This is a genomic window from bacterium (genome assembly GCA_022763185.1).
Classification (GTDB): Bacteria; Bdellovibrionota_G; JALEGL01; order JALEGL01; family JALEGL01; genus JALEGL01.
This window is the reverse complement of the sequence record JALEGL010000015.1, coordinates 57,672-115,342: the sequence shown is the minus strand read 5'-3', so window position 1 is coordinate 115,342 and position 57,671 is coordinate 57,672. Positions and strand designations below refer to the sequence as shown.

The 57,671-nt window shown below is 38.8% G+C and carries 51 protein-coding genes and 1 pseudogene (2 of these 52 cut by a window edge); 29 read left to right on the top strand and 23 right to left on the bottom strand.

Features of this window, described 5'->3' with window-relative positions; translation table 11 throughout:
• Positions 1 to 2,300 carry the 3' portion of a transcription-repair coupling factor gene (gene mfd, locus MRY82_10110; protein MCI5073273.1) on the top strand. It extends 1,147 nt beyond the left edge of the window, so only the last 2,300 of its 3,447 coding nucleotides appear in the window; the start codon falls outside the window, past its left edge; its stop codon occupies positions 2,298 to 2,300.
• 10 nt (positions 2,301 to 2,310) lie between these two features.
• Here mfd and MRY82_10105 read toward each other — a convergent pair whose 3' ends face one another.
• On the bottom strand, positions 2,311 to 4,353 hold the full coding sequence (locus MRY82_10105; protein ID MCI5073272.1) for a M13 family metallopeptidase: 2,043 nt from the start codon (positions 4,351 to 4,353) through the stop codon (positions 2,311 to 2,313).
• Between the two features lie 234 nt (positions 4,354 to 4,587).
• Between MRY82_10105 and MRY82_10100 the strand changes: the two genes are divergently transcribed.
• The 4 genes from MRY82_10100 to MRY82_10085 are packed head-to-tail and all read left to right on the top strand — an operon-like array spanning position 4,588 to position 8,190.
• A complete protein-coding gene (locus tag MRY82_10100; GenBank protein ID MCI5073271.1) occupies positions 4,588 to 5,382 on the top strand; it encodes a peptidylprolyl isomerase in 795 nt (264 codons plus the stop codon).
• Complete coding sequence (locus tag MRY82_10095) at positions 5,379 to 6,287, top strand: peptidyl-prolyl cis-trans isomerase (protein MCI5073270.1); 909 nt, start codon at positions 5,379 to 5,381, stop codon at positions 6,285 to 6,287. The genes MRY82_10100 and MRY82_10095 overlap by 4 nt, the downstream gene beginning before the upstream one ends.
• Positions 6,265 to 7,227 (top strand): SurA N-terminal domain-containing protein, encoded by a 963-nt coding sequence (locus MRY82_10090; GenBank protein MCI5073269.1) that lies wholly within the window; start codon positions 6,265 to 6,267, stop codon positions 7,225 to 7,227. Before MRY82_10095 ends, MRY82_10090 begins: the two co-directional genes overlap by 23 nt.
• An 18-nt stretch (positions 7,228 to 7,245) precedes the next feature.
• Complete coding sequence (locus MRY82_10085; GenBank protein MCI5073268.1) at positions 7,246 to 8,190, top strand: 4-hydroxythreonine-4-phosphate dehydrogenase PdxA; 945 nt, start codon at positions 7,246 to 7,248, stop codon at positions 8,188 to 8,190.
• A 12-nt stretch (positions 8,191 to 8,202) separates the two neighbouring features.
• On the opposite strand, the gene MRY82_10080 is transcribed toward MRY82_10085, so the two are convergent.
• Positions 8,203 to 9,714 (bottom strand): hypothetical protein, encoded by a 1,512-nt coding sequence (locus MRY82_10080; GenBank protein MCI5073267.1) that lies wholly within the window; start codon positions 9,712 to 9,714, stop codon positions 8,203 to 8,205.
• A 313-nt stretch (positions 9,715 to 10,027) separates the two neighbouring features.
• Here MRY82_10080 and MRY82_10075 point away from each other — a divergent pair.
• The 5 genes and pseudogenes from MRY82_10075 to MRY82_10055 all read left to right on the top strand — a co-directional run bounded on the left by MRY82_10075 (position 10,028) and on the right by MRY82_10055 (position 18,103).
• Positions 10,028 to 10,105 (top strand): annotated as a pseudogene (locus MRY82_10075) (hypothetical protein).
• Between the two features lie 970 nt (positions 10,106 to 11,075).
• On the top strand, positions 11,076 to 12,500 hold the full coding sequence (locus MRY82_10070; GenBank protein ID MCI5073266.1) for a phosphoglucomutase/phosphomannomutase family protein: 1,425 nt from the start codon (positions 11,076 to 11,078) through the stop codon (positions 12,498 to 12,500).
• Positions 12,494 to 15,373, top strand: a complete 2,880-nt coding sequence (uvrA, locus tag MRY82_10065; GenBank protein ID MCI5073265.1) for an excinuclease ABC subunit UvrA — start codon at positions 12,494 to 12,496, stop codon at positions 15,371 to 15,373. Before MRY82_10070 ends, uvrA begins: the two co-directional genes overlap by 7 nt.
• Positions 15,373 to 16,113, top strand: a complete 741-nt coding sequence (locus MRY82_10060) for a 1-acyl-sn-glycerol-3-phosphate acyltransferase (protein MCI5073264.1) — start codon at positions 15,373 to 15,375, stop codon at positions 16,111 to 16,113. Before uvrA ends, MRY82_10060 begins: the two co-directional genes overlap by 1 nt.
• Positions 16,114 to 16,372: 259 nt before the next feature.
• Entirely contained in the window at positions 16,373 to 18,103 is a 1,731-nt protein-coding gene (locus MRY82_10055) for a hypothetical protein (protein MCI5073263.1), read from the top strand.
• 209 nt (positions 18,104 to 18,312) lie between these two features.
• Here MRY82_10055 and MRY82_10050 read toward each other — a convergent pair whose 3' ends face one another.
• Both MRY82_10050 and MRY82_10045 read right to left on the bottom strand, forming a co-directional pair.
• Positions 18,313 to 18,795, bottom strand: coding sequence for a hypothetical protein (locus MRY82_10050; GenBank protein MCI5073262.1), 483 nt, complete (start codon positions 18,793 to 18,795; stop codon positions 18,313 to 18,315).
• A 164-nt stretch (positions 18,796 to 18,959) separates the two neighbouring features.
• Entirely contained in the window at positions 18,960 to 20,126 is a 1,167-nt protein-coding gene (locus MRY82_10045) for a diguanylate cyclase (protein ID MCI5073261.1), read from the bottom strand.
• Positions 20,127 to 20,270: 144 nt separating this feature from the next.
• Here MRY82_10045 and MRY82_10040 point away from each other — a divergent pair, with 144 nt between their 5' ends.
• From MRY82_10040 to MRY82_10000, 9 genes are all read left to right on the top strand, one after another.
• Positions 20,271 to 21,074, top strand: coding sequence for a hypothetical protein (locus MRY82_10040; GenBank protein MCI5073260.1), 804 nt, complete (start codon positions 20,271 to 20,273; stop codon positions 21,072 to 21,074).
• A gap of 367 nt (positions 21,075 to 21,441) precedes the next feature.
• Positions 21,442 to 22,599, top strand: coding sequence for a cysteine desulfurase (locus MRY82_10035; protein MCI5073259.1), 1,158 nt, complete (start codon positions 21,442 to 21,444; stop codon positions 22,597 to 22,599).
• Positions 22,596 to 23,039 (top strand): cytochrome c maturation protein CcmE, encoded by a 444-nt coding sequence (locus MRY82_10030; protein MCI5073258.1) that lies wholly within the window; start codon positions 22,596 to 22,598, stop codon positions 23,037 to 23,039. The genes MRY82_10035 and MRY82_10030 overlap by 4 nt, the downstream gene beginning before the upstream one ends.
• Positions 23,036 to 25,036, top strand: coding sequence for a heme lyase CcmF/NrfE family subunit (locus MRY82_10025; GenBank protein ID MCI5073257.1), 2,001 nt, complete (start codon positions 23,036 to 23,038; stop codon positions 25,034 to 25,036). Before MRY82_10030 ends, MRY82_10025 begins: the two co-directional genes overlap by 4 nt.
• A gap of 9 nt (positions 25,037 to 25,045) precedes the next feature.
• Positions 25,046 to 25,375 (top strand): hypothetical protein, encoded by a 330-nt coding sequence (locus MRY82_10020; protein MCI5073256.1) that lies wholly within the window; start codon positions 25,046 to 25,048, stop codon positions 25,373 to 25,375.
• On the top strand, positions 25,362 to 26,516 hold the full coding sequence (locus MRY82_10015; protein ID MCI5073255.1) for a hypothetical protein: 1,155 nt from the start codon (positions 25,362 to 25,364) through the stop codon (positions 26,514 to 26,516). Before MRY82_10020 ends, MRY82_10015 begins: the two co-directional genes overlap by 14 nt.
• A complete protein-coding gene (locus MRY82_10010) occupies positions 26,506 to 27,111 on the top strand; it encodes an ATP-binding cassette domain-containing protein (GenBank protein MCI5073254.1) in 606 nt (201 codons plus the stop codon). The genes MRY82_10015 and MRY82_10010 overlap by 11 nt, the downstream gene beginning before the upstream one ends.
• 39 nt (positions 27,112 to 27,150) lie before the next feature.
• Positions 27,151 to 27,747, top strand: coding sequence for a hypothetical protein (locus tag MRY82_10005; GenBank protein MCI5073253.1), 597 nt, complete (start codon positions 27,151 to 27,153; stop codon positions 27,745 to 27,747).
• A complete protein-coding gene (locus MRY82_10000) occupies positions 27,747 to 28,400 on the top strand; it encodes a cytochrome c biogenesis protein (GenBank protein ID MCI5073252.1) in 654 nt (217 codons plus the stop codon). Before MRY82_10005 ends, MRY82_10000 begins: the two co-directional genes overlap by 1 nt.
• Before the next feature lie 328 nt (positions 28,401 to 28,728).
• Here the strand turns inward: MRY82_10000 and MRY82_09995 are convergent, their stop codons facing one another.
• From MRY82_09995 to grpE, 5 genes are all read right to left on the bottom strand, one after another.
• Positions 28,729 to 29,652, bottom strand: a complete 924-nt coding sequence (locus MRY82_09995) for a hypothetical protein (GenBank protein ID MCI5073251.1) — start codon at positions 29,650 to 29,652, stop codon at positions 28,729 to 28,731.
• 226 nt (positions 29,653 to 29,878) lie between these two features.
• Positions 29,879 to 30,193 (bottom strand): FHA domain-containing protein, encoded by a 315-nt coding sequence (locus MRY82_09990; GenBank protein ID MCI5073250.1) that lies wholly within the window; start codon positions 30,191 to 30,193, stop codon positions 29,879 to 29,881.
• 138 nt (positions 30,194 to 30,331) lie between these two features.
• On the bottom strand, positions 30,332 to 32,329 hold the full coding sequence (locus MRY82_09985; protein ID MCI5073249.1) for a penicillin-binding protein activator: 1,998 nt from the start codon (positions 32,327 to 32,329) through the stop codon (positions 30,332 to 30,334).
• A 39-nt stretch (positions 32,330 to 32,368) separates the two neighbouring features.
• A complete protein-coding gene (dnaK, locus tag MRY82_09980; protein MCI5073248.1) occupies positions 32,369 to 34,171 on the bottom strand; it encodes a molecular chaperone DnaK in 1,803 nt (600 codons plus the stop codon).
• A gap of 45 nt (positions 34,172 to 34,216) precedes the next feature.
• On the bottom strand, positions 34,217 to 34,810 hold the full coding sequence (grpE, locus tag MRY82_09975) for a nucleotide exchange factor GrpE (GenBank protein MCI5073247.1): 594 nt from the start codon (positions 34,808 to 34,810) through the stop codon (positions 34,217 to 34,219).
• A 105-nt stretch (positions 34,811 to 34,915) separates the two neighbouring features.
• Here grpE and MRY82_09970 point away from each other — a divergent pair, with 105 nt between their 5' ends.
• The gene (locus MRY82_09970) at positions 34,916 to 35,596 is read left to right on the top strand and encodes an alpha/beta hydrolase (protein ID MCI5073246.1); all 681 of its coding nucleotides are present in this window, start codon (positions 34,916 to 34,918) and stop codon (positions 35,594 to 35,596) included.
• 24 nt (positions 35,597 to 35,620) lie between these two features.
• The gene (gene gshB, locus MRY82_09965) at positions 35,621 to 36,553 is read left to right on the top strand and encodes a glutathione synthase (GenBank protein ID MCI5073245.1); all 933 of its coding nucleotides are present in this window, start codon (positions 35,621 to 35,623) and stop codon (positions 36,551 to 36,553) included.
• 71 nt (positions 36,554 to 36,624) lie between these two features.
• Here gshB and MRY82_09960 read toward each other — a convergent pair whose 3' ends face one another.
• Entirely contained in the window at positions 36,625 to 38,004 is a 1,380-nt protein-coding gene (locus MRY82_09960; protein ID MCI5073244.1) for a tryptophanase, read from the bottom strand.
• Positions 38,005 to 38,051: 47 nt separating this feature from the next.
• A complete protein-coding gene (locus MRY82_09955) occupies positions 38,052 to 38,288 on the bottom strand; it encodes a PGPGW domain-containing protein (protein MCI5073243.1) in 237 nt (78 codons plus the stop codon).
• 276 nt (positions 38,289 to 38,564) lie between these two features.
• Between MRY82_09955 and MRY82_09950 the strand changes: the two genes are divergently transcribed.
• Positions 38,565 to 39,221, top strand: coding sequence for a hypothetical protein (locus tag MRY82_09950; GenBank protein ID MCI5073242.1), 657 nt, complete (start codon positions 38,565 to 38,567; stop codon positions 39,219 to 39,221).
• Positions 39,222 to 39,311: 90 nt separating this feature from the next.
• The gene (locus MRY82_09945) at positions 39,312 to 39,596 is read left to right on the top strand and encodes a winged helix-turn-helix domain-containing protein (protein ID MCI5073241.1); all 285 of its coding nucleotides are present in this window, start codon (positions 39,312 to 39,314) and stop codon (positions 39,594 to 39,596) included.
• Between the two features lie 94 nt (positions 39,597 to 39,690).
• Here the strand turns inward: MRY82_09945 and MRY82_09940 are convergent, their stop codons facing one another.
• From MRY82_09940 to MRY82_09925, 4 genes are all read right to left on the bottom strand, one after another.
• Entirely contained in the window at positions 39,691 to 40,668 is a 978-nt protein-coding gene (locus MRY82_09940; protein MCI5073240.1) for a polyprenyl synthetase family protein, read from the bottom strand.
• 368 nt (positions 40,669 to 41,036) lie between these two features.
• Positions 41,037 to 41,600 (bottom strand): hypothetical protein, encoded by a 564-nt coding sequence (locus MRY82_09935; GenBank protein ID MCI5073239.1) that lies wholly within the window; start codon positions 41,598 to 41,600, stop codon positions 41,037 to 41,039.
• Positions 41,601 to 41,679: 79 nt separating this feature from the next.
• Complete coding sequence (locus MRY82_09930) at positions 41,680 to 42,528, bottom strand: flavin reductase family protein (protein ID MCI5073238.1); 849 nt, start codon at positions 42,526 to 42,528, stop codon at positions 41,680 to 41,682.
• 15 nt (positions 42,529 to 42,543) lie between these two features.
• Complete coding sequence (locus tag MRY82_09925) at positions 42,544 to 43,551, bottom strand: fumarylacetoacetate hydrolase family protein (protein ID MCI5073237.1); 1,008 nt, start codon at positions 43,549 to 43,551, stop codon at positions 42,544 to 42,546.
• Positions 43,552 to 43,765: 214 nt separating this feature from the next.
• Here MRY82_09925 and MRY82_09920 point away from each other — a divergent pair, with 214 nt between their 5' ends.
• Positions 43,766 to 44,515 carry a hypothetical protein gene (locus tag MRY82_09920; GenBank protein MCI5073236.1) on the top strand — a complete coding sequence of 250 codons (750 nt, stop codon included), beginning with the start codon at positions 43,766 to 43,768 and terminating at the stop codon, positions 44,513 to 44,515.
• A 368-nt stretch (positions 44,516 to 44,883) separates the two neighbouring features.
• On the opposite strand, the gene MRY82_09915 is transcribed toward MRY82_09920, so the two are convergent.
• The 4 genes from MRY82_09915 to hppD all read right to left on the bottom strand — a co-directional run bounded on the left by MRY82_09915 (position 44,884) and on the right by hppD (position 49,184).
• Positions 44,884 to 45,522: a hypothetical protein gene (locus MRY82_09915; GenBank protein MCI5073235.1), complete on the bottom strand. Its 639-nt coding sequence runs from the start codon at positions 45,520 to 45,522 to the stop codon at positions 44,884 to 44,886.
• A 234-nt stretch (positions 45,523 to 45,756) separates the two neighbouring features.
• The gene (gene hisC / locus MRY82_09910) at positions 45,757 to 46,872 is read right to left on the bottom strand and encodes a histidinol-phosphate transaminase (GenBank protein MCI5073234.1); all 1,116 of its coding nucleotides are present in this window, start codon (positions 46,870 to 46,872) and stop codon (positions 45,757 to 45,759) included.
• 3 nt (positions 46,873 to 46,875) lie between these two features.
• On the bottom strand, positions 46,876 to 48,066 hold the full coding sequence (locus MRY82_09905) for a homogentisate 1,2-dioxygenase (protein ID MCI5073233.1): 1,191 nt from the start codon (positions 48,064 to 48,066) through the stop codon (positions 46,876 to 46,878).
• Positions 48,066 to 49,184, bottom strand: a complete 1,119-nt coding sequence (gene hppD, locus MRY82_09900) for a 4-hydroxyphenylpyruvate dioxygenase (GenBank protein MCI5073232.1) — start codon at positions 49,182 to 49,184, stop codon at positions 48,066 to 48,068. Before hppD ends, MRY82_09905 begins: the two co-directional genes overlap by 1 nt.
• 228 nt (positions 49,185 to 49,412) lie before the next feature.
• On the opposite strand from hppD, the gene MRY82_09895 reads away from it, so the two are divergent.
• Both MRY82_09895 and MRY82_09890 read left to right on the top strand, forming a co-directional pair.
• On the top strand, positions 49,413 to 50,396 hold the full coding sequence (locus tag MRY82_09895) for a hypothetical protein (protein ID MCI5073231.1): 984 nt from the start codon (positions 49,413 to 49,415) through the stop codon (positions 50,394 to 50,396).
• 17 nt (positions 50,397 to 50,413) lie between these two features.
• Positions 50,414 to 51,019 carry a hypothetical protein gene (locus tag MRY82_09890; GenBank protein ID MCI5073230.1) on the top strand — a complete coding sequence of 202 codons (606 nt, stop codon included), beginning with the start codon at positions 50,414 to 50,416 and terminating at the stop codon, positions 51,017 to 51,019.
• An 81-nt stretch (positions 51,020 to 51,100) separates the two neighbouring features.
• Here MRY82_09890 and MRY82_09885 read toward each other — a convergent pair whose 3' ends face one another.
• Together MRY82_09885 and MRY82_09880 are read right to left on the bottom strand one after the other, a co-directional pair.
• Positions 51,101 to 52,360: a prepilin-type N-terminal cleavage/methylation domain-containing protein gene (locus tag MRY82_09885; protein ID MCI5073229.1), complete on the bottom strand. Its 1,260-nt coding sequence runs from the start codon at positions 52,358 to 52,360 to the stop codon at positions 51,101 to 51,103.
• Positions 52,361 to 53,478: 1,118 nt separating this feature from the next.
• Positions 53,479 to 54,102 (bottom strand): MarC family protein, encoded by a 624-nt coding sequence (locus tag MRY82_09880; GenBank protein ID MCI5073228.1) that lies wholly within the window; start codon positions 54,100 to 54,102, stop codon positions 53,479 to 53,481.
• A gap of 157 nt (positions 54,103 to 54,259) precedes the next feature.
• On the opposite strand from MRY82_09880, the gene MRY82_09875 reads away from it, so the two are divergent.
• The 3 genes from MRY82_09875 (at position 54,260) to MRY82_09865 (ending at position 56,679) form a co-directional block, all read left to right on the top strand.
• Positions 54,260 to 55,054 carry a tRNA 2-thiocytidine(32) synthetase TtcA gene (locus MRY82_09875; GenBank protein MCI5073227.1) on the top strand — a complete coding sequence of 265 codons (795 nt, stop codon included), beginning with the start codon at positions 54,260 to 54,262 and terminating at the stop codon, positions 55,052 to 55,054.
• On the top strand, positions 55,044 to 56,183 hold the full coding sequence (locus MRY82_09870) for a PLP-dependent aspartate aminotransferase family protein (GenBank protein MCI5073226.1): 1,140 nt from the start codon (positions 55,044 to 55,046) through the stop codon (positions 56,181 to 56,183). Before MRY82_09875 ends, MRY82_09870 begins: the two co-directional genes overlap by 11 nt.
• An 88-nt stretch (positions 56,184 to 56,271) precedes the next feature.
• Entirely contained in the window at positions 56,272 to 56,679 is a 408-nt protein-coding gene (locus MRY82_09865; protein ID MCI5073225.1) for a hypothetical protein, read from the top strand.
• Between the two features lie 59 nt (positions 56,680 to 56,738).
• Here the strand turns inward: MRY82_09865 and MRY82_09860 are convergent, their stop codons facing one another.
• Positions 56,739 to 57,083: a DoxX family protein gene (locus MRY82_09860; protein ID MCI5073224.1), complete on the bottom strand. Its 345-nt coding sequence runs from the start codon at positions 57,081 to 57,083 to the stop codon at positions 56,739 to 56,741.
• Positions 57,084 to 57,199: 116 nt separating this feature from the next.
• Positions 57,200 to 57,671 carry the final stretch of a HAMP domain-containing histidine kinase gene (locus tag MRY82_09855; protein ID MCI5073223.1) on the bottom strand. It continues 872 nt past the right edge of the window, so 472 of the gene's 1,344 nt are visible here — the last part of the coding sequence; its start codon lies beyond the right edge, outside the window; it ends in the stop codon at positions 57,200 to 57,202.

Genomic DNA, 57,671 nt, shown 5'->3' with positions numbered 1-57,671 from the left:
ACTTTATTGCTGAACAAAGAGATAATGCTAGATCAATGACTGTTGTCTGTGAACAAGAGAGTGATGCACATAAGTTAAAGAAAATTTTACAACAGCATGAATTTTCAGCTGCCTTAAAATTAAACAACACATCACAGTCAGCTAATGATTCTAAAAAAACGGACATCACATTGTTGCAGGGCTATTTATCTGAGAGTTTTATAGATCATGACGGTCATGAAGTGTTCATCAGCAGCAAAGATATCTTTGGTTCAAAAAAGAAAGTGGTTGAGCAAAAAGTACAAGCAGCGCAGCAGTTTAATTCTCTACAAGATTTAAGCAAGGGCGACTTCATTGTTCATATTGACCATGGGGTAGGAGTTTATCAAGGCTTAGAGCGAATCAAGTTCAATGACTTAGAAAATGATTTTTTAAGAATAGAATATGCCGGTCAGGATAAATTGTTTTTGCCTGTTTATAGACTCAACAGAATTCACAAATATGTTGGCGGTGAAGGACGTAAACCAACACTCGACAAATTAGGTCAAAATTCTACCTGGGAAAAAACCAAAGCCAAAGCCAAAAAAGCCGTGGAAGAAATGGCGCAAGAGCTGATAGAGCTTTATGCCAAGAGGCAGTTGGCCAGTGGTAAAGCTTACCAAGCTGCAGATGAAATGTACAAAGCCTTTGAAAGTGATTTTCCTTTTGAAGAAACCCCGGACCAACTCAAAACCATAGATGACATTGCACAAGATCTGGAAAGTGCAAAGCCCATGGACAGGCTGGTGTGTGGTGATGTGGGTTTTGGTAAAACTGAAATTGCCTTACGCGCAGCATTTAGAACCGTAGAGGAAGGTAAGCAAACCGCAGTATTGGTGCCGACAACCATTTTATGTCAACAACATTATGAAACCTTTAAAGAGCGCATGCAAGGCTATCCAGTTAAGGTTGATTTTTTAAGCCGGTTTCAAACAAAGGCGGCTCAAAAAAAGATCATAGAACAATTGGCTCAGGGTGAACTGGATATTGTCGTCGGTACTCATCGTTTGCTGTCCAAAGATATCAAATTTAAAAACCTGGGTTTGCTGGTTTTAGATGAAGAGCATCGTTTTGGGGTAAAACATAAAGAGACCATCAAAAGTTATCGCAATCAAGTTAATGTTCTTACCTTAACAGCAACCCCAATTCCCAGAACTTTACAACTATCCATGACCGGGATTAGAGATCTATCCATTATCAATACGCCTCCCTTGGACCGTAAAGCCGTGAAAACATTTTTATGTAAAAATGACGATGCCTTGATAAGGGATGCCATCAGAAAAGAGTTGGCCAGAAAAGGACAGGTCTTCTTTTTACACAACAGAGTTGATACGATGGAAGCTCAGTGGTTGCATCTAAAAACGCTGGTGCCAGAAGCCAAAATTGAATTTGCCCACGGCCAAATGGATGAAAAAATGCTTGAACAAAAAATGCTGGGCTTTATTAAAAAAGAGTTTGATGTTTTGCTCAGCACCACCATTATTGAATCGGGTGTTGATGTTCCCAATGCCAATACCATGATCATCAACAGAGCCGATTGCTTTGGCCTGGCACAGCTGTATCAATTAAGAGGTAGGGTTGGGCGTTCTGATAGAGAAGCGTATACCTACTTGATGATTCCTGGAGAAGAGATTATCAGCAGTGATGCTTTAAAACGGCTTAAGGCTCTTCAACGTTTTACCGATTTGGGGTCTGGTTTAAAAATAGCCATGCATGACTTGGAAATTAGAGGGGCAGGCAATATGTTGGGTTCTGCTCAATCAGGACATGTAGCAGAAATAGGTTTTGAACTCTATGCCTCTTTATTAGAAAGAGAAGTGCGCAAACTCAAAGGTGAAGAAGAGCAGCCTGAAGAAATTGAACCAGAAATTCAAACCACGCTCCCAGCATATTTTCCTGAGGAGTATGTTAGAGATACCGGTGAGCGGCTGGTTCTGTATAAACGGTTTTCTGCAGCCAAAGATGAACAAGCCTTAGAAAGCTTGATTACTGAGGTAAGAGATAGATTTGGGCCTATTCCAAGAACCGTAGAAAATTTAGTTGAGGTTATTCAACTAAAAATTGTTGCTAAAAATTGTGGTGTAAGCGTTTTAAGGATCTCTGATGAAGGCCCAAGCATAGAGTTTAGTGACAAAGCCCCGATCAATATGGATAAGCTTTTAAAGCAGGTCAAGCGCAATGAAAAAATTCAATTGCACCCCGATCAGCGTTTAAGCATATCCATTGACCATGACATGGACGCCTTTAAAGAAACCAAGGCTTTTTTAGAAAGCGTGGTTTAGGTTTAAAAGCTTACCAAATTTTCACCCGGTCTTTGGGTTCACGGTAAAGTTTATCGCTTGGCTTTACATCAAAGGCTTGCATAAACTCCGGCATGTTCATCACGGTGCCATTGGTTCTAAACTCTGAAGGCGCATGCGGGTCAGTTTTAATCCGGTCAGCCAAAGCTTCATCGGTAAATTTACGCCGCCATACCTGTGACCAACCCATAAAAAAGCGTTGATCACCGGTATAGCCATCAATCACAGGGGCTTCTTTGCCATTGAGTGATAAACGATAAGCTTTATAAGCTATAGTCAAGCCGCTTAAGTCGCCAATGTTTTCGCCTTGGGTGAATTCACCGTTGACATGCAGTTCACCATCAAGCACGGTAAAGGCATTGAATTGCGCAACCAATTTTTCAGTTTTCTTTTTAAAGGCTTGTTTGTCTTGTTCTGTCCACCAGTTTTTTAACTCGCCTTTGCCATTATACAAGGATCCTTTATCATCAAAACCATGACCCATTTCATGACCAATCACAGCGCCAATGGCGCCATAATTGACGGCATCATCTGCCTGCGGATTGAAAAAAGGGGCTTGTAAAATAGCAGCCGGAAATACAATCTCGTTCATCACTGGACTATAGTAGGCGTTGACCGTTTGCGGGGTCATGAACCATTCTTCTCGGTCCACCGGTTTACCGAGTTTGTTGATGTTTCTTTGTGCATCAAATACAGTAATGGCCTGCATGTTTGCAAATAAACTATCTTCAGAAAGCTCTAGTGAATCATAGTTGATCCATGTGTTGGGGTAACCTACTTTGGGCGTGAATTGTTTCAGTTTGATCAAAGCTTGTTTTTTGGTGGATTCACCCATCCAGTCCAGCTCTTTGATGGATTGCGCATAGGCTTTTCTTAGGTTTTCAACCAGGATATTCATCTGTTTTTTAGATTCAGCAGGAAAATGTTTTTTAACGTACATCTCGCCCACAGCTTCACCCAAAGAGGCATTGACCAAATTAACCGCTCTTTTCCAACGCGGCTCTTGTTTTTTAACGCCTTTTAAAACGCCAGCATAAAAGTTGAATTTTGCTTTGGCAAAGTCTTGGGATAGATAGTCCGCTTTAGAATTAATCATGTGCCAGGTGAAATAGGCTTTCCACTGGTCTAAAGCTACGTCTGTAATCATATCATTGAGCTTTTTAAAGTAGTCTACTTGAGCAACAATTGCGCCATCTAAATTTTTTGGCAGGGTTGCTGTTTGCAGCCAAGCGTCCCAATCCAAATTGGATAAAAGTTTTTTAATATCTTTTGCTTGTTTAGGATTGTATTGAGCAATGGGGTCACGCAACTTTTCCTTGGTCCACTGATGCTGAGCCAACTGGGTTTCAAGTGCCATAATGGCTTGAGCAGTTTTTTCAGGCTTGGGATAATTTATTTTGCTTAAGAGATCTTGAATGTATGCAACATAAGCACTACGAATAGACTCACTTTTTTTATCTTTTTCAAAATAAAAGTCTCGATTGGGAAGACCAAGACCAGATTGATGAAGGTATAAAACGTTAACATCCGGGTTCTTTTTGTCTGCATAAACGTAAAAACTAAAGGGTGCTTCAGATATAATTTGAGAGGTGCCCATGTACGCAGAAAGTGATTTTAGATTTTCAATTGCATCAATGGCAGCAAGCTCTTTTTTAAGTGGGGTATAGCCTTTTTTATTCAGTAATTTTTTATTCATATAGCTTTGATAAAGTGCAGCTACGTTTTTAGCATTCTTGCTGTCTTGCTTTGAAGCGTCTTCAATAATTGCTTTGACATCTTTTCTGGATTGCTCATGCAGCTCGCCAAATGCACCAAAGTTTGATTTGTCAGCAGGGAGTTTATAGGTATCCATCCAGTGGCCATTGACAAAGCTATACAAGTCATCTTGCGGGCGAATGTTCTTATTAAAATGTTGGTAGTTTAAACCTGATCGTGTCATGTATTGCTCAACAGGGTTGATTTTTTTGGATGAAGCGCACTGAAGCAAAGTGGTACAAGATAAAAAAAAAGATAGGGTAAAAATTATAGTTTTCATGCACTGTTTCTATAATAAATCACTTTAAAACTCAATTCATAGTCAAGCTTTGTTATTATAACCTGCAGTCTACCCAGTTCAAGAATACAGGTTTAAGACCATGAAGAAAAGATTAGCATAATTTTAAGCTGTATATGTTGAAAAAGTACGGTGGCCCGTATATTATGCAGCACAGTTATGAAGGCAAAACCAATTTTAATATTCTTTTTAGCCCTTTCATTGAGTTCTTGCGGTATGCGTTCGCAAAGGGATGAAGTGTTGGCCCATGTAAATAAAAGACATGTCACAGTGAGAGACTTCCAGATGGCTTTAAGCAAAGTCAGTGAAATTCCGGTTAAAAACTATGAGAAACAGGAAAACCGGACAGATTTATTAAGAGATCTAATTGATGAAGAGCTTTTGTATCAGCAAGCAGTCAAAAGTAAGATTCACGAGCGTTCTTATGATGTTAAGCAAGCGATGGTAAGAGAGTATCTAAAAGAACGCTACAATACCAAGCTTGCTAATGTAACTGATAAAGAGGTGGCTCAATTTTTTGAGCAGAATAAAGACCTGTTCAGTCAGGTTAGAGCCAGTCATATTCTTATTCGTTCTGGAGAAGGTTCTGGAAGAACCGATGAACAAGCAAAAGCTAAAATAAAAGAAATTCGACAAGACTATCTGGCCAATCCAAAATTAAACTATTTTGCCCAATTGGCCAAGCAACATTCAGAAGATCCAGGGACTAAAAATAACGGTGGTGATCTGGGCTACTTTAATAGAAAAACCATGGTCAAAGAATTTACAGAAACCAGTTTTGCTTTGGAAAAAGTGGGTGATGTCTCAGAGAGTATCAAAACGCAATTTGGTTATCATATTATTGTTCTTACTGGCGACAAAAGAGACTTAAAACATTTTGCAAAAGACATACGCCAACATTTGATACAGCAAAAAAACAAAAAAAATCTTGAAAATGAATTGGTAGAATTGCGCAGCAACGCATCGATCAAAGTTTTGCAAAATAACGTTGAAAAATTAGCACAGCAGTGAAACCTCTTTCTTTACACAACTCACCAGCATGGCCTGCCATGGTGTTTTTTATCTTAGGCTTGTTGTTTTCTTGCGAGCGCAATGATCATGCAACAGTTCTGGTCAAGCTCAATGGATACTCAATAACTCGCCAAGATTTTGAACAAAAAATAAATGAATACCAATTGAACCTAGATGTATTGGGCTCTGAAGAAAAACAAGCACTTAAAAAAATGCTGATCCATGAGTTGATAGAAGAGACTGCACTTATTTTAGAAGCTAAAAAAAGAGGGCTTGACGTTAATCAACAAGAAATCAATGCCCAAAAAGAGTCCATGCCGGCCTCTTTAAAAGAAGAAGGACTTGAAATTGAGCAAATCAATGAAAAGATAAAACGCTTTTTACTATTGACCAAAGTGCAACAAGCCATTACCCAAGACATCAGCCCGCCATCGGTTGCGCAACTCAAAGTGTTCTATAAAAACAATAAAAAAAAATTTGAACAAAAAAAACAATACATGCTGGAAATGTTAGAAAGTAAATATGAACAAGAAGCCGTTAATGCCTATAAAAAACTAGGTGAGGAGGGTTTTGAATCCTTGCAGGTGGATATGGATGTTTTAGATATCAGGTATACACCAGCCAGATGGTATGAAATTGATTTGCTACCCAAAGCCATTGTGCAATACTTGAGAAGCGCAAAAAAAGACAGTATCAGTAGCATTATCAAGTCTGACTACGGCTATCATATTGTAAAGTTGATTAAAGTGCGTCCAGCCTATATACCGAGCTTTGAACATGTGAAGGATGAAATAAATGCACTTTTATTGGAAAAAAAGAAAGAAAAAGTGTTATTAGAATGGAAACAGAACTTTTTTTCACAAACAAAAATTGAAAGAAATTATGCACTTATTGAAAAAATTTAAATTAAACACAACACTATGTAGTATTGGCCTGTTAATTACTATGTTTCATGGCAAGCATGCTTGGGCAAAAGTAATTGATAAAGTAGTTGCCAGAGTGAACAATGAAATTATTTTAATGTCAGACTTAGAATCAACCAGGCGTGGCATGCTTGCTCAGGCTCCTAATCTGAAAACGCTTACAACAGAGGAGCTCAATACTAAAGTAATGGACCAATTGATTAATGATAAGTTGGTTGAACAAGAAATTGAAAAGCGTGGCTTTGGTCCTTCTGAATCAGACATTCAAGCATCGCTTAGATCAGTCATGCAGCAAAATGGCATGAAAAACATTGATGAACTTCGGTTTGCACTAAAGCAAGAAGGGGTTGTTTTTGAAGAATACAAACAAAGCTTGGCTAAACAACAAGCGCAAGGTCGTTTGATGGCATGGTTGATTCGTCCAAAACTTAAAGATTTAAGCGTTGATAATATAAAAAAAGTGTTAGAAGAAAAAAAGCAACAACAAGCCAGTGAAAAAAAAGACAATGCTTTTGAGCTGTATATGCTTTTTAAGGCCAGACAAACAAGCAGTCTTAAGGAAGTACAAAAAATTAACAGCAAAATTAAAAACCAGAATGACTTTATTAAGCAAGCAAAAAAACATACTGAAGGTCCAGCTCCCACTGAAGGAGGCTACTTGGGTGTGGTTAAAAAAACAGATTTAAAGCAAAATATTTTACAAGCAGCCGAGTCACTCGAGCCAGGCCAAAAGAGTAGTGTTATTGAAGATGAAAATGGTTTTTATCTTTTATTTTTAAAAGACAAACAATACGTAGATATTGAAATCAGCGATGCCATGGTTGAAGCTTACAAGCAACAAGAGGAAAGTAAGTTGTTGGCTAAAGCTTTTGAACGTTTTGTCATTGATTTACGTAGAAAAGCCAATATTCAAAAATATTAAGCAAGCAGCATTGAAGGCGTGATTAAAGCAATTGGTATAACACTGGGAGATGTTTGGGGCATAGGGCCTGAGATTATTGCCAAGAGTTTGCTTAAGTGCAAGCTGGGTGATTCCGACACCGTTAAGATTTTTTCAGATCAAAAAAGTTTTGAAGCTTTGGCTGAAGAACAGAACTTTTTATCCGGCTACAAAGAGCTTATTCAACAGGGCAGCATTGTGTGGGAAGGCCTTCCTATCAAGGCCTACGCACAGCCTGGTGATAAAATACAAAGAGCTAAAATTGCCAAAGCATCTTTGGATGCTGCTATTGAGCAAGCCATGCAGCAAAAGTTGCAAGCCATTGTCACCGCACCACTGGATAAAAAAATTATGCAAAAGGTGATCAAAGATTTTGCTGGTCACACTGAGTACTTACAAGAAAAGACCAAAGTTAAGCAAACATGGATGATGTTGAGCAATGATGAGTTGAACATTGTTTTATTGACCAATCATGTTTTACTTAAAGATGTCAGCCATAACATTAGCCAGGAAAAAATTGTTATGGCTGTTCAAGATACGGTGACACATTTTAAAAGTCTAGGGAAAGATTCTGTAAAAATAGCAGTGTGCGCACTGAACCCTCACTGCGGTGAACTCAGTGAGAACAGCGAAGAAAAAACCATCATCAAACCAGCCATAGAACAACTTTATAAACAAGGTTATGTTGTCGAAGGTCCTTTTTCTGCCGATGCTTTGTTTTCACAGGCGCGTAAAACCAAACAATGGACAGCTATTTTAGCCATGTACCATGATCAAGGTTTGGTAGCAGCCAAATATCCAGGAACTGAGCAAGCTGTTAATATTACTTTGGGTTTACCGTTTGTTAGGGTTTCACCAGCGCATGGTGTGGCTTATGATATTGTTGGAAAGAATTTAGCGGATTGTTCAAGCATGCTAAAAGCTTACCGTTGTTTAAATGTATAAGAGTTTAATCACTTATTTATATTCACTCATATAAATATGATTTTGTGAACCATCGCTTTCAGACCAGGCTATAACCGTTTGACACTGAGGTCCCATAGTTACATGAGGGGCAAGAGCTCCACTCGACATTGCTGGGCTTATTGTATCTGAAGCATCGTTTGGTGTGTGTAAGGTATCAGATGATTTTATATAGTGCGCAAAATAAATATCATTGTTAGCATTTCCTAATTGAGACCAGACAAGTGTAAAGTTGCCGTATTTATCCATTGCAGCATCGCTAGAAAAAACTCCGCCTGTGGCCGTTGAGACAAAATCATTGGCATCGTTGGGTAGATTCCAAACTTGATTTTTATAATGGGCGTAAAATAATTGATTGGCTTCTTTCCAGTGAACAATAGCATCTCCTGAAGACGATGTTGCCATACCTAGGTTAGTACAGTTGCCGTTAACTGAAATTTGGTTTGATGAAGACCAAGTATTGGTAGCTTTAGAAAATGTATAAGCATCAACCGCTTGGCTACCATTTCTAAGTCCAACCAGTAGAATGTCACCAGAGTCAAACAGCGATATAATAGGTGATGTTACATTGGCTAAAGCCGTGATCTCGTCATTAAGATCGTTAGGGTGGAGCCAAGATGATGTTGAGGCATCATAAAGGCTTAAAAATGTTTTGTAGCTGATTCCTCCGTCTAAAGATAGTGTATGTAGGATGACAGCATCTCCAAATTCATTTATGTCTGTAGTTGTGCTTAAGACATTTACAATTGCAGGGGGAATAGCGTCACTGTAGTTGCTTATTTGTGTCCAGGCTCCAGAAAAATTTTCAGCAAAAAAAAGTTGAAAGTTTCCTCCTCCAATGTCTTGTTTCCAAGTCAATAGCGTTTTACCTTCTGAATTGCTTACCAGATTTAAACTTGTTGCATCGGATCCTGGAATACTTAAAAAATCGGATAAATTGTTTGGTTTTGCCCAGCTGGTTCCATCATAATGTGCAAAATAGACTTGCTGATCATCAAACGAGTCTTCTTGAATCCATGCAGCATGGGCAGACTGGTTTGCGCTTGTGACTATAGAATGTTCGTTACTTACATTGGGTGAATTTAATGTGAAAGGTTGGCTAGAGTCGGTAGGAAATGACCACATTCCAGCACTGGTTCTTTGAGCCAGGTAGTTATAGCGAATGGTGCCATTATGATCGCCTTGAAAAAACATATAGGTTTCTCCATTTGAGTTCATAGAAAGTTTAGGAAAGTAATCATTTTGCGTACCTACCGGGCTTACATAATCATTAATGTTAAGAGGGTGTTCCCATGCAAGAGGTTGACAAACGATGTTAATGATATTGTTTCCATCAAGGGTTCCTGTAGCAGAATCGATTGTACATTTATCGGTACAGTTGGATATTGCTTCCAGTGCGTAATCAGAACCCAAAGGGCTATTTAACACAAAAGAATACATACCATTGCCGCTGATATTCAGTGTGTCGCCTCCTTGTTGATTCAATAAAGTAAGAGTATTAAGCAAGCCGGTTACGTTGATGGAAAGTGTGGATTTTTTGTCGTCGTTAACTTGAAGTCCAACTGAACCGCAAGCAGAGCATAAGAAAAGGAATAATAGCGTTAAAAAAGAAGGGGAGATTTTTTTTTAATTGGATACGGCTAACAATTACTTTTTGAATCATTACAGTAATTTATTACAGTAACTCGAAAATATAAATTTAATTTTTTTTCCAAGCAACATTTTTTTTCAAGCGCTTATTGAGCGAATTTGGTATAATAGAACAGTGAAGGAAGTAAATTTTAAAAAACGTGTCCAGGCCTTTACTCTTGTTGAGTTAATGATTGCGGTTGCTATAATTGGTATATTGGCAGCTGTTGTTATATCTCAGTACGGTAAATATATTCAAAACTCAAAAACAAATGAAGCCAAGCTTCAATTAAGGAAAATTATTGATGGAGCAATGGTAACAGCATCCAACGGAACAAAAGTTGTAGAAGATGGGGGGAGTCTGTATACGTGCATTGTTTCTCCAGCCTTTGGAAGTTTTGAAACATACAGTCTAAGTGGAGGAAGTTATGTTGCAGGGCTTCCTCCCAGTGCTGGCAAAGGTACCAAAGGAGATCTATACTTTGGTCATGACCCTAGTGCTACTTCGGGCAGTTTTTCTGGAACAGGAGTGAATGACATTTCAGCCTGTACATGGCAAGGCAAGGTTGCAGGGACGTATGGGTTTCCAGTGAGCAATACCGCAGCTGCGCAAGGAATACATCTTGTTGTTGAGCCTAGATACTATTCGTATATGTTGATTGGAGATTCTGATTTGGCAACGATCCTTTCAAATGACGGTGTAAATGCTGTTGAGACTAAAAGCTTTTCTGCTAGCGGTAACACACAGGTACTTGCTGGACAAACGGTCAGTGCATGGGCTGTTGCTGACTTGGATGGCGATCTAGACCCTGACAATGTGGCCCTTAATATTCAGCGTAAAGTTTTTGATATGGCCACACGTGTGGAAAATTTCTTTCTCCAAAATGCGTATGCGCTTGATCCAGTAGCGCCACCTCGGCCACCAAAAGGTACACCAGTAGGAGGAATAGGGGGAGAGTTTCCAACTGGCGGAGTAAAACCCACGCCAAATCCCACACCTGGAACTCCTCCTACACCGGAGCCAGAAAACACCAGCTATGAATTTGTTAACCCATTGAGCGGTTCGTCTAACTTAAAAGTGAGTTATTTTGGTAGAGGGATGTATATTGATCAAAACACAGGTGAATTAAAAGTGATTCCAGCAATGTATAAGTTTAATGAAGGTGAGTAAGCCATAGTTTAAAATTTAGCATTCTTCGTTTAATAAATAATGAAAAAGTGGTATGTGCTCTTAGCATATGACACATATTAAATTTGGAACCGATGGTTGGCGAGCAGAAATCGCCAAAGATTATACCTTTGACAATGTTGGCCGTGTGGCTTTGGGTGTTGCAAAACAACTGCAACACGACAAACCTGAGCTCAATAAAATTATTGTAGGCTTTGATAAGCGTTTTTTATCAACAGAGTTTGCCAAATGGGTGGCCGCCTGTTTTGCAAAAAGTGGCTTTACGGTGTTGATGACTCAAGAAGCCATGCCTACACCTCTCCTATCTTGGTGTGCCAGATATGAAAAAGGCGTTGCTGGAAGCGTGGTGATCACTGCCAGTCATAACCCGCCAACTTGGAACGGCTTTAAATTTAAAGAAACTTTTGGAGGCTCGGCTTTGGTTAAAACCACAGAACAGTTTGAGCAGGCGATAGCTCAGGTCGATGCCTTAACGTTTGATGCAAACTTGTACGACCAATACGAAGCCCAAGGAAAGATTCAAGATTATAATCCTTTAGAACAATATACAGAAAAACTTTTAAGCTTGGTTGATGTTGAAGCCATCAAAAAAGCCAAGTTTAAAGTGGCCATAGATACCATGCATGGCTCCGCCTCAAAACACTTTGCAGTATTGCTAGAACGTCTTGGAATAGAAGTAAAAAGTTTACACACTGAAGATAACCCAGGTTTTGGGGGCATTGCTCCTGAACCTACAGAGCAGAACTTAAAAGAGTTGTGTACACTTATTGCTCAAGATGATTTTCATTGTGGTTTTGCTAATGACGGAGATGCAGATCGACTGGGTGCCGTAGATGAACAAGGACGTTATTTTAGCACGCAAAAAATCTTATCCACCGTTTATTGGCACATGATTTACAACCGTAACAAACAATGGAATGTTTCACGCAGTGTTTCTACCACGCGTATGGTGGATGTGATTGCAGAGGCCAATGGCTTAAAGTGCATTGAAACCAAAGTGGGTTTTAAATATATTGCAGAGCAAATGGTTGAAGGTCATGCTCAGATTGGCGGAGAAGAATCAGGAGGTATTGGCACCGACGATCATCTTCCTGAGCGAGATGGTTTTATGACAGCCTTGTTGTTGCTTGAAGCCATGGCCATCACTGGAAAATCCTTGAGTCAAATTTATGAGCATATATGTCAAAGCTTTAGGCCCTATGAATTTATCCGAAAAGACTTAAAAGTTCCTCAGAGTTTGATGCAAAAAGTAATGCAGAAATTACAAGAGACAGATGTTAAACAATGGGGTGATAAATTGGTTGCATCCACGCAAACTGTGGACGGTTTTAAATACTATACAGAAGATGGTGCCTGGTTGTTGATTAGACCTTCGGGAACCGAGCCTTTGTTTAGACTTTATGCAGAAGCAGAAAATATCAAAGCCAGTGAAGCCTTGATCAATGCTGCCATGGAGTTTGTTGAAACATGCTAAAAAAAAATGCTCAACTGCAAGACGATCATAAACATATTGTGGTTAGGGGTGCGAGACAACACAATTTAAAAAATATTGATGTCACCATTCCCAGAGATAAACTGGTGGTGATTACCGGTTTGTCAGGCTCTGGTAAATCGTCCTTGGCTTTTGATACCATCTACGCTGAAGGTCAGCGCCGCTACGTAGAATCCTTATCAGCCTATGCCCGGCAGTTTTTAGATCAAATGGAAAAACCGGATGTGGATGCCATTGAAGGTTTGTCTCCAGCCATATCCATAGACCAACGGCGCTCATCAAAAAATCCCCGCTCTACAGTAGGCACAACCACAGAAATTTACGATTATTTTAGATTGTTATTTGCCAGGGTGGGAGAGCAATATTGTTACAATTGTGAAAAAAAAATAAGCTCACAAAGTGCATCACAAATTGTTGATCAAATAATGGCTTTGCCTGAAGGCAGTAAAATTCATCTTTTAGCATCCATTGCCAGAGGGAAAAAAGGTGAATATCAAAAAGAACTCAAGTCTTTATTAAAAGCTGGATTTACCAAAGTTAAAATTGATGGCAACGTTCATGAACTGGCCAGTCCAATTGAGCTGGATAAAAACAAAAAACACACCATAGATGTATTTGTGGATCGTTTGGTGGTGAAAGAAAAATCCAGAACAAGAATTGCAGACTCGGTTGAAACTGCTTTAGAGCAAGGGCAAGGGGTCATGAAACTGGAAGTTCTGGGGGAGCATGCTAAAGAACAACTGTTATCAGAAAAGGCTGCCTGTATAGATTGCGGCATATCTTTTCCAGAGTTAGCGCCGCGCTTGTTTTCATTCAATAACCCTTTGGGGGCATGCCCCAGTTGCGATGGTTTGGGCACTAAAAAATTTATTGACCCGGATATGGTTATTCCTAATCCTAATTTATCTATTCGGGGAGGAGCGGTGGCGTCTTGGAATACGCGCTATGCTGGGTTTCATGCTCAAACAGTTGAAACTTTAGCCGAGCATTATAATTTTGATATTCATACACCGTGGAAAAAACTTTCTGATAAAGTGAAAGACATTATTTTGCATGGTAGTGGCAAAGAAAAGATCAACTTTGAATACAGCATGGAAAGTGGTTCATACACGGTTAAAAAAGTGTTTGAAGGTGTGATTCCAAATCTCATGCGCCGATACAAAGAGTCTGATTCTGAAGACTTTAGAGAAGACACAGAAAAAAAATACATGAGTGTGGTAGAGTGTCCTGATTGTCATGGAGCGCGTCTGCGTAAAGAAGCCTTGTATGTCAAGGTTGGTGACTTAAATATTGCACAAGTTACACAAAAAAACATTCAAGACTGCTTTGTTTTTTTTCAGCTTTTGGAGCTGGGCGAGCGTCAGCAAGTCATTGCTAAAAAAGTTTTGCAAGAGATTCGTTCACGTTTGGCTTTCTTGGTTAATGTGGGCTTGGATTATTTAACTTTAGATAGAATTGCCGGAACGTTATCTGGAGGAGAAGCACAAAGAATACGTTTGGCAACGCAAATTGGCTCCAGCTTAATGGGCGTATTGTATGTTTTAGATGAACCGTCCATTGGTTTGCATCAACGCGATAATGATAGACTGTTAGAAACACTGAAGCATCTTAGAGATCTAGGCAATACAGTGTTGGTGGTTGAACATGATGAAGACACCATGTTTGGAGCAGATTATGTCATTGATATTGGTCCAGGTGCCGGTGTGCACGGTGGACAATTGATGGCCGCCGGGACGGCGCAAGAGATTTGTCAAAGCAAGCAGTCCATCACCGGACAATACTTATCCGGTAAAAAGATCATTCCTTTACCTGAAAAACGGCGTTCAGTGGGCAGGCATTTTATTGAGCTCAAAGGTGCAAAAACCAACAACCTTAAAGACGTTAACATCAAGATACCCTTGAGTTGTTTAACCTGTGTCACCGGAGTATCCGGTTCAGGGAAATCTTCCCTGATTATTGACACCTTATTTCCTCTGCTCAAACAACATTTGCATGGTTCAAAAACCAGAGCTGGACATATCAAGTCTATTGGCGGCTTAGAAAAAATTGATAAGGTCATTGACATTGATCAAACGCCGATTGGTAGAACACCCAGATCCAATCCAGCCACCTACACCGGTATTTTTACCCCAATCAGGGAATTGTTTTCTGAATTGCCTGAAGCTAAGATGCGAGGCTATAAACCAGGTCGCTTTTCTTTTAATGTTAAAGGGGGACGTTGTGAAGGCTGTCAGGGAGACGGCATTATTAAAATTGAAATGCACTTTTTACCCGATGTCTATGTAACCTGTGAGCAATGCAGGGGGAAGCGCTACAATCGTGAAACCTTGGAAATTTTATACAAAGGTAAAACCATTTCTGAAGTGTTAAACATGACCGTGGAAGAGGCGGCCAAATTTTATGAAAAAATTCCCAGCATTCATGCCAAGCTGCAAGCTCTAATTGCAGTGGGTTTAGGCTATATTACCTTGGGGCAATCGGCCATCACCTTATCTGGAGGTGAAGCGCAAAGGGTGAAGTTGTCTAAAGAATTAAGCAAGCGTTCAACCGGTAAAACCATTTATATCTTAGATGAGCCCACCACCGGTTTGCATTTTGCTGATGTAGAGCGACTCAATGAAGTTCTGCAACGCTTGGTAGATCAAGGCAACACCGTGGTAGTGATAGAGCATCATCTTGATGTCATTAAAATAGCGGATTGGGTGATTGACTTAGGACCTGAAGGTGGCGTTAAAGGTGGTGAGCTTGTGGGTATGGGCGTGCCGGAAGATTTGGTCAAAAACAAAGAGTCTTACACCGGGCAATACTTAAAAAAATATTTACAAGCCAACAAGAAAACCAAAAAAGCTGGGTGATGAAGTCCTTGTATCAATTCTGGGTGAGTTTTAGATCTTGTTTGCAGTGGCTTGTCGGCGGCGTCTTTGTTTTTAGTATTGCCTTAAGTTATTTTATACTCAGTTTTGTTATAAAGATAGAACGCTTAGAGTGGATGATTGCGCTAATGTGTTGGGGTATGCTCAAGATTTCTGGTTTAAGGGTTGAGTTTAAAGGTTTAGATAATATAGAGCGTGGCAAAACTTATGTTGTCATCTTTAACCATATCAATATCTTAGATCATTTTGTACTGTATCAAACGATTCCCGGTGTGGTTCGTGGCGTGGAAAAAGCCAGTCATTTTAAATGGCCTATTTATGGCCCTTTTTTAAAGCGAGGTAAACAAATTCCTATTCAGGCTGGACAAGGCGCCCATGCGGCGAGACAATCTTTAAAAATGGCAGAAGAAATTTTTAAGTCAGGTATTCATGTTGCTGTTGCGCCAGAAGGTACGCGAAGTCCAAGCGGTAAATTAATGCCTTTTAAAAAAGGAGCCTTTCATTTGGCAGTGGATTTACAAGCCGAAATTTTACCTGTTGTTTTTGTGGGTATGGATAAAGTGAACTTGAAAAGCAGTTACAAACTTTACCCTGGCAAAATAATCGTTGAGGTTCTTTCACCTATCTCATGCAAAACCAAAAACAAGCAAGATGTTACGGCACTGCGTGATCAATGTTATCAGCTTTATGTAGAATGCTTGGGGCAAGATCAGGTTTTATAAAATCATTCATAATCAAAAATCATTAGATAAAAAAGAATATTTTGCTACTATATTAAAGCAAGTATTCATTCCAGAATGAATTATTAGAATGACAAAAATTGTCAATAATGAGTTAACTTTAGTTAATCTTATAGCAGACAATAGGGCTAAACAATTGAATTAATTAGGATAAAATTGTGGCATAGAAATTGATAGTTGTAAGACGTTTGCTCTATGTCCTATTCAAAGTTATATAAAGTCACTAAAGAGAAAGGTACGCATGTTTAAAAATTGCATACAAAAATTTTATTACTTATTGATTCCAGCTTACTTATTTTTATACTCATGTGGATCTGGTTTACAACTGGCTGGACAAGGAGAGTCTATTCAAGTTAGTGTTTCAGGTTTAAACGGCCTCTTAACTTTACAAAATAATGGCGAAGATGATTTACATTTTACCGAGGATGGAAGTTTAGAGTTTTCTTTACCTTTGGATTTAGGAGCGAACTACCAACTGAGTGTAGTCTCCGAGCCCAGTACACAAAACTGCACCATAAACTCAGACCGAGGTGTGGTGACTCTGGGTCTTAAAATTACAGTCAATTGTTTAGATAAGGAATGGGTAGATCCTTTGAATGATACCGATGGAGTTATGCTTGGCAGCAGTGGTAGTTTTGGTATATGGCCGGCCCTTAACAACAATGGCTTAGGGTTTGTTTTTTGGGAACAGCGAAATGCTTCTGGAGATTTGAGCATTTACATGAGTGAATTTAATGAAGGTGTTTGGACAGACCCCTCAGATCTTAATGATCAATTTAATATTGATGCATCTAGCATTGCAGAAAATCCAAGACTTGATCTTAATGATAATGGCTATGGCGTTTTGACCTGGGGGCAACGCAATTCAAGTAATGCTTGGCAAATCATGCGTGCAGAATATATCAATGGCAGCTGGCAACAACCGGCTAATAAAGATGCCCATTTTACTTTAGGGGCCACAGCAACATTGAATGGTGCAGCAGAAGTTGTGGTCAATGAAGTCGGTGATGCAAGTATTATTTGGCTTCAGTCTGATGGCAGCAACAATCGAGTGTTAAGAACAGAAAAAGCTGCTTTGGGTAACTGGTCCAACACCGTTGATCCTACAAGTGATGCGATTAGCCCAGCGGGTCAAACAGCGATTTTACCCATTATTGTGATGAATGATGCAAGACAGGGAATTATAACATGGCGTCAATCGGACGGAACAAGGCAACAGATTTTTAGAAGCTATAGATACGGCAGCAATTGGGTAGACCCAAGTGGTTTAACGGATAACCCAACACCCGACACACCCGTTCCCAGTGCTCAACCTTGGGGTACATACAATGATGCGGCCATCAATGCATCAGGGCAAGGCATAATGGCATGGGTGCAACAAGATAATTTAGGAGAGAATAGAATTTTTTATTCTTATCTAGATGGAGGCGTATGGGATGATCCTAACAGTGAATCTGATGCAGATCATATACTAAGTCCAGCAGGTAACGCTGTTCCTGGATCATTTTTTACCTGGGCGGTTCCTAACGTTTCAGTTGCGATAGAAGATAATGGAGATGCCATGGTTACTTGGACACAACTTGACGGTTCTACTAATTGTGGTGGCAGTGATTGTGGTGTTTTAATGTATGCTCGCTATGTTAATGGTGTGTGGCAAAGACCCATCAATGTAGGAACAGAACATTTGAGCCAAGATGGTTTTGTGGTTGTGAGTAAGCAAATAGAAGTGGATAAAGATGGTCGTTATGTATTGATTTTTATCGAACAAACATCATTAAGTGACGAAGTCATGTACAGAATGGAATACATTAACGAAACTTGGACAACTCCAGAACAAATTTCTCCAGCAGGTACAGTTGTTGATAATTATCACTTTATGGATTTAAATCGCAACGGAGACGCACTTTTAGGCTGGGGAGCAACAGGTGGCAGTATTGTCAATAGTGGTGTATTGCGCAGTTTCTATCGTTAAATTAAAATGTAAAAATTGTACTCTAAGCGAAGAGTTGTCTTTAACCTTAGAGTACAAAACAGTGTAGTTTTTATTACAGCTCGATTATTGATATAGACGTACTTGAAATACATTTTTTAAAAGGTATAGATCTGGTTTAAGATAGATCAAGCACTTATTGGCTTCTCTAAAATACAAATAGGGTTTGACATTGAGAGAACCCATTAGGTTTAATCGCACTCTACTTCCTGAAATAGGGGATCATTTTTTTCGTCAACAGCATGCCATGAACCATCAGTATCCACATGCAGTTGAATGGTGGTATTGACAACGGTAACAATGGGGGATCTCCCGGATAAAGTATAGTTAAAGGTTTGTTGGCTGTTGGGAGTGATGATGCGCATAAAATTTGTGCCAAACTTACAAATTTTAATTTGTCCCCTTTGGTATTGATGAATGGTTCTGCTGGGTTTTTGTTGAACCGTGTTGGAATAGCTGGGGTAGTAGTTGCCATCTAGCCAATAATATTGTTCATATTGATCATTAGAGTAGTTGTGTGTTCTACTATTCCTTGGATGGGTGTTTTGAGTATTTCTTGCATCAACACCGCCATCAAGACGTTGCCATTGATCTGGGTCAGACAAATGTCCTGGACCTTGAGCCAAAGCAATGCTGGTGATCAATAAAAAACTCAATACAAATACGTGTTTCATGATTATTTCCATCGCTTATAATATTTCATAAAAAATTAATATAATTAATGAAGGCTTATAGCAGCTGATTTTAAAAATAAAAGTAAAAAGCTGAACTCAGCCATGAGAAATACTTATTGCACTATAAATTTACTTTGTGATGCGTGATAGCTTATCAAGGATAATTAATCCTCTTGCAGCAGCTGACCGAGCAGGGTTTTGTCTTTGCCGTCCATATGGACAATTTCCAAACCAATTTCAAAAATATCAACTTTATGAGCATGATGAATATGAACCGCACGGGCGACACAATTTAAATGAGCTTTGTTAGGTAGATGCATCATGATATGCACTTGATCGCCCAAATTAATTGATGAAATGGTTTGAATCAATAGACCGGATTGAGAAATATTCTTAGTGATGAAAGGATTTTTATTATCGGTTTTTTCATTGAGGGTATAGTGGCCAGTAGTTTGAAAATTTTTTCTAGGTTGTTTGCGTTGATCACCGACGCGCTCAAAAATATGGACTTGATCACGACCATTGTTTTTGGCTTTATACAAAGCCTTATCTGCAGCATGGATCAATTCTTTGATTTCACCAGCATGCCTGGGAAAAGTGGATATCCCGCCGCTTAAAGTGATGGTTTGAGGGATGCCTTGAAAATTCAATTGGGCAACCCGCTTTTGAATACGTTTGGCTAGAACCAAAGCCCCACGTGTATCGGTGTCTGGTAAAACAATGGCAAACTCCTCTCCACCGTAACGACAAGGCATATCCGTACCTCTAACAGAAATGGAAATAACGCGACCAATTTCTTTAAGAATATAATCACCGCTTAAGTGGCCATATTTATCATTGATTCTTTTAAAATAATCAATATCTAAGAGCAGTAAAGATAAAGGTAGGCTTGAGCGTTTGCTGCGTGAAAGCTCTTTCATCAAGAAACTATTAAAGTAACGATGATTGTATATACCGGTCAAGGCATCAGTATAGGTTGATGCCAAAAGATGGCTGCGTTTTTCTTGTTCAAGGATTATGGGTTGAAACACATGCTTGTTTGTTAAAAGGTTTTGTAAGAAAGCCACACGATAATCTAAGTGTGGCTGGCTTTTGTAAAAGCTTAAGCATTCATCCCAGATTTTCCCGGCATTGATCATGGAAAGATTCAAAGAAAAAAAATGGTTGAAAAAATGTTGGTAAATAAAACCACCATGTTGCTCAACCAAGGTTTGCAAAGGTTTTTCTAAAAGAGAAAAATCATGACTGTATTTCTCAATCAGTTCATAAAATGCGTTTTCAATTTCTTTACGATCTTCTGCGGGAAGAGAGCTTTCAATATAAGTTACCATACAATAGAACCTTCATAGCAAAGTTTGAGGATTGTTGAAAAATACTGATCTATTTTTAATATTTTAATGGGTTTTTTTATACGTTTTAAAAACGATTATAGGGTGATGTTTAATTCAGATTAATGTAATAAGCACTAAAGAACTATGATTTTAGCTGTAAAAAAACCCATGCGCGGCTTGTTAATGTATGTCACTTTTGGCATTAGTTATGTTTTTATGGCGACTCATCTTAGTTGCTCTGGTCAAGAACAAAGGTTTAAATTTTCTACACCAGAAAATTATTTTAAAAAAAGTGAAACAGTACGCATAGAGGTATTTTTTGAGCCAGGAGCAGAACCTTTTGTGGGTAATCGAACTAATGGACAAGCATTATGGAGTGTGTTTGGAGAGAATTTAACGGCGATTTTTCAATATCGGACAACGCCGCCTGATATTATATATCCACAAAACTTAGATGACATGACTGCCATGGGCCAGCAAAATAAAAACCTGTGGTCTGTGCAAGATGTTTTAAATTTAAATGAAACATTTTTCAATACGCGCCCCACAGAAAATGAAGCAGTATTTTACATTTATTTTCTTGAAGGTAATGCAGCTTCAGGTTCAAATGTTCTTGCTTTCAATATCAGTGAAACACCTATTATTGCAGTGTTTAAAGATGCCATTGTTGCTTCTGGAGGAGTATTGACTCAGAGATTTGTAGAACAATCAACGCTTATCCATGAAATGGGGCATGCAGTGGGTTTAGTCAATGCAGGAGTGCCGATGGCCCAGAACCATCAAGATACCGAAAACGGAGCGCATACCACCAATGAAGATTGTGTAATGTATTGGTTAAATGAAGGTGCCAGTGACTTGGCTAACTTTATTCAAGACTATACGACATCCAATGATGTTATCATGTGGGGCCAAGAAGTATTAAACGACGTTCAAATGTTTAGTGAATAAAGGCGCGATGATAACAAAAAAGCAAGGCTGGTAAGCAGCCAGTGAAATCATGACAATAAATTGTTCATTGAGATCTAGTATATTATCTTTTGCTACAATATAATGCGCTTGGGTTCATTTTTAAAAGCTCTTAATGGTATCAAAAAAACACGCATAGCATTTACATTACTAGAACTTATAGTTTCTATCGCTACTATAGGCTTGTTGGTCGGCGTTGCTGTAACGGCTTATTACCAAAATGATCACCCATAGCCATGCGACGATTTATCAAGTCAATTGTCTTAGATGAGCCTAGACCAACAAAAACAAGGATGGTATAGACAATTCAGTTAAACGTTTAAGGTAAATTCTTTATTTAGGTGATTGGGTGCAGCAAGAAAAGCGTATATATTTGGATCACAATGCTACGAGTCTTCTAAGGCCCAGTGTCAGACAAGCTGTTATTGACTTTCTTGCGCTAGAAACAGGAAATCCTAGCAGTATTCATGGTCTTGGCCGGCGCGCTAGGGCTTATTTAGATCAAGCAAGAGACAGTATTGCTAAGTATTTAGGGGTGCCGGGGAGCTCTATTATTTTTACCTCAGGCGCAACGGAGGCCAATCACTTGGCATGGAATGCTTTTTTACAGGCCAACAGCTCTATTGTGAGCAGTGATACAGAACACCCTTGTATTTTGGGTGCACAAGCAAAAGCCTTGGCCATGTCAGCGCAACTCAATATTGTACACGCTTCAAAGCAAGGTCAGGGTTTTATGCATCATTTTGAGCAAAGCATTAAAAACCAAAGTCTTGATTTTTGTTCTTTGCATTTGGCCAACAATGAAACTGGCATCGTTTTGCCGATCAAACAGTGTGTGAATTGCATGCTAAAACACAATGAAAAAAAGCCGTATCTACACATTGATGCCGTGCAGGCCATAGGAAAAATGGATATTGCCGAGGCTTTGGCTTTTTCTGATTACTTTAGCCTTTCAGGCCATAAATTGGGAGCATTGCCGGGTGTTGGTGTCTTGATCAAGAAAGACGGTGCTCCCTTTAAAGCATTATGGCAGGGGTCGGCTCAGGAAAAAGGACGTCGTGGGGGAACAGAGAATTTGCTGGGTATCGTGGCCATGGCAGCAGCCTTTCAGGAGTTGAGTGAGATAGAACAACAAGAACAAGCGCAGTGCAAACGCTTACGCAATCAGTTAGAAGAAGCCTTTGTACAATCGATTTCAGATATCGATATAGTGGGACAATCACAAGAACGCTTGGGTAATACATCCTGTATTGTTTTTCAAGATATTGATGCCCAAGCTTTACTGGTGGCGGCGGATATGGAAGGAATTGACGTATCAACCGGTTCAGCCTGTACATCCGGCTCTGTTGAGCCATCCCATGTTTTGTTGAACATGGGATACAGTAAAAAAGAAGCCAGTAGTGCCATACGCTTTTCTTTAGGCTGGAATAATACTGAGCAAGAAATACAACAAGTATGCAAAATATTTCCAAAACTGGTAGAAAGGGCAAGAACTAAAAAGTTATGAAATTAAAAAGCACTCAATTTATCATTGCCTTATCCTTATTAATTATTGGTATTGGTATTGTGGTGACCACCACCTTACCGCAAGCAACCAAATACTATGTTACCGTGGATGAATTTTTACAAGATACGTCCAAATATGATCAACAAAGTATTAAATTGGCAGGCAGAGTGGTTCCGGGCAGCATTGAGAAAAATACTCAAGACCTGACTTGGGAGTTTAAAGTCAAAGAAACCGATAAAACGGTAAACGTTTTTTATCAAGGAGCTATGCCCGATACCTTTAAAGACGAATCGGATGTGGTGTTAACGGGATCTTACGCTGGAGAACGTTTTGTGGCGACAGAGGTGTTGGCCAAGTGTGCCTCACGCTATGAAGAAAAGTTAGAGCCATCTTTACAAATGCAAACAGTCAGCAGCGTAGAAAAAAGAGGTGTTGAATGAGTACTTACTTAAGCCCAGAAAAACTAGGTCAATACAGCATCTATTTAGCCTTGATGGTCTGTGTTTTTGGTTTTTTGACCGCTATTTTTGCTCAGGTTAAAAAAAGAACGGTGTATGTAAGGGTTGTCCGCAACAGCGTTTGGGCAATGAGTTTGGCGGTTTTAACGGCAACCATCTGTTTATGGCAATGTTTATTAACAGGGCGTTACCATGTTGAGTATGTGCATCAACATGCCAATGATACCATGCCAACCATCTATAAATTGGCGGCTTTGTGGGGTGGGCAAAATGGGTCGCTTTTGTTTTGGTTGCTTATTCTTTGTATTTATTCAAGTGTGGTCATGTGGCAAAACAGACAAAAAAACTATAACTTTTTGCCAATGGTGGCGGCAGTGCTGTTGGCCATTGCCGGGTTTTTTCTGGTCTTGATCAGTTTTGATGCAGACCCTTTCAGTGTGGTTCCTTTTAGTATTGATTATGGACAAGGCTTAAACCCACTTTTACAAAACTATTATATGATTATTCACCCCCCTTCTTTGTACTTAGGTTATGTGGGAATGACTGTGCCTTTTGCTTTTGCAATGGCTGCTCTAATCACCGGCCAGCTGGATAATCGCTGGATCGTTCAGGTGAGATCTTGGACACTGATTGCCTGGTTCTTTTTATCCCTGGGTAACTTACTGGGGTCTTCCTGGGCCTATGAAGTTTTGGGCTGGGGTGGTTATTGGGCTTGGGATCCAGTAGAAAATGCTGCATTTATTCCCTGGTTGACGGCGTCAGCTTTCTTACACTCAGCCATTATTCAGGAAAAACGGGGGATGCTTAAAACTTGGAATATGGCTCTGGTCATTTTGTCGTTTGTGATGACTTTGTTGGGTACTTTTTTAACCCGGTCAGGTATTGTTTCTTCTGTGCATTCATTTGCGCAGTCTAATATTGGCACTTATTTTTTGGTCATTCTAATCATGACTGTTGGAACATCTGTGGGTTTATTGTTGTATAGACTTAAAGATTTGCGCTCTGCGCACGAGTTAGACGCTATTGTATCTCGTGAGTCAGCCTTTTTATTTAATAATCTGGTTTTAGTGGGCGCCGCTTTTGCTATTTTATGGGGAACCTTGTTTCCAGTTTTATCAGAATGGGTTAGAGGGACAAAAATAACCGTTGGTGCACCCTACTTCAACAGCATTATGGTACCCATTGGGCTCATTTTATTGTTTTTGACTGGGGTTGGCCCCTTGGTGGCCTGGAGAAAAACCAGCCAAGAACAGTTGAAGAAACATTTTTTATGGCCAGCTGTATTTTTAGTGATGAGTTCATTGGTCTTATTGTTTGTAGCACCCAAGACCAGCTCTTTGTTGACCAATATTTATATTAATATCTCCTTTTCTTTGTGTGCGTTTGTTACCGCCACCATATTTTTTGAATACAAACACGGTATTGTTCTTAGACAAAAGTTCTTTAAAGAAAGTCCATTGACGGCACTGATGCGTTTGATTATTTCTAACAAACGTCGCTATGGGGGGTACATTGTTCACTTGGGTTTGGTGCTGTTGTTTGTTGGGTTTACCGGTTCAGCCTACAGACATGAAAAAGAGTTCAAATTAAAAATTAACCAAGTTGCTAAAATTAAAAACTACACATTAAAGTTTGAAACCTTATATCCAGATAACAATCAACACAGAGAAAAAGTCATTGCCAAAATCAATGTCTGGAAACATAAAACATTTTTTGGTGAGCTTAAGCCCAGCTTAATTTATTATACACCCAGTCGCAATCAAGAAGCGCAACAAGGCACAGAGATATCCGTTATTCGTTCAATCAAAGAAGATGTATATGCAGCAATGATTACCTTTAGTCCACAGGATCAAAGTATTTATTTGAAAATAATTATCACGCCATTGATTAATTTCATATGGTTTGGTGGATTGTTGCTGGTGCTTGGCGGTGTTGTTGTTATGCTACCAAGCTCTAAGGAAGGAGCCATTTATGCTTAAGGAGCAAGTATGATTGTGTTGATTATCCTGATTTTTAGTATCATGACCTTATTGGTTTATCCCTTGTTTCAGAAAGAAGCACTGGATTTAATTTATTTGGACTATGTTGTAGATGAACGTAAACAGTTAAAACAAAAAAAAGCCAACATTATCATGATCATTAAAGAGTTAGATTTTGATTATGAAACCGGCAAGTTATCCAAAGAAGACTATAAAAATTTAAGAGATAAGTATGAAGCCCAAGCCGTCAACGCTATGAAAGCTTTAGAGTTAGAAGAGCAAAACAGAGAACGGTATCTAAAAAAAATAGAGGAAAAGCTTAGCAATGCAAAAATTTAATAGAATGCATAAATATCTATTGCTGCTCATCGTGCCTGTAGCCCTTAATTTTTTCAGTAGCTTTGCCAATGCTGCCAGCATTGAGGGTTCTGTTGTTTTGGATGAATCCGTAGATCAGAGCACAGTTGATTTAAGTGAGCAAGTGGTTCGTTTAAGTATTTATAAAAACAACAAAGAAATAGCAGCCGCAGAAACCAAGTGCAATACTCAAGGACAGTTTTCTTTTAACAACTTAGAGTCTGGAGAAGAATACAGCTATTTATACTACACCCTTTTTCAAGGTGTGCCTTATGTTGGTGAATCATTGAAGTTCAATCCAAATCAAGAAACCCTTCAATTGGATCCATTGCAAGTGTATGCAAGCACATCTAGTTTAAGTGCAATACAAAGCAGTGAAACCTTCTTTTTTAGTATAGGTGACAACGACGTGATGAAGGTTGTTCAGCAAGTGCGTTTGGTCAATACAGGTGAAAAAACCTATCACTTAGATCCAAATAATCTTTCACAGGCTATCGTATATAAGCTTATGTCAGGTGCCTATGATTTACGTTTTATCAGTGGGATTTATACTTCCACATTTGAACTGAATGAGGAGCAAGAAAGCTTAAGTTTTAAAGAAGATTTATTTCCTGGAGAGGGTAATGTCAAAACATTGAAGTTCTCTTATTTGGTGCCTATAAAAAACAGACAAAAAAACTACAGCAATCAAATGGCAGTTGATCGAAAAAACATCAATGTTTTTATAGATCGTCCAAGCGTTAAGTTTTCGGCGGCGCCTCTAAAAAAACAGGCTGATATGCAAATGTTTGGTAAAATGCAACAATTATACAAGGGCGGCCCCATACCAGCCAATACGCCAATCAGTTTTGAATTCAAGGCTTTACCCACAACGGCAGTATTTACATTAAAAATTATTGTTTATGGAGCTTTACTGGCACTGCTCTTGTTTGCGGCTTTAGTGGTTTATGATAAAAAAACATACATTGGTCAGGATGAGAAAAAAGAAAAGATTTATCAAACACTACTGGGGCTAGAAAATAAATTTAAGCAGGGAACAGTCAGTAAGGCATTTTATCTTAGACAAAAAAATAGTTTAATTGAGTACCTGTTATGTTTGGAAAAACAGAAACATGAAGGTTGAAGCTAGAAATATTTCTATTGTTTTTAATGATCACTACTTAATCAAGAAAAAAAACTTTGACTTGCAGGATAAACAAAGTGTTTTATTGCAAGGGAACAATGGTTCAGGAAAAACAACGCTAATCAAAGTTTTGGCAGGTATTAAAAGTTTGGATGGTGGTGAGCTTCGTTATTATTTAAACGGCTCTAACATTGATAAAAGTACCTTTCAAAAAAAACTTGGGCTGTGTTTAGGTTCGCAGTTTTTATGTCTGGACATGACTTTAGAAGAAAATTTAAAATTGTATCACTCAGATTTTCAGGATGATGCGCATGTTCAACATTTATTAGAGAAGTTTATCTTAAAGCACAAGCTCAGCCAAAGCTTAGGGACTTTTTCAAAAGGTGAATTGCAAAAAGCAGCTTTGTGTAGAGCTTTGTTGTTTGATCCACAAACTGTATTTTTAGATGAACCGTTTGATGGTTTGGATCAGGGCGCTCAAGACCAACTTTTACAGTGGATTGTAGATCAGAAGCATAAAAAAACCTTACTCCTTTGTACGCATATGCAAGTATTGGCGCATGATTTTTTTGAGCAAGTATGGAGTTTAGATTAACCTATGTTGCCTTTACTTAAAACCTACTTGCAGTGTGAGATGAGACACAAAGTTAATAGTGTTAGCCATACGGTTGTGGTTTTGTGTTCTTATTTTGTTTTGCAAATGGGCTTTGATCAAACCAAGTTGATAGAAAAAAACCTGCATGCCATGCTCTGGTTTATTATTCTCTATTTAATGATTTTTGTTGCTGTCTCAATCAGTGACCGATACAGAAAAAATGGATTTGAAAAAGGTTTGGTTTTATTCACACCCTTAAGATACGCCTTGTTCTGGGTAAAAATTATCGTTCATCTTTTGCTTTTAAGTATACCTCTGTTTGTTCTTTTTGTTTTACTGGTTTTACAAGGGATAGGTTTTTCATTTCAAATTTACATGCTTTATGGACTGGGAATCATATTATTAAGTGTTATCAGTCAGGTTGTAACCGGTTTATTGGCGCAACTCCCAAACAAAAATATAGCATTACCTTTATTATTATTTCCCTGCTGTGCGCCGGTTATTTTATTTTTGTACAGTGTTGTTGTTAAGGCCATGTCAAGCAATATTGAGCAAGAATTGATCACGTGTTTAGGGATGATCTTGATTGCATTGTCCATTGGCTATATAACATCAGAAATAAGTTTGGAGGAATAATGAAATTAAAGCTGTTATCCTTAGGGGCTCTTTTATTGAGTTTGATTTTTGTTTTTATGTTTACGCCATTAGAGCAAAGCCAAGGGTTTGTTCAAAAAATTTTCTACATTCATGTTTCTAGCGCCATCACCATGTACTTTGGTTTTTTTATCGCCTTTGTTACATCGCTGATGCATCTGTGGGACAAAAAAAAGGTTTGGGATCATATGGCTTATGCTGGTGTTGAGGTTGGATATATATTTTGCTGTATTGTTTTGTGCACGGGGCCTTTATGGGCTAAGCCTATTTGGGGAACATTTTGGACTTGGGAACCACGCTTAACGACAACCTTTCTTTTGTTTTTGATGTATACGGCGTATTTGATTTTACGGCAGTATTTAAAAGGACAACGTCAAGAAACAAAAATTGCAGCAGTCATAGCCATTATTGCTTTTTTAGATGTCCCTTTGATTCATTACTCTGTTAAACTTTGGAGAGGAATACACCCAAGTGTGGTCAGTGAAAAAGATGGTCTGCCAGCATCCATGCAACAAGCCTTGCTTTTGATGATGCTCAGTTTAATTTTTGTTTTTTTAATGCTGTGGTGGGAGCGATTTAAGCTGTTTAAACTTGAAGCACAATTGAAGCAACAACAATTAGAGGAGCAGTTATGAAATCAGAAGTCTATGCCTATCTCGCTTATGCCGTTTTTTTAGGGATTCTTTTAGGCTATACAGTTTTTTTGTACAAAAAACGAAAAAAATTATTAGGAATGACAACTAAAAACCAAATCTGAAAACAATAGGTATTTTATAAACTATTGCCGGTTGCGTGAGAGAAAATCACTTTTATCAACAGCGTAGATCTTGACATGGTAAGCTGGACTTGCCGAGTGATAAAAAATATAATTTGTCCCAAATCTTTTTAAAGAACTATATAATACTATTGGGTTAGTCGTTGGCGTTGTTGTGTAAGTGTTAGAACTTTGTTTTAGTAGAAGGCTTAAAATGCAGCATAGGATAGTGAGAAAGAAGTTTTTGTTCCTTGATAACTATCTAAACCGTTAAGGCCTTGATCAACAAGACGGTAATGAACATTGGCTCTAAGCTTAGACTTAATTTTGTAGCTTAAGCTGGCTCTGGCCAAAACAATATTTTTATTTCTTTGTTGAGCATCTAACATTTGTCTAGATTTAATGTGTTGACAATCAAGCTTTAAGTTAAAACGTTTGCTCAGTTTCACCTGTGTATTTAGAGAAATGCTTTCATTGATTTGAGCGCCTTCAAAAGGAGATAATACATCAATATTGTCGGGGCCATAACTGTAGTTAATAGAAGATATAAACTGATCGGCGCTATAACTCAAACCAACTCGGCTGGTGGGTGTAATAAATGATTTGCTACTTAAACTGTCATTGCAATGAGCAACACCAGCAAGGAGACTGAATCTAAAATGATTACCCAGTTCTTGAGTAAGCTCTTGAGCTATCGTGAAAGAATTTAATTGTTGCTGTCTATTATTGGTATCTCTAAAGTTAAAAGAATTAAAAGCCTGTCTTTTTTTGTAATTAATAAAGTGTGAAGAAAGCTTGGTCCCGGTAAAACTTTCATTGATAAATTCAAAAGCCAAAGCACTTTCATGTGTGCCTAGGTCTTGTTGATCATTGTACAATTTGTTTAAAAAACGATCTTTTCTGACAATCAATTGATTTCTTGCATTCAATTGAAAGTATTTATGATTTTGAAATCTTATGCCTGTATGGTCTGCCTGGATTTGTATATGCCTTTTTTTCAACAAAGCAGGTTTATTCAAAGACTTCATTTTATCGTGAACAGCATTGCTTTGCGCAAAGGCAAAACTGCTTAAGCATAGGCAAAAACACTTAAAGCGTAAAAAAGATGGGTATTTTGTAAAAGTTATGCTCACTGCCTTATTAATGAGCAAGTTTGATGCCAAAAAATTAAATATAACTATTTGAATTTATTAAGTAAAAATTAAGGCTAAGTGAGCAAGATTACGCCAATGCTGTAAAAAAACACCCTGTATGCCTAAAAATGACTCTAAGTGATCAGAATAACTTTGGTTTCAAAAAAAGTGTTAACAAAAGTTGTCTTATGCAAGTTTTACAGACTACATTAGCGTAAAAGAATGTTTACAGCTGCACAATAGCTTCAATTTTTAAGATAGAAAAGCCAATTTGAAACTCCATGCCAGTCTCAAGGCACAGTTTTTCTATAGGATGGCCTTTGTACAAAGTTCCATTATGGCTGTTATGATCAAACAGGTAGTAGGCTTGTTGAATGAACTTGATGGATGCATGGTGGCGTGAAACCCTGTCATCGGCTAAAATAATATCATTATCCAGCTCGCGACCAATGCTGCAGGGAAAGCTATCAATGGTTAACAGTTTTCCATGCAAGGAGCCTGAAATAAAGCGAATATGAATTTGATATTTTTGCGCAGGCACAAAAACATCCTACCATAAAAAAGCCATGTTTTAGTACAGGTATTTTTGTGGGGCATCACCCCATACAGTTGAATTAAAAATTTTAAAGTTCTTGGTTTTCACCCGTTATCAATGTCTTTTAGTCTTGGAGGAAAGGATTTAATACAACTCTTTAAATTTATCGCCATCCACCAACAAAGGGGTTAACTTTCTTCGGGTTTCGCCATCATTATTGATGTAGATTTCACCGGTAACGCCAGCAAAATTTTTGGTTTGGCGTAAGCTTCTACTTAAATCAGAGCTTGAGCGTGGCGCCTGATTAAAGAGAGTGGATAAAACGATTGAGCTTGTATCATAAGCTTGCGCTGATAGGATTCCAGGTTCTTGTTTAAATTTATTGTAAAAATTTTGTACAAAAGATTGAACGTGCGGGGCACGTTTGTTCTTATAAAAAGCACTTAAAATAATACTGCCCTGAGCTGCTTTTTTGGTGTTGCGATCAATAAAGTTTTCAACATCCCATAGATTGGTTCCCAACAAGGTCACGCCAGAAACATTGTAATAGCGTAAAGTTGGAAAAATTCTTTTGGCACGTTGAGCACCATCAGGAATAAAAATGGCTTCAAAATTAATGATGGGAGGCAGGTTATTTTTGGCATAACAACGTTTGGTTGTTTCAGGCTTAAGCAACCATTGTTTGGTGCGCTCTTGAGCAACATAGTCTGGACAAATTTCTGCCTTTCTATCTTCATAGGGTAAAATACCCACAAGCTTTCTCACGGCGTCGGTTAAATCAGATTGGTCTGTTTGATAAGATTCATATTTGACCATATCAATGCCATAATCTTTAAACGCAGCTTGTGATAACTGTAGAAATTCCTGACCATAGCTGTTGTCGGGATACAGAACCGCAACACGCTTGATTTGTAAAACATGTTTAGCCAAATAAGCCAGACCCAAGGCTTGTTCAGATTTGGTTAGGCTGTTTCTGAACAACCAGGGATTATTCAAATTAATTTTTTCTGAAGAACTTAAAGAAAACACGGGAACACGGTAATCTTCAAGCATGGGTTCTATGGCTTGAGTGGTTTCTTGATAACATGGACCAATAATAAGCGTGGGTCTAATGCTGTTTTGCATCAGTTTCTCGTAAGCAATAATGCTTTGTTGGGCATCTCCTCGTGTGTCTTGAATCAATAGTTTTACTTTGGGTGCATTGGGATAGCGCGCTTGAAAAATGTCTTGTGCTAAAATAACGCCTTTGGAAATTTGTTGACCAATGTGTGCCTTGGGGCCCGTTAAGGGAACCATTAAACCAATGTGAATGGTCTCTGTTGAAGTTTGTGTTGAACCTTCTGCACCTAAACTTTTTAAATACTTATAGGCTTTAGGGATATAGCTGTGATTGGGGTATTGAGCAATGAAGTCATAAAAGGCCCGTTTACTTTTTTGCTCGTTGTTTTCTTGATCCAAATAGATTTTAGCTTTTTGAAAAGATAAATAACCTTTGGGAAAGGTTTGATTATCAGGATGGATAACAGCATTGAGCTCTGCTTGACTGTTTATTTTACTGATTGTAGCAATGATTTTTTTTTGCAGATTAATCCTGTAGCTTGGACTGCTGCTGGCATCGTAGAAATTTAAAATATACCATGAGCTTAAGCTGGCAAAATCATTGTTTTTATTGGCCAGCGCTTCAACATTGTTATTTAAAAAGGAGCGTCTAGATAATGCTACCTGACTGACCGGTACTTTAGAAAAATAGTTTAGGGCCAAGAGTTCATCATTGTTTTTAAGGGCGTACTCGCCCGTTTTATATAAAGCTTTGTACTTCAAATCACTGTCAGGATAATCTTGAATCAATGTTCTTAGATACACATAAGCACTGTCGTACTGTCTTTGTTGCTCAGCAATTTGTGCTCTTCGCCATAAAGCATTGTCAGCATAATTGCTGTATTTAAATTCTCTGATCAAAGTTTTAAACTTTTCATCAGCAGCAGCATAGTTTTTATATTGGTAAAGTTTTTCACCTTCGGCATAATGCAATTTTGCAGCTTCATTGAGAGGCATTTTTACACCGTTATAAACCACCATCTTACTGCTTGCACAGGATGAAATAATAAATGCTAAAACTAGATAAAGGATATTTTTTTTCATGATACGTGTTCTCCTAAACAGACAATCAAAATCAAAAAACTACTGATACAAGGTGCTGGATATGGTATGCGAAACTTTTGTTAATTCAGCACTACAGGCTCTGATATTGTCAATATTGTCTCCTTTAAGTTCTTGGTGGGCCTTTTGTAAAACAGTTTGAAAGTTTTCTTGTTGTTCCGGTGTCAGTTGAGCAAAAAGTTTTTTAACCGAACGCTCAATAGAATACAGCAAGCCTTGCAGATTGTTTTTTTCATGGGTAAGTTGCTTAAGTTCTAAATCACGTTGAGCCATGGTCTGTGATTTTTCAAGAATGGTGTTAATCTCAACTTCAGTTAAACCACTGGTTGGCTTAATTTCCATCTTTTGAGTTTCACCGGTTCCTAGGTCTTTTGCAGAAACACTAAGCAATCCGTTGGTATCAATAGTGAAAGTGATTTCAATTTGTGGGACCCCTCTGGGAGCAGGAGGAATGCCACTTAAACGAAGATGCGCAAGAGAGAGGTTGTCTTTAGCAAACTCACGCTCACCTTGTAAAACATGGACATCAACAAACTCTTGATTGTCTTGGGTGGTAGAAAAAATTTCAGAGGCTTGAGTTGGAATGGTAGAGTTACGTTCAATTAAGGCCGTAAAAAGACCGCCTTCGGTTTGAATACCTAAGGACAAAGGGGTTACGTCAAGCAAAACCACTTCATCAAATAAACCTTTAATGATGGCACCTTGGGTTGCTGCGCCAACAGCAACGGCTTCATCAGGATTGATTTTACGATAAGGTTCTTGATTAAATAAACTTTGTACCTTTTCAACAATTTTAGGCATGCGGGTCATGCCCCCTACCAAAATAACATCTTCAATGTCTTCAATTGAGAGCCCAGCCTCTTTAAGGGCCTCTACAACAGGAGCTTCAAGCTTATCTATCAAATCTTCTACCATGTTTTCAAATTCACTGCGACTAAGATCGAGTTGAATATGTTGAGCATCTCCATCTTGTGAAGTAATAAACGGTAAGTTAATACGGGTGGATATCTCACTAGACAATTCATGTTTAGCATTTTCAGCGGCTTCCTTAATTCTTTGCATGGCAGAAGAATCAGAACTTAAATCTATACCCGAACTTTTTTTGAATTCTGTTAAGATCCATTCAACTATCTTATGGTCAAAATCCTCACCACCAAGAAAGTTGTCACCACTGGTTGATTTCACTTGAAAAACAGAGTTGTTAATTTCTAAAACACTGACATCGTAGGTACCGCCGCCTAAATCAAAAACAACAAAATTTCCAGAGACTTTTTTATTGAGTCCATAAGCCAGAGCAGCTGCCGTGGGTTCATTGATGATTCGTAAAACATCAAGGCCGGCAATTTTAGCCGCGTTTTTTGTCGCTAGTCGTTGAAAGTCATCAAAGTGGGCTGGAACGGTGATCACGGCTTCGGTAATATCTTCATCAAAATAGTTTTTAGCAATATCACGCATTTTTTGTAAAACTCTGGATGAAACCTCTTGTGGGCTAATGAGTTCATCTTCAAAGGCTAAACGGGCATCACCGTTAGTCGATTGACCAAGGGTATAGCCTACATTTTTTTGGGTTTCTTGAACGGCATCGCTATCAAACTTTTTACCCAATAAACGCTTAACGGCATAAAAGGTATTTTTAGGATTGCTAACAATTTGTCTTTTTGCAGGATGCCCTACATCATAGTTTTCAAGGGTCTTGTATGAAACAACGGAAGGCGTTGTTCTTGAGCCTTCTTCATTAACAATGACTTTACACTCACCAGACTCAAAAACACTCACACAGGAATTAACTGTACCCAAGTCTATGCCCAATACTTTTTTGCTCATTGCCTTAAGTATCCATTCACAATAAGATGTTTGCAATGACACATATTATAGGTCACTCTCCTCTATAGCGGTTGATTCTGTATGGCTTTCCTCAGTAACAGCTTCTGTTGAGGGACCCTTAGATACAGAAACCAAAGCAGGCCTTAGAAGCTTATCATGTAAAAAATAGGCCTTTTGCATTTCTTCAATGACATGATTGTTGTCAACATCGTCAGATTCAATATGGCTGATGGCTTCATGTTGGTTTGGATCAAACTCTTGGCCTTGAGCGCTTTTTGCACTGACGCCATGCTTTTCTAGGTTGCTGAGCAATTGATTAAAAATCATGCTGATGCCGGTTTGGATGGCTTCAATATCTTTGGCTTGTTTGGCATGTTCTACAGCACGTTCAAAATTATCGATGACCGGTAGTAGATCAATCATTAAATTTTCATGACCATATTTGATCAGGTCAGATTTTTCTTTTTGGCTGCGTTTGCGAAAGTTTTCAAAGTCAGCACTCAACCGCACATAACGGTCATACCAATCCACAAAAGACTGTTCTTGTTCTTCGTCTTCAATGTTTTGAGTGTTTTCTTCAGTATTGTTCAGCTCTTTAACATCATGCTCAAGCGTTTGTTCTTTTTTGTTTTTTCCCATAGTTTTTTACTCTAAATCATAAAAAAAATATAAATCAAGGACTGAATATACCAAGACTTCAAGTGTTTTGCTATATTCAACTGGATTTTAATGAGAAAACAAGACATGAACATTGTATGTATTCCCGGTTTAGGCGCCAATGCTTTGGTGTTTGTTCCCCAGCAAAATCATTTTGCAGAGCGTTTGCAAGTGCCAGGCTTTTTAAAGCCTAAAAAGAAAGAAAGTTTACAAGATTATTGCATGCGCTGGTCTGAGGTCTTACAAGAAAAGTTACCCAAACCTTATGTTTTGGTGGGCATGTCCATGGGAGGTATGATGGCTCAAGAGTTGTCACAATATCTCGATCCCCAAGCCTTGATCTTACTTGGGAGTTTGCAAAAACCCATGCCAAAGCAGTTCTTGCATCAGCTTGCAGAAAGCTTGGGACAACGCTTGCCCAATGCTGTGCTTAAAGCAATCCGTTCCTGCTCACCGCATTGGATTGCTTTTTTTGAAGGTTTATCTACAAAAGACAAACATTTAATAAAAACCATGTCACGGCAAATAGAGATTGATTTTTTCAGATGGCAAGGGCAAGCAGCTGCAGCGTGGATCAAAACTGGCTTTTTAGGTGAGTACCGGTGTCCGGTTTTTAGAGCGCACGGTGGGAAAGACACCGTACTGTTTTTAGATAAAAAGTTGGGACCGGATGATCTTTTCTTACCTCAGGCCAGGCATTTGATTAACTTAACCCATGCTCAACAAATCAATGCCTTTATTGAGAGATGCATTGAAAAACTTAAGTAAAACAATCAATGAAAGGCGTAAACCGTGAAAAAAGTTTTGGTCCTGATGGACCCTATAGAAACAATTAAACCAAAAAAAGATACCAGCCTTGCCTTAATGCTAGAAGCGCAAGAACAAGGTTTTGACATTTTTTATGCCCTACCTTCAGATCTGTTGGTCATCAGTGGTCAGGCTAAAGTCATGAGCAAGAAACTTAAAGTTTATATGGATGAGCAGCATTGGTTTGAAGCTGAGCAAGAACAGTTGATACCAATAACAGAGTTTGATTGCATTTTAATGCGGGTTGATCCACCCTTTGATATGGAATACATTTATGCCACCTATGTTTTGGATATGGCCAAGGAGCAAGGAGTTAAGGTTATCAATGACCCAAAGAGTTTACGGGACTGTAATGAAAAAATGTTTATTCAATGGTTTCCAAAATGCATTGCCCCCACATTGGTCACTAAAAATAAACAGGCTTTATTTAAATTTGTAGAAGAACACGAAAAAACGGTGATCAAACCTATGGACGGCATGGGCGGTGAAGGGATTCATGTTATTGATAAACAAAGCAGTAACGTTCAAGAGCTTCTAACTCAATCAACGCTAAATTATACAAAAACCGTGATGCTGCAAAAATATCTCCCAGAAATCAGTGAGGGTGACAAACGCATTTTGCTGGTTCATGGAGAAGTTATTCCTTATGTGCTCGCGCGTATTCCCCAAAAAGGATCCTTCAAAGGTAATTTGGCTGCCGGCGGTAAAGGCGTGGCTCAAGCTATTTCTGAGCAAAACTTGAAAATCTGTCAAAGTATTGCGCCTGAGCTTAAAAAAAGAGGCTTGTTGTTTGTGGGTATTGATATGATTGGAGACTATGTAACAGAAATCAATGTCACCAGTCCCACCTGCTTAAGAGAGATTGAAGCGGCATATCCGCAAGCCAAAATTGCACAGAAGTTTATTCAAGGTTTGTAATTTATATTTCTGTTTGCGCTAAATTGTAACAAGAAAAACAAGCCTCGTTATCCATACCCAATATTTAATATTTAGGAAAAAGGCGCAAGCTTGGCAGAAAAGTGCCTTAGACTTTTGGCTTGTTCGGTGATGGTGTAGCCATGTAAAGAATCTTTTTGTTTAACCAGTTCATGGGCCACTTCTATAACATAATCGACATGACTTTGAGTATACATTCTTCTGGGTATGGCCAAGCGCACCAGTTCCATGGGCGCTGGAATATCTATGCCTGTTTCAGGATTGGGTCGGCCAAACATCAAGGTGCCAATTTCTACGCCACGAATTCCGCCTAATACATAGAGTGCATTGGCCACCGATTGTGCGGGCAATTGATGCGCTGGAATCTCAGGCAAAAAGGCTTTGGCATCAATGTAGACTGCATGACCGCCGGTGGGTTCAACAATGGGAATGCCAGCCGTTTTTAAACCGTTGCCTAAATATTGAGTAGATTGAATCCGATACTGCAAATAATCTTCTTCCAGCACTTCTTTTAAGCCTTGCGCCAAAGCGCCTAAATCACGACCAGACAAGCCGCCATAGGTGGGAAAGCCTTCAGTTAAAATTTCCAGCTCCTGAATGTTTTCTGCCAAGCTGTCATCATTGCAGGCCAAAAAACCACCCATATTAACCATACCATCTTTTTTGGCGCTCATGGTGCAGCCATCGGCATAAGAAAACATTTCTTGGGCAATGGCTTTGATGCTTTTGTCGGCATAGCCGGGCTCACGCAATTTTATAAAGTAGGCATTTTCTGCAAAACGACAGGCATCTAAAAACAGCGGTATGTTGTGTTGTTGGCAAACTGCTTTTACTTCACGAATATTTTGCATGGATACCGGTTGGCCACCGCCACTGTTGTTGGTCACGGTGAGCATGCACAAAGGTATTTTATCAGCACCAGTGTCTTGAATGAACTGCTTTAATTTATCAAGATCCATGTTGCCTTTGAACGGAGCATAACTGCGGGTATCTTTAGAACTTTCTGGCATAAGGTCAACGGCTGCGGTTTGTGTGTGTTCAATATTGGCTCGGGTGGTATCAAAGTGGGTGTTGTTGGGGATAGATTTGCCCTGACCACCCACAATAGAGAATAAAATTCTTTCAGCCGCTCTGCCTTGGTGGGTTGGAAAAATATGCTTAAAGCCGGTTAAGTCAGAGACTGCTTTTTCAAATGCATAGTAAGAGCGGCTGCCGGCATAGGATTCATCGCCTTCCATCATCGCTGCCCACTGTGCCCCAGACATGGCGCCGGTGCCGCTATCGGTTAAAAGGTCAATCATGACATCTTCAGCTTTAATCAAAAATAAATTGTAATGGGCTTGTCTTAAAATAGACTCACGCTCTTTTTGCGAGGTCATTTTAATCGGTTCAACGGTTTTAACTCTAAACGGTTCAATGATGGTTTTGTACATAGAGAGCTACTCTTGCAGATATGGATAGGCTTTGTCTAATTTTTAAGTTAATTTTTTTTGTCTAACTTGTTCTGAATCTGCTCAAACTGATCTTTGCTATACGTTTTAGCTTTTTCAAATAAACGTTTGGCCCAGACAAACTCTAGCGATAAAACACCCAAGCCCACGGCAATGGTCACAATGCCTGGCCCCGGTAAAACAAGCAAGGCAATGCCAATAATGATAATCGTTAAGCCAACAATAAAGATAAGCAATTTTTTTAGATGTTTAAATAGCAATTGCATGTCCCATCCTCCCAATGCATCGACTGTATCATCATTGACAGCATTAAAGAACCTTACATTTTTTTAAGTTGAATTTTAAATTCAGCCTGTGCTACAGACAAGATGTGAAGCAAAACCACTCCTATAAAACCTTCAACGCATTCTTTGTTTCTTCACCCATTTGGTGGGGCTAGTCCCCAATTACAACTTCCTTAATATAGCACAGTATTTTTATTTATTTTGTGAAGCATAAAGCTTCAAAACTTATTATTTATTTTAAATTTAAGGAGAAAAACCATGTATAAACATGTTGTATTGGCACTTATTGCCATTGTAATATTTCAAACCAAAACCCATGCTCAACATAGGGGCTTCAATGCCGATTCAAAAGACTATGAGAATATGATGAATCAGTTGAAAGTAGAAGAAAGGTTTATGGAAAACTGTACGAGCTTTCAAAATAAGCTGTATACAAATGATCAAGGATCAAAGATTTACTTGAGTCTTAACTGCCAAGAAAAAACACTTATTGTCCAAGTCAATAATCAGTCTATTCAACTCAGTAAGCAATGTGAAGACCATCGTTTTAAAAGCTACATACAGTATAGCCCTTTGAGTGGAAGACGTCATGATGGAATCAGTGTATTGTCTTACACCTTAACACTGTCTTTTGAAGTGGATCAAGAAGATGAAATTTCATCAGACTATAAAAGCATGTCTTTGTTAGATTTTAAATACAATTTAACAGATAAAAATTTCATTTTGTCTGGTGATCTAGAAAAACCCTTTGATCTAGATAGTCATGATAAAACAACATGTAGATGTCGTACCAGTGACAATAGTTTTTATTCTGATGGATTTTTAATCAATCAATCCAGTTGCTGTCATAGTCCAGGAGGTTCTCGAAGTAGGGTTCGCTGTAACTATACAGTAGTATTTAATGAGCAACAGTAAAAAAATATTTTGTTAGGTGTCTTACAAGGAAGAATTATAAAAATAAATCTTTCTTGTAAGACTTTGTTTGAAAAAAACAATAGGAAAATCATGAAGCTCAATCCAGTTAAAAAAACTTTAATAGTTAAAGGTAAAGTCATTCAATTGACATCTATTGAAGTACAAATTTTATATCTTTTGCTTCAAGAAAAAATGAATAAAATTAAACGTGAAAAAATAATTTTTGAAATTTGGACCAACAAGAAAAACTTAATAAACTATTACAACAATCATCTTGATGTTGCGCTGTCTCGGCTAAAGCGCAAAATTTTTGAACAGACGTCGAAAAAAATAATTTTTTCAGACCGTAATAAATCAATTTGTCTAAAGATCTGATTTATAAAAACATGTGAACAGTAGTCAATGCTTAGCGCATTACAGTTGGTAAAACAAACTATTGTATTGTACAGCGTTCATAGCGCATTTAAATTTAGCAGAAAAAACTTAGTTTTTCATCCAAAGCATCTAATGTTTCAAGGGTTTCATTTAGCAGTTGGGTATCCAGATCTTTAACCCAGGCAATGGCATGCTTGATGTCTCCACCAATGTTTTTAATAAGATGGGTTTTGTTATCTAAGGTGCATTGACATAGGCCTTCGTACATAAGCTCTAAACGTTGTGCAATATGTTCGCAGCATAAGCTAACGGCTCCGGATTCTAAAAGGATATCCTGCGCTTTTTTCAGTTCGCTTGTGCTGTGAATGCCGTTATCAATGAGTTGTTTTAAGGCATCCAACTGAGGATGTTGATTTGTCAAAGTAATTAAAATAGGCAAGCTGCAGCCAGGCATGGCCCAATCTGGGTTGATGCTTTCATCAAAAGCGCCTCTAAGATCATTGGATATTTGACCCACTTCTCCAAGGTTTTTGCCAATTGTGTACAACACTTCTTTTTGGTTTTGATCTGCTCCACCCAGTAATCCACCCAGCTTCATGGCGGTTGCGCATACATTGCCGCTTTTTCCATGCACAATCTCCCAATATTGATTCATGCTTAGAGGATTTTGTGTGGCCATTTCTTGAGCCATGGTTTCTTTGAGTTTCATCTGATTTAAATGAAACATGATTGCTTGTTTTTGAGGGTCTGAAAAATTTGAGTGATAAATGAGTGTTTGCTGTCGTGCGTGTAAAGCTGCAGCTAAGTTGGCAACGCGGCCAGCGCCATAATCTTGCCAGATACCTTTTGCATCATCATCGAGAACATCATCAATGAGTATACAGTTGATGGTAAAACATACAATTGCGGCTTCAATCGGCAAACTGTCAATTAAAATATTGCCGCTAGCTTCTCTAGCAATTTTAAATAAGGCAACTGTTCCAGGTTTTCTTTTGCTTAAAATTGGCTCCAAATTTGGCCAAGCTTGAAGTTCTGGGCATGAAAGAATTTCTTTTATAAGTGGGTCAGACATAAGCGTTTGGTTTTAAACATAAAAAAGCCACAGGCCTCATGATTTACGCAAAAAGCTCAAGTCAGAAGGTCTATGGCTCAATTTAATTAATGTTACCAAGGTAAGTTGGTAAAAATATCTTTAGTAATTTTCATTGTGTTCCACCTTTCTTGAAGATACGCTACTATTAATAAAAATTAATGTAAAGCGTTTTTTATAAGTAATATTTATGATTTATTAAATCATGTTTATGGGCAAGTGCTTTGAATTACAATGAAAATACAAAATAGCTCAAACACGACACATCACCAAGGTCATGATAAGCGCTATGACATCATTTAAATTGTGGGTTTACTGTACTGAATCAAGAACCATGAACGGAAGGGCTGTCAGTCTATTTTTCTCCAGCCAAAACTTAGGCCAATTAAGCCAATGGCGCCTTCGCCCACTTCTTCACCTTGAGTATCGACATTGATCTCTATACCAAATGCGAGGTTGGGTCTGATAAAAAAGTTTTTCTTGCACAGCCAGGTGTAGCCTATTTCTACTGTAGGCTGGACAACAATAACATCTGTGCTTCCAGAGCTTTCATTGCTTTGACCGATATTATTCTTCCAATCAACCCGGTTAAACCATAGGTCAGATCGTGCTGTTCCATACCATCCGATGCGTGTTGACTTTAAATAATAACTGTAGTCAATGGATCCACCAAAACCTTGGCCACGTTCGTTATCTTGCACACCCAAATTGCCATGTCTAAGTAAGTTATGTCCCAAACGTAAGCCAAGCATACTTTTTACGCCAATAGATCTTTGCGCCGAAAGTGTAGAAATAAACCCAGCTGGATAGGCTTGGCCATTAATAGCAAAATCCCAAAAGGCAACCTGCTTAGCATACAGGCTACTGCAAAACATAAAAATTATAGTTAGACATGTTCTATTGATCCACTTCATTAAAAATACTCCATGTTTGTTTTTTAAAAAGGACAGCTACCTTAATTAACAAATAAGGTAGCTGTCCCCCAATTAAAATTTATGCATCCAATTCATTGATAATTCTCCACGCCAAATCGATATCATTGTTTGCAATAGCGTTGGCTATGGTCTCATGGCAATTATCAAGATTAAGATTGTCTATCTTAACATCTAACTTGTTGTGCGGTCTTTCTTGCACGGATGCCAGTTGTCCCAGTTCATTGCCGGTTAAGACGCTGCTTGTGCGGATAAATTCTGGTAAAGCGTCAAAGCCAATGCCTATAGCCCCTTTTTTAACCTGCAAGGTGTACAAACTATCAGAGTTGGCAAGAGTATAATATTCACCGCCATTGCGGCCAATATGATTGATTTTGATAGGATCAGGAATATTGTTTTCATCGAGGCAGTCAGGGTTGAGGTGAAAGCGCAGCACTTCACATAAAATTAAATTGCCAGAACCTTTTTGCCCACCCAAATCAATAACTTGCTTGAGTTTGCATTCCATTTGTACTGGAGACTCCTTAACGCGTTTGGCCTTAACGCAATCCGAGTCCAAGCCTGTAAAACCACTTTTATCAAACTCATCAACATCCGTGGCGTATTCACCGGATGCGAGGTTCATTTGGTATTGCATGCTATGATTGACAATATTCACCACGCACTCTTTGCTTTGAACAAGGTTGTTGTAAGTGTCTTTAAAGCTCCCGTCTCTGCCTCTACAGGTAGGAGAAAAACCAATGATGGCCGGATTGAACCCAAAAACGTTAAAAAATGAAAAGGGCGCCAGGTTGTTTTGCCCGGATGGATTGTAACTTGCAACCAAGGCAATGGGGCGTGGGGCCACACTGGAGGTTAAAATTTTATAAATATAGGTGGCTTCAAATTGTTTGGGATCAATACTCAACATGCTCTATTCCTTTTTCTATTTTAATATGTGGTACGATGCGTTTTTAAGGATCAATGTGTTGCTCAATTTTCCTAAACCCGTAATCTCCAAGTCTATGGTGTCTTTGTCTTTGAGCCAGATGGGCGTGTAAGTTTCACCTTTTTCTTTGGCGCGTAAGCTGGCCGTACCATTGATTTCTCCTAAGCAACCTGTACCCACGGTGCCAGAGCCAATGATGTCTCCAGGATAAAGCTCTACGCCATAAGAAACGCGTTCAATGATTTGGGCAAAGGTCCAGTGCATGCTGTTCATGTTGCCCTGTGAGATAAGCTTGCCATTGAGCGTAGCTTTCATTTCTAGGTTGTAGGTCAGGCCCTGGCCGGTATCTTGCGCAAGCGTTTGAAGTTCATCTTTGCTCACCAGCCACGGACCAAAACAATTGGCAAAGTCTTTGCCTTTGGCTGGTCCCAAGCTCAGCTTAAGCTCTTGCATTTGCAAAGTTCGGGCAGATAGATCATTCATAATCATAAAACCAAAAATATGCTTATCGGCTTTATGAGCCGGGATATTTTTGCCTCCCTTGCCAATGACCGCAGCAATTTCCAATTCAAAGTCCAACTTATCCAAGTGGTCATCGTAAACCTCAATGGGGCCTTCGCCAAATACAGCATTGTGGTTGGTGAAATAGAACACGGGAAATTCATCAAACTCAGGAATCATCTCTGCACCACGATTGGCGCGCATGGTTTGGACATGTTGCCTAAAAGCATAAGCGTCTCGGCAAGATGTTGGCTGCGGAACCGGTGAAAGCAAAGATGAAACCTTTTCTTTTGAAAAATCGCTAGGGGCATGCAATATAGCTGTTTCCAATTTTTGTGCACGTTCTAAAAAAATGTCACTTTGGTTTAAAAACTGGTTCATATTTTTAGGCAGATCTAAACCCAGGTTTTGACCGTTGTGATAAAGCTCGAAACACCCCAGATCTTCAAGGTAGATACCTGCACGTTCTTTATTGTAAGAATTTAGAAAACTGACGAGTTTCATACGATTTATCCTTAAATATAGGGTTTACATCTGTTTTAGTGATTCTGTATCTACATACTTAACACATAATCATCAGCAGTAAAGAAAACTTGAACAGCTTCAACTGGCGCAAAGCATAAAAAAGACAGCACATAATGCCTTAAATGTGATATTGAAAAATCGCATGTTAAAAAAATATTTTATATTTGGAGTATTTCTTATAAATTCTTTGCTAATGGCAAAGCCTATTTGTGAACATGTTATTGGCCTGTCAGCGCTAAAAGAAAAATTAGTAGCATCTGAGATAGATTCACTTTTGGATTTAGATTACCATTATGGAGGGTTTACCTCTGGTGTAGCCAATCATTTTGAGGGTGAAACTTATCGGTATGTCTATTCTAAAAGGTGGGGATGGCTAGACTTAAGGCATATTTCGATGTTTGCTTTTGCTCAATACCATGGAATGTACTACTCGCTTGTGTCATCTTTAAATATATTGCCCAACATTCCACCTGACATGACGGTGCTTAAATTTGGAGAGTTGTTAGAAATAAAACAATGCAATGAATATGCTTCGGGAGATATAAACGTAGGTCCTTTTTCTTATGAAGATCTTACATCAAACTTGCTAGGGTCATTTTTAGGCAATTACCAACTATCGCGTGCATGGAAAAACTCAGCACAAGATTTTCAATCAAGACTGATTTATTTTTTTTATCTCTTGGGTGCAGTGGATAACCCAATTGAAGTAGCACCTAACGGACAACAGATTTGTTGCAACACTCTTAAGAGCAGCGAATCTTGTGAAAGTTATTCAGAAGATACGTATTCTGAATGGGACCTATCGTATCTACCTTCAGCTTGGTCAATTCAAGAAAGTCTTGGCACCATCTTAGATAATAAAATACTCGAGCACCTAAAAATAAAAAGCCCGTACCGTGAAGTCCCTATCCCAAAATCATGCAGTTCATCGCTTATTCATTGAACGATGGCCGTTTGAAAAACTTCTTTAAGTGCCACTTCTTGATTGCATGGTTCCGCTCTTTTGCTGCAGCATTATTTTCATTGGTCATGGATGAAAATTAAAAAGTAGAAATGCTGTTTAAGGCTTACTGACCAAGCTCCGGATGCATGCTTAAAACAAAACACTTTTATAAAAAGGGAATAGCCATCTAAATAAATGCAGTTAAGAAATCACAAACTCTTGCATTAGGCCATAAAAAAGCCCACTGCTTAAAGTGGGCTTTGAGGATCCTTATTAGAACTTAAAAAAGCGCTTATCAAATACACTTTCTTTAGAACTTTATTTTAAGATAGACTGTGAATTCACACACAGTGCATTAAGCTTTAGTCTTATTCTACTCTCATTCTGATTGAGCTTATGACTCCGCCTGGAGAACCTACGCCAACACCGCCTAAAATAATTGTTCCAGGAAGTACACTCTTATCTCTATTGCCTTCTCTATTCAGCAGCATGCCTTCACCGCCGTAGAGTACGCCGGCAGCTCTTCCTTGCCCACCGAAATAAATGCCCTCAGGCTCCCCTTCTCCCATAAAAACAGCAAGAGAAACGCCGCCATAAGCTTGTGCTGGAGCACTGGCAAGTCCAATGCCGCCCAAAAGTTCAGCCTCTTTATCTTCAGATAACAAAGACTCTGGTCCGGCAGTCAGTGTTATGCCTGGGTAACCATTTAAACTGCTGCACCATTTTCCTTGAAAAACTTCAAAAACATAGGCAATGTTCAAAGCTGCCCCGGCACATAGGTAAAAACGCGTGCTTCGATTCAAATCGATAAGCTTATTCTCTACAAGCACATCGAGTTGATCATAAATCTGTGTAGTGTCCTTTTCAGAAATCTCTTTTTTTAGCACAGCTTGTTTAAGGTCCTCATTAAATTGCTGTTCCAGCTCCTCATAGCTTTTAAACTGTTCAGAAAAAGCTATAAAAGGCAGCATCAGAAGCGCAAAACTAATTTGTATTGTTTTGATCATTATTATTTCCCCTCGAAATTGTTTGTATTCTTATTATGCAATGCTTATTAGCAAAATGTAGGCCAGATTTCAAAAAAATATTTAGGTAAAATACTTAATGTATTTAGGTGCTTAGCTTTGCAAAAGCGGAATTAAAATTATAGCTTGTGGGGTATTGGGCAGAATTTTAGGTGCATGGATGTCTCATGAGCTTTGTGCATAAGCAATAAAAATTACATTAAGGCTGATTCTTGGCTATTTTTGCATTAAAACTTTTTTCATCACTTCAATGGCAAAAACATTTTGGTCTTGTGTACCGGTGTTGATTCTTATGCCTTGATCAAAGCCAAAAGCATTTAGAGGTCTTAAAATTAAACCTTGATTAAAGCACGCATGATAGAAATCCTGAGCTATTTGAGCATTTTTAAAATAGAGCATGATGGCATTGGAACCGGTTTTTGGGACAAAAGATAAGCCAAGCTCAGTAAAAGATTGATAAAAATACTCTAAACCTTCTTTATTAAGCTCTTGAGTTTGATGTAAAAAAGAAGTGTCTGCAAGAGCGGCCATGGCCATGTGTTGGCCCATGCGGCTAGGCTCAAAGGGTAATTTAACTCTGTTGAGGGTATCAATAACAGATGCATTTGCCATGGCATAGCCAATGCGAGCGCCTGCAAGCCCATAGGCTTTGGAAAAGGTGCGAGTGATAATAAGGTTGGAATGATCGCTCAGCAATTCAATGCCATTGGGATACTGTTCATGATGGCAGGCGTATTCATAGTAGGCTTCATCTAAAATCACTAAAACATTATCCGGAACAGCATTTAAAAATGTTTTCAGATCCGTTTTGCCAATCATTGACCCGGTGGGGTTGTTGGGGTTGGCCAAATAAACGATGCGAGTATTGTCCGTGATGGATTGAGCTATGGCATCGAGATCGTAAGCCCAGGTGTTTAGCGGAATGGTTTTTAAAGTCCGGCCTAGTTTTTTGGCATTGACATAAGTGCCAATAAAACTGCCTTTGGAGGTAAGAATAACATCATCTTTTTCACTAAAGGCCATAAAAATATAAGCCAGCAATGAGTCAATCCCTGAACCGCAGATAATCTGATGAGGATCAAGATTTAAATGGTTTCCCAAAGCTTGCCTTAAGGCATAGCTGGCAGGGTCAGGATAAAGGTGCAATTGCTCCAAGCATTTTTTTGCTGCATCCATAGCTTTGGGCGATGGTCCTAAAGGATTTTCATTGGATGCCAGTTTAGCAAATTTGGTCAAGCCACGTTTGTCTTTGAGTGACTCTAAACTTTTACCAGCCTTGTAAGCGCGCAAATCTTGAATATGTTGAGGAATAAATAAATTGACCTTGGACATATCTTAATCTTCACTCCAAGAGCGCCAGTAATTGGGGTCAGACACCGCTTGAATTTCTTTGGATAAACTTAAGGGTGCAAAAGTATCCACCATCACCGCATATTCATGGGTTTCTTTTTGGCCAATGGAAGCCTCAGTTTTGCCAGGCTGTGGACCGTGGGCGATGCCCATGGGGTGGTAAGAGATGGAGCCAGGTTCTATGCCTTTGCGTGACATGAAATCGCCATCTGCATAAAAAATAACTTCATCTGAATCCACGTTGCTATGAAAATACGGTGCGGGAATGGCGCCTGGATAAAAATCAAACAAGCGCGGAACAAAATTGCAAACCACAAAATGCTGAGTGGTGAATACAAGATGTACAGGAGGTGGCAAGTGAATGGCGCCCACTTTAGGGGCATAGTCTTTAATGTTAAAAGCAAAGGGATATTCACAACCATCCCAGCCCACGACATCAAAAGGATGATGATCCCAAACATGCGTGTAGGTTTTTCTTCCTTGAGCATATTTACAACTGATGTGAACCGGGAAGCTGCCTTTTTCATTGATGGCTTCTTGCAATACAGGCAGCTTTAAATTGCGCTCGCAATAGGGAGCATCTTCCATAAGCTGGCCCATATCATTGCGAAAATGTTTGGGAATATCAAAAGCAGTATCAGATAAAACCATGAAGCAACGGTTCTCTTGCGCTGTAAACTGAAATTGATAAATGCAGCCCTTGGGAATAATGATATAATCCCCTTCTGTAAATACAAGGTTGCCAAACTCACTTAAAAAAGTTCCCTCACCACGATGAATAAAAACAAGCAGATGCTCATGTGCATTTTTGTGAAAGTTAGTGCATTTTTCTGTAGGGGAACTGGTTAAAATTGTACAGTTATGGTTTTCCATCCACAGCGTTTGGGCTTGATGGAGACTGCCAGAGCTTTCCTGCCTTGAACTATGAAACAAGTGCCACATCAAAGGCACATCCTGCCAAGTTTGCATTTGCATTAAGTTTTGAGCATGGGCAATGGAACTGACTTTGGTGGGCATGTCCAAACGGTAGCGGTTGCTGTATATGCTGGAAAAACCCTGGGTACTGAAAAGCTCTTCGCGATACAAACTTTTTCCATCTTTTTTATTCTGTTGTTTCTTGTAAAAAGCAATATGCCGTTTTTTGGGGATATCACCTTGCTGATAATAAAACGGCATTAAAGGTTTCCTCTGCTTTCTTGATCACGCTCTATGGCTTCAAACAAAGCTTGGAAGTTGCCCTGACCAAAGCCTTGACTTCCCTTGCGGCGCTGGATGATTTCATAAAAGAAAGACGGTCTATCACCAATGGGCTTGGTAAAGAGTTGCAGCAAATAACCTTCTCCACCGGCTAGGTCTTCTATGTCACATAAAATACCTAAATCGGCCAAAGCATCAATGTCTTCTGTTACAATGCCTGGGTTACGCTTTTTTAATTCATCGTAATAGGTTTGCGGAACGCTTAAAAATTCAATGCCGTTGCTGCGCAATGCTTGAATGCTTGCCATAATATCATCAGATTCTAGAGCAATGTGTTGAACACCACTGCCATGGTATACATCCAAGTACTCTTCAATTTGTGATTTTCTTTTGCCTTCGTAGGGTTCATTGATGGGGTTGCGAATGGCAAAATCATGGCTTTTTACCACTTTCGATAAAAGGGCGGAGTATTGGGTTGAAATATCACCAGGGCCAAATTCAATGAACTGCTCAAAGTTAAAAGCTCTAATAAAATAATCTGCCCAACGGTTCATCTCATTTTGTCTGACATTACCCACAATATGATCAATTTTTTGTAAGCCGGTTTCTTGGCGTTCAATGTTAAGTTTTTGTCTGGGTTCATCAAAGCCAGGCATGAACAAACCTTGGTATTGACTGCGATCGCATAAAATAATTTCAGTATCATCGTAAATTTTTAAGGCTGCAGACAGAACTTCACCCTGCGCATCTTTTGCAACACTTGGTTTTTTGATGGGAATACCGCCGCTGTTGATGGCATGGTCAAATAAGGCTTCAACATCGCTGACTTGATAGCCAAAGCGTTTAACGCCGTCCCCGTGTAAATTAAGGAAATAAGTGGCTTCCCAAAAGGCAGGCGACAAGGGTGAGGTCAGAACAATGTGTATGTCATTTTGTTTTAAATAGTAGCTGCATTTATCTTTAAAGCCTGTTTCAGGCCCTTGATAAGCTACAATATCAAAACCCATGGCTTTAACATACCAGTAGGCTACCATTTTGGCCGAGCCAACATAAAACTCTACAAAATCAAAACCCTTAATTTCTAATTCATTTGCCATATATTCTCCCTGTACAGCTTTATAGACCCAATCGCATGCAGATGCAAAAATGCAAGATCACAACACCATAAAGTAATGGATATTTACAATAGTGGCAATGATTTTAAATAGTTAGTGTATAAGGTGAAACGTTTGTTTACGCAATAAGCTTTCTTGAGGCCGTAGGGTTTAATATTGGGTGTTATTGAATCTGATTTTGACAGATTTGATCCACATCGGGTAGAATTAATGTCATCATTGCCAATTTTTAATCAAGGAGTCTTCATGGGCACATCATTGCAAGAGTTTGCACAAAAAAATAATATTGTGGGTTTGGGAGAAGAAGCACTTGAGGCCATTATCAAGCAAGAGCAGGGTTACACCCTTGAGCGAGCACAGCAATTTTTAAGCTTTCATCAACGGATAGAACATGAATTGCTCAATCATCCCATCATTACCCATAACGCTTACACCTCTTGGTTTGAAAAAGGCGAGGCAAATACGGCGCAAGTCAAAGATTTGATCATTCAGTTTTCCGTGTTTTCCAACTTGTTTTTGCATGCACAATTGCACAAAGTGATCAATTCCGACTCCATTGAATCCATGCGTGCGTCCAAAGAAATTTTGGTCAATGAGTTGGGGGTTATTTTTAGACCCAGAGAAAAAAAGTTACGCAATGAAACCCAAGCGGTGAGCAATGACTATGATGATGCCAAAGATCCAGCTTTGTTGAGTCCTGAAGGTACTGTAGATGGAGGAACTTTTAGGTTTAGTGCTGCACACTTTGAGTGGATGGTTAGGATTGCCGAGTCTTTGGGTTTGGGGTTTAATGATATTGGTAAACGCAAACATGGTTGTGAGACAACCTTGTTTTTTTGTGATGAGCTGGTGCGCATTTATGGTTCAGAAGATTATGAAACCAGCCAAGCTGCCAGCTATGCGGTGGAAAATTGGGCGGCCAGAGGTTTTTGGAAACAGTTGATCAGAGGTTTACAAAGCTACAAAGAAAAACACAACAGCAAACTTTCCATTGGCTTTTTCACCTACCATGATCGTTTAGAAGCCCAACATGCAGATCATACCCAAGATGAACTGGAAGAGTACTATTTTGAAAACCCCCATCTCAACGAAGACGCTTTCATCCAAAACGGCAACCAAATGCTCAAAGCCGTCCAAGTTTTTTGGGATGGTTTAGAAAAAAGGCGCAAAAATATAGAGTCTAGCCCCGCATAATTAATGGGGTCGGATTTTTGACACAAAGCATTAAAAATGCTATAAGAAGAATCATGCAAATAAACAATAGAAAAAAAACATTTAGCACACTGTTGATTTTTATTTCCTTGGGTTTTGTGGCCTGTGGAACAAACAATGATAGTGATTCTGGAATAGTGATAGCGCCAGTTTTACCAACGGACACGGATCTAGATACCATCGCAGATGATGTGGACAATTGTGTAGATATAGCAAATACAGATCAATCTGATCAGGATTCAGACGGTATAGGGGATGTTTGTGATCCAATCAATGATAACATTATACCCCCAGCTGCACCGAGTGGAATATCCGCATCCAATTCAGCAAACTGTCAGATTACGGTTTCTTGGGCAGACCACTCCAATAATGAAGATGACTTTGTTCTAATTCGAACCTTCGATATTCCTAATTTTGGAGTAACGGGTCAAACAACAACAATTGTAGTTCCTGCCAACAACACGGCTTCAGTTGTGTATAATGACACATTTGGCCCATCTGCAAGCATTGACAACGTTTCGTATGAAGTCTATGCACGAAATGCTGGAGGAGTCTCAGCCTCCGTAGTGTCTTCACCGGCAATAATAAATCCAAGTTGTATATAAAAAAGTTGATGTCTAAGGTGCACGCATCAGAAAATGTGTGGCCTTTAGACGTTAAAGGTAAAAAAATTAGAGTCTAGGGGATTATTCACCAGGGTTGGCTTGATGAATGCCACTTGCAACTTGAATTTCACCGTGTTCATCAATGTAAAGACTTCTGGATACAACCCAAACATTATCTGTTAAAATGGGATTAACTCCATTGTTTTCGTACAGTTCTGGAAAGCTTAGTTGTCCGCCAGTATAATCACCATCAACATCAGCAATGGCAAAAACAGTAATGGTTTTTAAAATGTCATCTACATTGTAAGCTTGCATGACCTGCTGATCATGAGCGGCATAAAATGAAAAATTTAAGGCTGTAGGCAGACGAATAATATTGATTTTATCACCCGCTAAGGTGATTTCATCATCGCTGGTATTATCGTTATTATTACTATCGTTGTTATTGTCATTATTATCAGAATTAGAGTCGTTGTTTCCTGGCATGTTTAGGCTTAGATCAATATCCAAAAGGCTATCCTGACCACCATTCTCATTTTCTTCGCTGCTTCCACTAGCTGAGCCTTCAAGCAATGCATCTCCTTCTCCATCTAAGTCAATATCAATATCAACGCCTAAATTAGAGTCCCCCAAAACTCCTTCTACCAAAGCATCAATTTCACTGCCATCATTGTCAGAAGTATTGTTGCCTCCTAAGAGGTTATCAACATGATCAATGACATCTTCAACAGATTCATCAAGGTCTGCGTTGGCCTCCCCATCCAGATCAGCATCGTCGTCACCAGCACCAATCAGGTTATCGAGTAAGCCAGCATATGCAGTAGGAATGCCAAAGTTTTGGTTGAATGAAGCAAGCAATGACGGTCGTTTTTGCTCTTGTAGTTTCATAGCCGTATCTTGATTTCTATCAACACTGCTTAAACCCAAAGCTTCCCAGCTGCCCACTTGGGCAAACTCAGTGGACTGACTACAATTTTCACTTGAGAAAAGGTTGTCATTGTAGGTGCTGTAAATGTAAACGTACTGTTTTTTTCTTGCAGGTGGCTTGGCATTAATCTCATTGCAGTAGGTATCGCTATCGCATACAGAAGACGCAATTCTCGAGAAACGACTTTGTGGAATACACTGGCTTAAGTTGCCTTTTGTATAAATGGTCTGATTGGCAAAAACAAACTGAGCATCGTGAATAGATCTTAAGTAGACAAAAGCTTCAGAAGCTTTAGATTTTAAGATCTGTTCAAAATAAGTGTTCATGGACACCGTTGTAACAAAAGCAATGATGATTAAAACCACAGAGAGCTCAACCAATGTAAATCCTAGTGAAGTTGTTTTTTTTAACATGACAATTTTTCCTAATGTTTGTTTTATAGTTGAATAGAACTGTTCAAGATAAAAATAGGCATTTACTTTGAAGCACCAGCAATAAAAACTATCCTGTATGATGTTATGATACATCAATGTTTTAATAAAAATCAACGGAACTTATGAATTTTTAATGGAAAAAATAATTGTAAATAAAAGTTGTCAGGTAAGAAAGTGAGTTTTAAAAGTGTAAGTGTGCTGCTGAGAAGGAGGTTGAAACAACACACTTACTTTCCCCATTGTGCCCTAGTTTTTAAGAGTTTGAGAACCTATTGAGGAGAACGGCTCTTGACTCTGTTGTTCAAAAAACGTCAAAGTCCTCCTTTGAAGTTTATTGCATTGAACACTTAATTAAATAGCAATCAATGTGCCAAAATAAACAAAATTAAAGCTCTTTATTTTCAATAGTTTATAAATATGTAAACATTAGATGACGCATAATTGCGACATCAGGTAACCAAAGTTTACGCAAAAAAGTACAACAAAGGCTTAAAATCAAAGACATGGTAAGTCAATACAACAAGACAAATCATAGTTAAAATCAAATCATTGAGTATTGGTTTATAAACTGTCTGTTTATATATCAATCGTCTTAGCCATAGAGTTAATAAACAAAAAAATAGAATTGTAGTTGTATAAAAGGGATAGGTCATATGTTGATGAGCAGCTAAAAAAGTATGTTCAGTATTAAATTCGGTTAAAAAGGTTTTACTTAAGGGCAGTTTTTTTATTGATAAACGATAGCAGAAAACTGTTCCCATTTGCACAATGATTAAGAGGGTAACTATGTAAGGATATCGTTTAGAAATTTTGAAATATAGAGGCCCAGTCAAAACCGTCAGAAAAAATCCAAACATGGGTAAAAAAATAAAAGATGAGAGGGTTAAAGCTTGTCCAAAACCAAACGCATCATATGAGCCAATCAAAGGGACCGCTTTACTGTATTGAGCTATGCTTAGAGTTAGAATGATTAAAAGAATATATCGTAAGCAAGGAGTCATATAGACATAGATTAAATAAAATAACTGAATGCAATGTGAACGGGTGAACAAATAAATGCAATTTTAAGTCATACAGATGTGAGCAGTTATTCTAACTTAGTGCCCAGACATTTGTCCAAGGTTTTGAATCATGTCACTGACACCGCTGCGGATAATCATGACTGCAATGGCCGCTAGCATAAGGTTGGCAATTTTTGAAAACGCCTGCGTACCGGCTTTACCCAAAACCTTCATGATGGGTTGTGAGGATAAGAAAACTAAAAAAGTAATCAACAAGTTAACGGCGAAAGCAGCTATAGTGATAGGGGTTCCCACCGCATCCACTTGCACAATCAGGGCTGTTAAAGTAGCGGGACCAACAATCAGAGGCATGCCTAAGGGTACAACACCTAAAGACTGTTCTGCCGGTTGCTGACGGGATTTTTCTGCAAACAAAAGGTCAGAGATGGATAAAATAAGCAGAATAAGACCTCCAGCCACTTTAAAGTCTGCCACTGAGATACCTAAAAAATTAAAGATCCCTTTACCCAAAAAGATAAAAATAGTGCCCAAAACAGCAATGGTAATGATGGCTTCAATCAAAATAATTCGCTGCTGCTTTTTTTCCAGGCCGTCAATCAGAGAAATATAAATAGGCAATACCCCAATCACATCCATGGCAACAAACAATGGAACAAAGGCAGCTAGAAACAATGGAAAATATTCACTCAAACCAGGCATGTGTCCCTCTTACTTTTTTTTGTATAAAAATAAAGGAATAGTGTTGTTTTGTTTAAAAAAGTAAAAAAGATAAAGCCACACAAAGTATAAAACACGTCTTGTGTCGGACACAATAATATATTAAGGGTGTTGGATGACTCAAGAAACCATAAGCAGTATGTTAGAAAATAAACTGCGCAAGCAAACCGTTCAATGCATCAGTGAGCATGCCATGCTAAAACAAGATGATCATGTCTTGGTGGGCCTTTCAGGGGGAAAGGACTCTTGGGCCTTGTTGCATCTGCTCAAAGCCATACAAAAAAAAGCGCCCTACACATTTACAATTTCAGCTGTGACGGTGGATGGTGGATTGATTGGTTTGGATGCAACCGAGTTACAAAAACAATGCGATGCCTTAGATGTTGACTTTCATCTTGAGCGTCAAGCGGTGTTTGAAATTGTTTCAGAAAAAAAAGCAAAGGGCAGCACTTTTTGCAGCATGTGCGCAAAAATGCGCCGGGGGATTTTATACACAGTGGCTAAAAAACTAGGTGCCAACAAAATTGCTTTGGGTCATCATCTCAATGATGCCATAGAGACCTTATTTCTTAATATGTTTTATGCTGGTCGCATGGCGGCCATGCCGCCGGTATTAAAATCCAATGCCGGACATGAGGCAGAGATCATTCGACCCATGCTGTATTTAACTGAACAAGATATTGCAGTGTTTTCATTAGAAAAACAATTTAAAACGGTGGGCTGTGCCTGTCCTGTCTGCCCCATTCATCCAGAATTTGATGATGCACAAAGCGATTTAAAGCGCTTTAGCATGAAGAAAGTAATCAGAGATATGGCAAAGCATAATCCGCAAATGTTTGATCATGCGCGCAAAGCCTTAAAAAACTTGGAGTTTGACCGATTTTTTATGAATAACAGCATGCTTACAAAAAAAGGAATAGAGTATGAAGCATAAGGGGTTTAATACAACAAGCATCCATGCAGGTGAAGAGAGTAAGTTTGAAGGGGCGGTGGTACAACCTATCTTTCAAAGTGCAACCTATTTAGAGCAAGAAGGCTTGGCCTACAATGACATTAAATATTTACGGCTGAATAACTCACCCAATCATGAGAGTTTGGGTAAGAAGTTAGCTCGTTTAGAACAGACAGAAACTGCTTTATTATGTGCTTCTGGAATGGCGGCAGTGACTACAGCGATTATCAGTCATTGTCAACATGGAGATCATATCATTGCTCAAAAGGGTTTGTACGGAGGAACCCACCACTTTCTTGTTCATAAAGCCAGCCAGTTGGGTATTGAAGTGAGCTTTGTTGATATCAATGATGCAACACAGTGGAAAAATAGTATAAAAGAAAACACACGTCTATTTTACTGTGAAAGCATCACCAATCCTTTAATGCATGTTGGTCATTTGGATAAAGTTATTGAGTTTTGTCGTCAGTACGGCTTGTTTAGCGTGATTGATAATACTTTTGCAACGCCCTATAACTTTAAACCGAGTAGCTTGGGCTTTGATATTATTATCCACAGTGCCACTAAATATTTAAATGGCCACAGTGATTTGGTGGCTGGCGTTATATGTGCAAATCAAGAGCGAATCAAACAGTGTAAACGTTACTTGGATATATCTGGAGCTACCTTGGATAGCCATGCTTGTTTTCTTTTACAACGGGGTTTAAAAACTTTGGGTTTAAGAATGCAAGTGCACAATAACAATGCATTACAATTGGCACAGTTTTTACAAAAACAAGCAAATATAGAAGCTGTTTATTATCCAGGTTTAAATAATGCATGGGCAATAGAACGGTTTAAAGGATATTCAGGTATGGTATCTTTTGTGGTTGAAGGGGGAAAATCCTCAGCCCAACAATTGATGAAATTTTTAACGATTCCGCAGCATGCTCCTAGTTTGGGTGGTGTAGAGTCTTTAATCACTCGGCCAGCAGCCAGCTCGCATTCAGCTATGAGTGAGAAAGAACGTCATTCTCTTGGTATTGTGCAAGGGCTTTTAAGGTTGTCTGTGGGGGTTGAAGACATAGAGGATTTAAAAGAAGACTTTAAGCAAGCGCTTGAAAAGATATAGTCATTGCGTTCATATTGCATTCAGCTTTAATTGTTAAATTAAAGGCACACAGTGAGATTTAATACTCACTGGAAAGGAGCAATGTACGATGAAATTAAAATTATTAACCATGATGTTTGTCTTGAGCAGTCTGGCATTTCTACCCATAGATCAAGTGGAAGCAGCCGATTCAAGACACAAAAAAAGAGCAAGAATTCAGAGTAACAGTTATAAAGCTTCGTCTAAGCGAAGAGTGCATAGACGACAGATAAAAAAACCAGTGCGTAGCGTTAAGCATATACAACATAGAAGAAGTCGTCGTCATGTCAGGCCGGTGTATAGACCAGTAAGACGTAGAGTGTATCGTAGGCATGTGCATTACAGACCCATATATCGCAGAGTGATAAGGCCTGCGCATGTACACTTCATTGATGATGGATGTTATGACGATGGTACAGATGTATATTGGAACCTGCACTTTGGTACAGGTGGTGCAGGAATCTATATCGGTAACTGATAACAGCTACTGTTGAATAATAAACTTCCCTTTAGGTACAGTCTACCTAGAGGGAAGTTTCATTTTTTTAAGCAGTAAATATTCAGGCTGGCACACAAAAAAGTAACACATGCCAACATAAAGAGTAATCCACCATCATTTTGAACAGCAATACCCAGAAAAAAAAGATGAGAAGCAATGGCCCCAAGCATAATCATTAGCGTTAATAGACTGCCATAAAACGTTGTGGCAGGAGTTAATAAAAGAATTGCAGCTACGAGCTCTGAAGCACCTGCAAAGTATCTGCCCCAAGGCTCCACGCCCAATGTTGAAAAAATATAAATAGACTCAGGAGCGCCAGTAAATTTAAAAAATAAAGTTTGCAATAAAATAACAGCAGGAATGATTCTTAATAAATAACGCATGGATATAAAGATAGCATAAATGAATAAGAGCGAGTAATTATTTTTTTAGACTTAAACCTTAGCGCTATACTTGAAGTTTGAACAGTCCTAGATTTTGAATATAGGTCTTCCAAAACTCATAAGGGTAGGTTAATTTTTACTTTGGCTCCCGAATCATTGCTGAGTTTTATGGTTCCCTTGTAACGCTGAACAATTTGTTCACTGATGTATAAGCCTAAGCCAGTTCCCGACGAGTGTTCATCCAAGCGTTTGCCTCTGGCCAGTAAACGCATAGGATCTTCAGTAGGAAAACCTTGGCCATCATCGTGGATAATGAGCTTAAGTGAAGCTTGATCAGGTTTTACGCTGATAGAAATCTGTGTTTGTGCATACTTAAAGGCATTTTCTAAAACGCTGCCCATCAATTCATAAAAGTCATCTGGATGGATAGGATATTCAAGACTAGTGGCCATATCCATTTTAAATTGAACTTCCTTGAAGGATGTTTTTTTTAAAGCATTGGCAACGCGTTCTATGATGGGTTTGAGTTCAACGTTATGAAGAAAAGCAGGTTGATGCTGCTGTTTAAGTAAGGAAAGTTTTCTTTCA

Bases quoted from the DNA above. Each gene is read 5' to 3' on its own strand.
- MRY82_10105 (MCI5073272.1), bottom strand. From the start codon at position 4,353: ATGAAAACTATAATTTTTACCCTATCTTTTTTTTTATCTTGTACCACT.
- MRY82_10100 (MCI5073271.1), top strand. From the start codon at position 4,588: ATGCGTTCGCAAAGGGATGAAGTGTTGGCCCATGTAAATAAAAGACAT.
- MRY82_10090 (MCI5073269.1), top strand. From the start codon at position 6,265: ATGCACTTATTGAAAAAATTTAAATTAAACACAACACTATGTAGTATT.
- MRY82_10070 (MCI5073266.1), top strand. From the start codon at position 11,076: ATGACACATATTAAATTTGGAACCGATGGTTGGCGAGCAGAAATCGCC.
- uvrA (MCI5073265.1), top strand. From the start codon at position 12,494: ATGCTAAAAAAAAATGCTCAACTGCAAGACGATCATAAACATATTGTG.
- MRY82_10060 (MCI5073264.1), top strand. From the start codon at position 15,373: ATGAAGTCCTTGTATCAATTCTGGGTGAGTTTTAGATCTTGTTTGCAG.
- MRY82_10055 (MCI5073263.1), top strand. From the start codon at position 16,373: ATGTTTAAAAATTGCATACAAAAATTTTATTACTTATTGATTCCAGCT.
- MRY82_10050 (MCI5073262.1), bottom strand. From the start codon at position 18,795: ATGAAACACGTATTTGTATTGAGTTTTTTATTGATCACCAGCATTGCT.
- MRY82_10045 (MCI5073261.1), bottom strand. From the start codon at position 20,126: ATGGTAACTTATATTGAAAGCTCTCTTCCCGCAGAAGATCGTAAAGAA.
- MRY82_10040 (MCI5073260.1), top strand. From the start codon at position 20,271: ATGATTTTAGCTGTAAAAAAACCCATGCGCGGCTTGTTAATGTATGTC.
- MRY82_10030 (MCI5073258.1), top strand. From the start codon at position 22,596: ATGAAATTAAAAAGCACTCAATTTATCATTGCCTTATCCTTATTAATT.
- MRY82_10025 (MCI5073257.1), top strand. From the start codon at position 23,036: ATGAGTACTTACTTAAGCCCAGAAAAACTAGGTCAATACAGCATCTAT.
- MRY82_10020 (MCI5073256.1), top strand. From the start codon at position 25,046: ATGATTGTGTTGATTATCCTGATTTTTAGTATCATGACCTTATTGGTT.
- MRY82_10015 (MCI5073255.1), top strand. From the start codon at position 25,362: ATGCAAAAATTTAATAGAATGCATAAATATCTATTGCTGCTCATCGTG.
- MRY82_10010 (MCI5073254.1), top strand. From the start codon at position 26,506: ATGAAGGTTGAAGCTAGAAATATTTCTATTGTTTTTAATGATCACTAC.
- MRY82_10005 (MCI5073253.1), top strand. From the start codon at position 27,151: ATGAGACACAAAGTTAATAGTGTTAGCCATACGGTTGTGGTTTTGTGT.
- MRY82_10000 (MCI5073252.1), top strand. From the start codon at position 27,747: ATGAAATTAAAGCTGTTATCCTTAGGGGCTCTTTTATTGAGTTTGATT.
- MRY82_09985 (MCI5073249.1), bottom strand. From the start codon at position 32,329: ATGAAAAAAAATATCCTTTATCTAGTTTTAGCATTTATTATTTCATCC.
- dnaK (MCI5073248.1), bottom strand. From the start codon at position 34,171: ATGAGCAAAAAAGTATTGGGCATAGACTTGGGTACAGTTAATTCCTGT.
- grpE (MCI5073247.1), bottom strand. From the start codon at position 34,810: ATGGGAAAAAACAAAAAAGAACAAACGCTTGAGCATGATGTTAAAGAG.
- MRY82_09970 (MCI5073246.1), top strand. From the start codon at position 34,916: ATGAACATTGTATGTATTCCCGGTTTAGGCGCCAATGCTTTGGTGTTT.
- MRY82_09960 (MCI5073244.1), bottom strand. From the start codon at position 38,004: ATGTACAAAACCATCATTGAACCGTTTAGAGTTAAAACCGTTGAACCG.
- MRY82_09955 (MCI5073243.1), bottom strand. From the start codon at position 38,288: ATGCAATTGCTATTTAAACATCTAAAAAAATTGCTTATCTTTATTGTT.
- MRY82_09950 (MCI5073242.1), top strand. From the start codon at position 38,565: ATGTATAAACATGTTGTATTGGCACTTATTGCCATTGTAATATTTCAA.
- MRY82_09945 (MCI5073241.1), top strand. From the start codon at position 39,312: ATGAAGCTCAATCCAGTTAAAAAAACTTTAATAGTTAAAGGTAAAGTC.
- MRY82_09940 (MCI5073240.1), bottom strand. From the start codon at position 40,668: ATGTCTGACCCACTTATAAAAGAAATTCTTTCATGCCCAGAACTTCAA.
- MRY82_09935 (MCI5073239.1), bottom strand. From the start codon at position 41,600: ATGAAGTGGATCAATAGAACATGTCTAACTATAATTTTTATGTTTTGC.
- MRY82_09930 (MCI5073238.1), bottom strand. From the start codon at position 42,528: ATGTTGAGTATTGATCCCAAACAATTTGAAGCCACCTATATTTATAAA.
- MRY82_09925 (MCI5073237.1), bottom strand. From the start codon at position 43,551: ATGAAACTCGTCAGTTTTCTAAATTCTTACAATAAAGAACGTGCAGGT.
- MRY82_09920 (MCI5073236.1), top strand. From the start codon at position 43,766: ATGGCAAAGCCTATTTGTGAACATGTTATTGGCCTGTCAGCGCTAAAA.
- MRY82_09915 (MCI5073235.1), bottom strand. From the start codon at position 45,522: ATGATCAAAACAATACAAATTAGTTTTGCGCTTCTGATGCTGCCTTTT.
- hisC (MCI5073234.1), bottom strand. From the start codon at position 46,872: ATGTCCAAGGTCAATTTATTTATTCCTCAACATATTCAAGATTTGCGC.
- MRY82_09905 (MCI5073233.1), bottom strand. From the start codon at position 48,066: ATGCCGTTTTATTATCAGCAAGGTGATATCCCCAAAAAACGGCATATT.
- hppD (MCI5073232.1), bottom strand. From the start codon at position 49,184: ATGGCAAATGAATTAGAAATTAAGGGTTTTGATTTTGTAGAGTTTTAT.
- MRY82_09895 (MCI5073231.1), top strand. From the start codon at position 49,413: ATGTCATCATTGCCAATTTTTAATCAAGGAGTCTTCATGGGCACATCA.
- MRY82_09885 (MCI5073229.1), bottom strand. From the start codon at position 52,360: ATGTTAAAAAAAACAACTTCACTAGGATTTACATTGGTTGAGCTCTCT.
- MRY82_09880 (MCI5073228.1), bottom strand. From the start codon at position 54,102: ATGCCTGGTTTGAGTGAATATTTTCCATTGTTTCTAGCTGCCTTTGTT.
- MRY82_09875 (MCI5073227.1), top strand. From the start codon at position 54,260: ATGTTAGAAAATAAACTGCGCAAGCAAACCGTTCAATGCATCAGTGAG.
- MRY82_09870 (MCI5073226.1), top strand. From the start codon at position 55,044: ATGAAGCATAAGGGGTTTAATACAACAAGCATCCATGCAGGTGAAGAG.
- MRY82_09865 (MCI5073225.1), top strand. From the start codon at position 56,272: ATGAAATTAAAATTATTAACCATGATGTTTGTCTTGAGCAGTCTGGCA.
- MRY82_09860 (MCI5073224.1), bottom strand. From the start codon at position 57,083: ATGCGTTATTTATTAAGAATCATTCCTGCTGTTATTTTATTGCAAACT.